The organism is Brevundimonas sp. GCM10030266, from assembly GCF_042666595.1.
Lineage (GTDB): Bacteria > Pseudomonadota > Alphaproteobacteria > Caulobacterales > Caulobacteraceae > Brevundimonas.
Genome location: NZ_JBHTCY010000002.1, coordinates 439,884 through 493,891, shown reverse-complemented (window position 1 = coordinate 493,891; position 54,008 = coordinate 439,884). Strand labels below are relative to the sequence as shown.

The 54,008-nt window shown below is 68.0% G+C and carries 61 protein-coding genes (2 of these 61 cut by a window edge); 29 read left to right on the top strand and 32 right to left on the bottom strand.

Features of this window, described 5'->3' with window-relative positions:
• Positions 1–1,819, top strand: partial view of a DNA ligase D gene (gene ligD, locus ACFQQC_RS09020; RefSeq protein ID WP_376861776.1) — the 3' portion only. It extends 767 nt beyond the left edge of the window; 1,819 of the gene's 2,586 nt are visible here — the last part of the coding sequence; its start codon lies off the left edge, out of view; the stop codon is at positions 1,817–1,819.
• A 3-nt stretch (positions 1,820–1,822) separates the two neighbouring features.
• Here ligD and ACFQQC_RS09015 read toward each other — a convergent pair whose 3' ends face one another.
• The gene (locus ACFQQC_RS09015; RefSeq protein WP_376861774.1) at positions 1,823–2,707 is read right to left on the bottom strand and encodes a Ku protein; all 885 of its coding nucleotides are present in this window, start codon (positions 2,705–2,707) and stop codon (positions 1,823–1,825) included.
• Between the two features lie 78 nt (positions 2,708–2,785).
• A complete protein-coding gene (locus tag ACFQQC_RS09010; RefSeq protein WP_376861772.1) occupies positions 2,786–3,133 on the bottom strand; it encodes a DUF1428 domain-containing protein in 348 nt (115 codons plus the stop codon).
• A 141-nt stretch (positions 3,134–3,274) separates the two neighbouring features.
• On the opposite strand from ACFQQC_RS09010, the gene ACFQQC_RS09005 reads away from it, so the two are divergent.
• Positions 3,275–3,802 (top strand): hypothetical protein, encoded by a 528-nt coding sequence (locus ACFQQC_RS09005; RefSeq protein ID WP_376861770.1) that lies wholly within the window; start codon positions 3,275–3,277, stop codon positions 3,800–3,802.
• A 3-nt stretch (positions 3,803–3,805) separates the two neighbouring features.
• On the opposite strand, the gene ACFQQC_RS09000 is transcribed toward ACFQQC_RS09005, so the two are convergent.
• Entirely contained in the window at positions 3,806–4,015 is a 210-nt protein-coding gene (locus ACFQQC_RS09000; protein ID WP_376861768.1) for a flagellar hook protein FlgE, read from the bottom strand.
• Positions 4,016–4,120: 105 nt separating this feature from the next.
• On the opposite strand from ACFQQC_RS09000, the gene ACFQQC_RS08995 reads away from it, so the two are divergent.
• Positions 4,121–4,444: an Mpo1-like protein gene (locus ACFQQC_RS08995; protein WP_376861766.1), complete on the top strand. Its 324-nt coding sequence runs from the start codon at positions 4,121–4,123 to the stop codon at positions 4,442–4,444.
• Between the two features lie 202 nt (positions 4,445–4,646).
• Positions 4,647–5,399, top strand: a complete 753-nt coding sequence (locus tag ACFQQC_RS08990; RefSeq protein WP_376861764.1) for an SDR family NAD(P)-dependent oxidoreductase — start codon at positions 4,647–4,649, stop codon at positions 5,397–5,399.
• Positions 5,400–5,587: 188 nt separating this feature from the next.
• Here the strand turns inward: ACFQQC_RS08990 and ACFQQC_RS08985 are convergent, their stop codons facing one another.
• The gene (locus ACFQQC_RS08985) at positions 5,588–6,208 is read right to left on the bottom strand and encodes a 3D domain-containing protein (RefSeq protein ID WP_376861762.1); all 621 of its coding nucleotides are present in this window, start codon (positions 6,206–6,208) and stop codon (positions 5,588–5,590) included.
• Between the two features lie 219 nt (positions 6,209–6,427).
• Between ACFQQC_RS08985 and ACFQQC_RS08980 the strand changes: the two genes are divergently transcribed.
• The 6 genes from ACFQQC_RS08980 (at position 6,428) to ACFQQC_RS08955 (ending at position 11,525) form a co-directional block, all read left to right on the top strand.
• On the top strand, positions 6,428–7,060 hold the full coding sequence (locus ACFQQC_RS08980) for a glutathione S-transferase family protein (protein ID WP_376861760.1): 633 nt from the start codon (positions 6,428–6,430) through the stop codon (positions 7,058–7,060).
• A 25-nt stretch (positions 7,061–7,085) separates the two neighbouring features.
• Positions 7,086–8,114, top strand: coding sequence for a S1/P1 Nuclease (locus tag ACFQQC_RS08975; RefSeq protein ID WP_376861758.1), 1,029 nt, complete (start codon positions 7,086–7,088; stop codon positions 8,112–8,114).
• Positions 8,115–8,156: 42 nt separating this feature from the next.
• Entirely contained in the window at positions 8,157–8,960 is an 804-nt protein-coding gene (locus tag ACFQQC_RS08970) for an RNA methyltransferase (RefSeq protein ID WP_376861756.1), read from the top strand.
• A 7-nt stretch (positions 8,961–8,967) separates the two neighbouring features.
• Positions 8,968–9,291, top strand: coding sequence for a YnfA family protein (locus ACFQQC_RS08965; RefSeq protein ID WP_376861754.1), 324 nt, complete (start codon positions 8,968–8,970; stop codon positions 9,289–9,291).
• Between the two features lie 222 nt (positions 9,292–9,513).
• Positions 9,514–10,086, top strand: a complete 573-nt coding sequence (locus ACFQQC_RS08960; protein ID WP_376861752.1) for a manganese efflux pump MntP family protein — start codon at positions 9,514–9,516, stop codon at positions 10,084–10,086.
• A 98-nt stretch (positions 10,087–10,184) separates the two neighbouring features.
• The gene (locus ACFQQC_RS08955) at positions 10,185–11,525 is read left to right on the top strand and encodes an amidohydrolase family protein (protein ID WP_376861750.1); all 1,341 of its coding nucleotides are present in this window, start codon (positions 10,185–10,187) and stop codon (positions 11,523–11,525) included.
• Here the strand turns inward: ACFQQC_RS08955 and ACFQQC_RS08950 are convergent.
• Positions 11,504–12,226: an NAD-dependent deacylase gene (locus tag ACFQQC_RS08950; protein ID WP_376861748.1), complete on the bottom strand. Its 723-nt coding sequence runs from the start codon at positions 12,224–12,226 to the stop codon at positions 11,504–11,506. The genes ACFQQC_RS08955 and ACFQQC_RS08950 overlap by 22 nt on opposite strands.
• Positions 12,223–13,125, bottom strand: coding sequence for a LysR family transcriptional regulator (locus tag ACFQQC_RS08945; RefSeq protein ID WP_376861746.1), 903 nt, complete (start codon positions 13,123–13,125; stop codon positions 12,223–12,225). The genes ACFQQC_RS08950 and ACFQQC_RS08945 overlap by 4 nt, the downstream gene beginning before the upstream one ends.
• A gap of 164 nt (positions 13,126–13,289) precedes the next feature.
• Between ACFQQC_RS08945 and ACFQQC_RS08940 the strand changes: the two genes are divergently transcribed.
• The 6 genes from ACFQQC_RS08940 to ACFQQC_RS08915 all read left to right on the top strand — a co-directional run bounded on the left by ACFQQC_RS08940 (position 13,290) and on the right by ACFQQC_RS08915 (position 17,257).
• Entirely contained in the window at positions 13,290–14,396 is a 1,107-nt protein-coding gene (locus ACFQQC_RS08940; protein ID WP_376861744.1) for an S-(hydroxymethyl)glutathione dehydrogenase/class III alcohol dehydrogenase, read from the top strand.
• A gap of 20 nt (positions 14,397–14,416) precedes the next feature.
• Positions 14,417–14,896 (top strand): NUDIX hydrolase, encoded by a 480-nt coding sequence (locus ACFQQC_RS08935; RefSeq protein WP_376862110.1) that lies wholly within the window; start codon positions 14,417–14,419, stop codon positions 14,894–14,896.
• A gap of 53 nt (positions 14,897–14,949) precedes the next feature.
• Positions 14,950–15,330: a VOC family protein gene (locus ACFQQC_RS08930; protein WP_376861742.1), complete on the top strand. Its 381-nt coding sequence runs from the start codon at positions 14,950–14,952 to the stop codon at positions 15,328–15,330.
• 82 nt (positions 15,331–15,412) lie between these two features.
• The gene (locus ACFQQC_RS08925; RefSeq protein ID WP_376861740.1) at positions 15,413–16,114 is read left to right on the top strand and encodes a hypothetical protein; all 702 of its coding nucleotides are present in this window, start codon (positions 15,413–15,415) and stop codon (positions 16,112–16,114) included.
• Positions 16,115–16,196: 82 nt separating this feature from the next.
• A complete protein-coding gene (gene fghA / locus ACFQQC_RS08920) occupies positions 16,197–17,030 on the top strand; it encodes an S-formylglutathione hydrolase (protein ID WP_376861738.1) in 834 nt (277 codons plus the stop codon).
• Positions 17,031–17,032: 2 nt separating this feature from the next.
• Positions 17,033–17,257, top strand: a complete 225-nt coding sequence (locus ACFQQC_RS08915) for a hypothetical protein (RefSeq protein WP_376861736.1) — start codon at positions 17,033–17,035, stop codon at positions 17,255–17,257.
• Here ACFQQC_RS08915 and ACFQQC_RS08910 read toward each other — a convergent pair.
• The gene (locus tag ACFQQC_RS08910; protein ID WP_376861734.1) at positions 17,254–17,499 is read right to left on the bottom strand and encodes a hypothetical protein; all 246 of its coding nucleotides are present in this window, start codon (positions 17,497–17,499) and stop codon (positions 17,254–17,256) included. The two genes, ACFQQC_RS08915 and ACFQQC_RS08910, sit on opposite strands and share 4 nt — an antisense overlap.
• Before the next feature lie 67 nt (positions 17,500–17,566).
• Positions 17,567–17,917, bottom strand: a complete 351-nt coding sequence (locus ACFQQC_RS08905; protein ID WP_376861732.1) for a hypothetical protein — start codon at positions 17,915–17,917, stop codon at positions 17,567–17,569.
• 157 nt (positions 17,918–18,074) lie between these two features.
• On the opposite strand from ACFQQC_RS08905, the gene ACFQQC_RS08900 reads away from it, so the two are divergent.
• Entirely contained in the window at positions 18,075–18,686 is a 612-nt protein-coding gene (locus tag ACFQQC_RS08900; RefSeq protein ID WP_376861730.1) for a superoxide dismutase, read from the top strand.
• 188 nt (positions 18,687–18,874) lie between these two features.
• Complete coding sequence (locus ACFQQC_RS08895) at positions 18,875–21,214, top strand: EAL domain-containing protein (protein WP_376861729.1); 2,340 nt, start codon at positions 18,875–18,877, stop codon at positions 21,212–21,214.
• On the opposite strand, the gene ACFQQC_RS08890 is transcribed toward ACFQQC_RS08895, so the two are convergent.
• Complete coding sequence (locus ACFQQC_RS08890; protein WP_376861727.1) at positions 21,211–22,383, bottom strand: serine hydrolase domain-containing protein; 1,173 nt, start codon at positions 22,381–22,383, stop codon at positions 21,211–21,213. The two genes, ACFQQC_RS08895 and ACFQQC_RS08890, sit on opposite strands and share 4 nt — an antisense overlap.
• Before the next feature lie 204 nt (positions 22,384–22,587).
• Between ACFQQC_RS08890 and rpsD the strand changes: the two genes are divergently transcribed.
• Together rpsD and ACFQQC_RS08880 are read left to right on the top strand one after the other, a co-directional pair.
• Entirely contained in the window at positions 22,588–23,205 is a 618-nt protein-coding gene (gene rpsD / locus ACFQQC_RS08885; protein WP_376861725.1) for a 30S ribosomal protein S4, read from the top strand.
• Positions 23,206–23,410: 205 nt separating this feature from the next.
• Positions 23,411–23,797 (top strand): hypothetical protein, encoded by a 387-nt coding sequence (locus ACFQQC_RS08880; RefSeq protein WP_376861723.1) that lies wholly within the window; start codon positions 23,411–23,413, stop codon positions 23,795–23,797.
• 29 nt (positions 23,798–23,826) lie between these two features.
• Here the strand turns inward: ACFQQC_RS08880 and ACFQQC_RS08875 are convergent, their stop codons facing one another.
• Positions 23,827–24,936 (bottom strand): NADH:flavin oxidoreductase/NADH oxidase, encoded by a 1,110-nt coding sequence (locus ACFQQC_RS08875; protein ID WP_376861722.1) that lies wholly within the window; start codon positions 24,934–24,936, stop codon positions 23,827–23,829.
• Between the two features lie 160 nt (positions 24,937–25,096).
• Here ACFQQC_RS08875 and ACFQQC_RS08870 point away from each other — a divergent pair, with 160 nt between their 5' ends.
• Entirely contained in the window at positions 25,097–25,225 is a 129-nt protein-coding gene (locus ACFQQC_RS08870; protein WP_376861720.1) for a hypothetical protein, read from the top strand.
• Positions 25,222–25,605 (top strand): hypothetical protein, encoded by a 384-nt coding sequence (locus ACFQQC_RS08865; protein WP_376861718.1) that lies wholly within the window; start codon positions 25,222–25,224, stop codon positions 25,603–25,605. Before ACFQQC_RS08870 ends, ACFQQC_RS08865 begins: the two co-directional genes overlap by 4 nt.
• 56 nt (positions 25,606–25,661) lie before the next feature.
• Here the strand turns inward: ACFQQC_RS08865 and ACFQQC_RS08860 are convergent, their stop codons facing one another.
• The 7 genes from ACFQQC_RS08860 to radC all read right to left on the bottom strand — a co-directional run bounded on the left by ACFQQC_RS08860 (position 25,662) and on the right by radC (position 30,013).
• On the bottom strand, positions 25,662–26,090 hold the full coding sequence (locus ACFQQC_RS08860; RefSeq protein WP_376861716.1) for an acyl-CoA thioesterase: 429 nt from the start codon (positions 26,088–26,090) through the stop codon (positions 25,662–25,664).
• A 3-nt stretch (positions 26,091–26,093) separates the two neighbouring features.
• Positions 26,094–26,447: a Grx4 family monothiol glutaredoxin gene (gene grxD / locus ACFQQC_RS08855; RefSeq protein WP_376861714.1), complete on the bottom strand. Its 354-nt coding sequence runs from the start codon at positions 26,445–26,447 to the stop codon at positions 26,094–26,096.
• 82 nt (positions 26,448–26,529) lie between these two features.
• Positions 26,530–27,453, bottom strand: coding sequence for an oxidoreductase (locus ACFQQC_RS08850; protein ID WP_376861713.1), 924 nt, complete (start codon positions 27,451–27,453; stop codon positions 26,530–26,532).
• A gap of 3 nt (positions 27,454–27,456) precedes the next feature.
• A complete protein-coding gene (locus ACFQQC_RS08845) occupies positions 27,457–27,696 on the bottom strand; it encodes a BolA family protein (protein ID WP_376861711.1) in 240 nt (79 codons plus the stop codon).
• Positions 27,697–27,748: 52 nt separating this feature from the next.
• The gene (locus ACFQQC_RS08840; RefSeq protein WP_376861709.1) at positions 27,749–28,267 is read right to left on the bottom strand and encodes a GNAT family N-acetyltransferase; all 519 of its coding nucleotides are present in this window, start codon (positions 28,265–28,267) and stop codon (positions 27,749–27,751) included.
• Complete coding sequence (locus ACFQQC_RS08835) at positions 28,264–29,256, bottom strand: N(4)-(beta-N-acetylglucosaminyl)-L-asparaginase (protein ID WP_376861707.1); 993 nt, start codon at positions 29,254–29,256, stop codon at positions 28,264–28,266. The genes ACFQQC_RS08840 and ACFQQC_RS08835 overlap by 4 nt, the downstream gene beginning before the upstream one ends.
• 28 nt (positions 29,257–29,284) lie before the next feature.
• A complete protein-coding gene (radC, locus tag ACFQQC_RS08830; RefSeq protein WP_376861705.1) occupies positions 29,285–30,013 on the bottom strand; it encodes a DNA repair protein RadC in 729 nt (242 codons plus the stop codon).
• Between the two features lie 122 nt (positions 30,014–30,135).
• Here radC and ACFQQC_RS08825 point away from each other — a divergent pair, with 122 nt between their 5' ends.
• Entirely contained in the window at positions 30,136–31,047 is a 912-nt protein-coding gene (locus ACFQQC_RS08825) for a hypothetical protein (RefSeq protein ID WP_376861703.1), read from the top strand.
• On the opposite strand, the gene map is transcribed toward ACFQQC_RS08825, so the two are convergent.
• On the bottom strand, positions 31,044–31,868 hold the full coding sequence (gene map / locus ACFQQC_RS08820) for a type I methionyl aminopeptidase (RefSeq protein WP_376861702.1): 825 nt from the start codon (positions 31,866–31,868) through the stop codon (positions 31,044–31,046). The genes ACFQQC_RS08825 and map overlap by 4 nt on opposite strands.
• Positions 31,869–31,899: 31 nt before the next feature.
• Complete coding sequence (gene sfsA / locus ACFQQC_RS08815; protein ID WP_376861700.1) at positions 31,900–32,616, bottom strand: DNA/RNA nuclease SfsA; 717 nt, start codon at positions 32,614–32,616, stop codon at positions 31,900–31,902.
• Between the two features lie 23 nt (positions 32,617–32,639).
• Here sfsA and ACFQQC_RS08810 point away from each other — a divergent pair, with 23 nt between their 5' ends.
• Positions 32,640–33,395, top strand: a complete 756-nt coding sequence (locus ACFQQC_RS08810) for a competence/damage-inducible protein A (RefSeq protein WP_376861699.1) — start codon at positions 32,640–32,642, stop codon at positions 33,393–33,395.
• On the opposite strand, the gene ACFQQC_RS08805 is transcribed toward ACFQQC_RS08810, so the two are convergent.
• The 4 genes from ACFQQC_RS08805 to ACFQQC_RS08790 form a co-directional block, all read right to left on the bottom strand.
• On the bottom strand, positions 33,392–34,498 hold the full coding sequence (locus ACFQQC_RS08805) for an endo-1,4-beta-xylanase (protein ID WP_376861697.1): 1,107 nt from the start codon (positions 34,496–34,498) through the stop codon (positions 33,392–33,394). The two genes, ACFQQC_RS08810 and ACFQQC_RS08805, sit on opposite strands and share 4 nt — an antisense overlap.
• Entirely contained in the window at positions 34,488–34,898 is a 411-nt protein-coding gene (locus tag ACFQQC_RS08800; protein WP_376861695.1) for a flagellar export protein FliJ, read from the bottom strand. The genes ACFQQC_RS08805 and ACFQQC_RS08800 overlap by 11 nt, the downstream gene beginning before the upstream one ends.
• A gap of 13 nt (positions 34,899–34,911) precedes the next feature.
• Positions 34,912–36,258, bottom strand: coding sequence for a flagellar protein export ATPase FliI (gene fliI / locus ACFQQC_RS08795; protein WP_376861693.1), 1,347 nt, complete (start codon positions 36,256–36,258; stop codon positions 34,912–34,914).
• A 63-nt stretch (positions 36,259–36,321) separates the two neighbouring features.
• A complete protein-coding gene (locus tag ACFQQC_RS08790) occupies positions 36,322–37,191 on the bottom strand; it encodes a DMT family transporter (protein WP_376861691.1) in 870 nt (289 codons plus the stop codon).
• A gap of 33 nt (positions 37,192–37,224) precedes the next feature.
• Here ACFQQC_RS08790 and ACFQQC_RS08785 point away from each other — a divergent pair, with 33 nt between their 5' ends.
• Positions 37,225–37,812 carry an Lrp/AsnC family transcriptional regulator gene (locus ACFQQC_RS08785; protein WP_376861689.1) on the top strand — a complete coding sequence of 196 codons (588 nt, stop codon included), beginning with the start codon at positions 37,225–37,227 and terminating at the stop codon, positions 37,810–37,812.
• 149 nt (positions 37,813–37,961) lie between these two features.
• Positions 37,962–39,470, top strand: a complete 1,509-nt coding sequence (locus ACFQQC_RS08780) for a methyl-accepting chemotaxis protein (protein ID WP_376861687.1) — start codon at positions 37,962–37,964, stop codon at positions 39,468–39,470.
• On the opposite strand, the gene ACFQQC_RS08775 is transcribed toward ACFQQC_RS08780, so the two are convergent.
• Entirely contained in the window at positions 39,467–42,394 is a 2,928-nt protein-coding gene (locus ACFQQC_RS08775; protein WP_376861685.1) for an ATP-binding protein, read from the bottom strand. The genes ACFQQC_RS08780 and ACFQQC_RS08775 overlap by 4 nt on opposite strands.
• A gap of 213 nt (positions 42,395–42,607) precedes the next feature.
• Between ACFQQC_RS08775 and cysK the strand changes: the two genes are divergently transcribed.
• The 3 genes from cysK to ACFQQC_RS08760 all read left to right on the top strand — a co-directional run bounded on the left by cysK (position 42,608) and on the right by ACFQQC_RS08760 (position 45,426).
• Entirely contained in the window at positions 42,608–43,588 is a 981-nt protein-coding gene (gene cysK, locus ACFQQC_RS08770; RefSeq protein ID WP_376861683.1) for a cysteine synthase A, read from the top strand.
• A 44-nt stretch (positions 43,589–43,632) separates the two neighbouring features.
• Positions 43,633–44,850 carry a DUF2336 domain-containing protein gene (locus ACFQQC_RS08765; protein ID WP_376861681.1) on the top strand — a complete coding sequence of 406 codons (1,218 nt, stop codon included), beginning with the start codon at positions 43,633–43,635 and terminating at the stop codon, positions 44,848–44,850.
• Between the two features lie 147 nt (positions 44,851–44,997).
• Positions 44,998–45,426, top strand: a complete 429-nt coding sequence (locus ACFQQC_RS08760; RefSeq protein WP_141625983.1) for a MucR family transcriptional regulator — start codon at positions 44,998–45,000, stop codon at positions 45,424–45,426.
• A gap of 79 nt (positions 45,427–45,505) precedes the next feature.
• Here the strand turns inward: ACFQQC_RS08760 and ACFQQC_RS08755 are convergent, their stop codons facing one another.
• From ACFQQC_RS08755 to ACFQQC_RS08720, 8 genes are all read right to left on the bottom strand, one after another.
• On the bottom strand, positions 45,506–46,591 hold the full coding sequence (locus ACFQQC_RS08755) for a DUF2336 domain-containing protein (protein WP_376861679.1): 1,086 nt from the start codon (positions 46,589–46,591) through the stop codon (positions 45,506–45,508).
• Entirely contained in the window at positions 46,588–47,442 is an 855-nt protein-coding gene (locus tag ACFQQC_RS08750; RefSeq protein WP_376861677.1) for a hypothetical protein, read from the bottom strand. Before ACFQQC_RS08750 ends, ACFQQC_RS08755 begins: the two co-directional genes overlap by 4 nt.
• Before the next feature lie 74 nt (positions 47,443–47,516).
• Positions 47,517–48,269, bottom strand: coding sequence for an ABC transporter permease (locus ACFQQC_RS08745; protein ID WP_376861676.1), 753 nt, complete (start codon positions 48,267–48,269; stop codon positions 47,517–47,519).
• Positions 48,266–49,021 carry an ABC transporter ATP-binding protein gene (locus tag ACFQQC_RS08740; RefSeq protein ID WP_376861674.1) on the bottom strand — a complete coding sequence of 252 codons (756 nt, stop codon included), beginning with the start codon at positions 49,019–49,021 and terminating at the stop codon, positions 48,266–48,268. The genes ACFQQC_RS08745 and ACFQQC_RS08740 overlap by 4 nt, the downstream gene beginning before the upstream one ends.
• Positions 49,014–50,066 carry an ABC transporter substrate-binding protein gene (locus tag ACFQQC_RS08735; protein ID WP_376861672.1) on the bottom strand — a complete coding sequence of 351 codons (1,053 nt, stop codon included), beginning with the start codon at positions 50,064–50,066 and terminating at the stop codon, positions 49,014–49,016. The genes ACFQQC_RS08740 and ACFQQC_RS08735 overlap by 8 nt, the downstream gene beginning before the upstream one ends.
• 48 nt (positions 50,067–50,114) lie before the next feature.
• Positions 50,115–50,663, bottom strand: a complete 549-nt coding sequence (locus ACFQQC_RS08730; protein ID WP_376861670.1) for a hypothetical protein — start codon at positions 50,661–50,663, stop codon at positions 50,115–50,117.
• Positions 50,664–51,265: 602 nt separating this feature from the next.
• The gene (locus tag ACFQQC_RS08725) at positions 51,266–52,306 is read right to left on the bottom strand and encodes an alpha/beta hydrolase (protein ID WP_376861668.1); all 1,041 of its coding nucleotides are present in this window, start codon (positions 52,304–52,306) and stop codon (positions 51,266–51,268) included.
• A gap of 53 nt (positions 52,307–52,359) precedes the next feature.
• A protein-coding gene (locus ACFQQC_RS08720; RefSeq protein WP_376861666.1) for an ABC-F family ATP-binding cassette domain-containing protein crosses the window boundary here: on the bottom strand, positions 52,360–54,008 show its 3' portion. 199 nt of this gene lie beyond the right edge of the window; only the last 1,649 of its 1,848 coding nucleotides appear in the window; its start codon lies off the right edge, out of view; the stop codon is at positions 52,360–52,362.

Below are 54,008 nucleotides of genomic sequence, written 5' to 3'. Positions count from 1 at the left end.
CTATCGCCTGCAGGTCGCGACCGGCGGCGGGCGGGCGACGGTGCGGACCCGCAAGGGGCTGGACTGGTCGGCGAAATTTCCGGAGCTGGCGGAGGATGCGGCGCGCTGGCCGGACGCGGTGATCGACGGGGAGCTGTGCGCGCTGGACAGTGAGCACCGGCCCGACTTCTCGGCCCTGCAGGCGGCGATCTCGGACGGGAAGACCGGCGGGCTGGTCTATTTCGCCTTCGACCTGCTGTTCGAGGGGCCGGAGGATCTGCGGGGGCTGCCGCTGTCGCATCGCAAGGCGCGGCTGCAGGCGTACATCGACCGGATCGCCAAGGGCGCGCGGGGGCGTATCCGCTATGTCGACCATTTCGGCTCGAGCGGACAGGCGGTGCTGCTGAGCGCCTGCCGGATGGACCTGGAGGGGGTGATCTCCAAGAAACTGGACGCGCCCTATCGCGAGGGCCGGTCGTCCAGCTGGGTGAAGTCGAAATGCCGGGGCGGGGACGAGGTGGTGATCGGTGGCTGGACCGCCGAGGGGAACCGCTTCCGCTCGCTGATCGTGGGGGTGAAGGACAAGGGCGGGCTGCGTCATCTGGGGCGGGTCGGGACGGGCTATTCCGCCGCCGTGCTGAAGACGCTGGAGCCGGCGCTGAAGGCGGTGGCGACGGACAGGAGCCCCTTTGTCGGCAGGGAGGCGCCGAAGCGCCGCGCCGGGCCGCACACGGTGCACTGGGTGAAGCCGGTGCTGGTCGCCGAGGTCGAGCACGGCGGCTACACCGACAGCGGCACGCTGCGGCAGGCGGCGTTCAAGGGGCTGCGGCAGGACAAGCCGGCCGCCGAGGTGACGGAGCGTCCGCAGGCTCCGGCGAAGCCGAAGGCGGGCGGCAAGGCCGCGCCCATCACCGTCCCTGGCGAAAAGGCCGCGAAGGGCAGGGTGGTCGTGGCCGGGGTGACGATCTCCAGCCCGGACAAGGTGCTGTGGCCCGCGGCGGACGGACGGCCCGCGATCACCAAGGCGGAGCTGGCCCGCTACTATGAGATGGCGGCCGACCGCATCCTGCCGCATGTCGTCGACCGCCCGGTCTCCATCGTCCGCGCGCCAGACGGGATCGAGGGGCAGAAGTTCTTCCAGCGTCACGCCATGCCGGGCTCCAATCCCCGGCTGAAGCTGATCGAGGTGGGAGAGCGAAAGCCCTATGTGGGCGTCACGGACGTCGGCGGTCTGGTCGCCATCGGTCAGGCGGGCGGGCTGGAGCTGCATCCGTGGGGTTGTCGGCCCGACGATCCGGAGACGCCGGAACAGGTGACCTTCGACCTTGATCCGGACGAAGGCCTCGACTTCGAGGACGTGATCGCCGGGGCGAAGGCGGTGAAGACGAAGCTGGAGGCGCTGGGCCTGACGCCGTTCGTGAAGACGACCGGCGGCAAGGGGCTGCATGTCGTGGTCCCGATCCGCTCGGACGGGCGCAGTCGGATCGAATGGGACCAGTGCAAGGCCTTCGCTAGGGCGGTGTCGGAAGAGGTGCGCCGCGACGATCCGGACCGCTTCACGACGACCCTGGCCAAGAAGGCGCGGGGCGGGAAGATCTTCATCGACTATCTGCGCAACGGGCGGACGGCGACGGCGGTGGCGCCCTGGTCGCCCCGGGCGCGCGCCGGCGCCGGGATCGCCTTTCCCCTGTCCTGGGGGCAGGTCCGCAAGGGCCTCGATCCGCGCGCCTTCACCCTGCATGAGGCGGCGGCGCTGCTGAAGAAGCCGGACCCGTGGGCGGACTTTCGCGAGGCGGAGGCTTCGCTGCGTCCCCTGCTGAAGCGGTTCGGCGTGGGCTGAGGGTCAGGCGGCCTTCTTGCGGGAGGCGGGCTTCTTCGCCGGAGCCTTCTTCGCGGCCGCCTTGGCGGCGGGCTTCTTGGCCGAGTTCTTCGCCGTCTTCTTCGCGGGTGAGGCCGAGCCCTTCAGGCTGTTCCGCAGCGCCGCCATCAGGTCGATGACATTGGTGTCCTCGGGCTCGGGCGCCTCGACCAGCCGCTTGCCGCCCTTGGTCTTGGACTTGATCAGGGCCTTGAGCGCGTCGTCATAGCGGTCCTTGAAGGTGGTCGGATCGAAGTCCGCCTCCTTCTGGCCGATGATGCGGGTGGCGATCTCGACCATGTCGGCGTCGGCCTTCACCTTCGGGATGTCGTCGAAATAGTCGCCGGCGTCGCGCACCTCGTCATGCGCCCGCAGGGTCCAGGCCAGCAGGCCCTTGTCGCGCACCTCCAGCGCCAGCTGCCGCTCCTTGCCGCGCAGAACCAGCGAGCCCAGCGCCACCTTGCCCTGTTTCTTCATGGCGTCGCGGATGACGACGAAGGCTTCGATCCCGGCGCCCTTCTCGGGCATGACGAAGAAGGGATCGGCCCAGTAGAGGCGGTCGATTTCGGCCTCGTTGACGAATTTGTCGATGGAGATGACCTTGGTGCTCTCCAGCTTCACCTTGTCGAAGTCGGCGTCGTCGAACAGGACGTATTCGTCCTTGGACACCTCATAGCCCTTCACCAGATCGGCCCGCTCGACCGGCCCCGCGTCCGGGTCGGTCGGGACCATGCGGATGCGGTTGTGGGTCTCGGGATTGATCAGGTGGAAGCGCACGTCATTGGCGCTGGTGGTGGCGGTGTAGAGGGCCACGGGACAGCTGACGAGCGACAGCTTCAGATGTCCCTGCCAGGTCGGGCGAGCAGCCATGGTCGAGCCTCCTTGAGGCCGACTCAACACCCGGCGGGGCGATCAGTTCGCTGACCGCCCCCGGGGATGCGCCGCGCCTCAGTGCTCGGCGATCTGCTCGAAGCCGCCGTAGATCATGCGCTTGCCGTCGAAGGGCGGGTTGCCGGCCATCATCCGCTCGTCCTGCATCAGCTTTTCCCAGCCGGCGTCGCGGGTCGCCTTGTCCGGCCAGGTGATCCAGCCGACCGCGACGGTCTCGCCCGCCTCGAGCGCGACCGAGCGCTTGAAGTCGGTCAGCTTGCCGTCCGGCACATCCTCACCCCAGGTCTCGGTCACCGACAGGGCGCCCGCCTCGCGGAACAGGGGCGAGGTGTCGGCGGAGTGTTTGAGATAGGCGTCCTTCTTGTCCGTCGGGACGGGAATGACGGTGATGTCGATGAAGGGCATGGGAGTCTCCGGAGATGAGGGCGCCCGGATCGGGCTCGGGTGAAGGGCGCGGGTGTCGCGTCTGTCTAACGCGCGATCGCCCGGATCGACAGCCGGCATAACGCGGGTCATTGTACGGTTAACCGTCGCGGGGCCGTCGCCATGATCAGCCTGGGTCACCTGAAGCATCGTCTGGGCCAGTACGGCGCCCTGTGGGTGGGAAGCTTCCTGCTGTCGGGCGTCGGTGTCTGGCTGGCGGCCCTGTTTCTGGATCTGATCGATGCGGCGGATCTGGTGCTGCCGGCGGCGATGCTGGGGGTGCTGCTGGCGCTGGGCGGTGGGTTGATCGCCAGCCTGATGTCAAAACAGACGCCCGGCACAAAGCTGGCGGTGCTCCTGCTGGCGGTGCTGCTGGTCCTGCCGCTGCTGTGGGCGCCGGTGTCGGCGGCGGTGCTGATCGCCTTCCTGGCGGACCGGTCGATCGAATATTCCGAGGCCTATGCCGCCTTCCAGATCGGGGTGGCGCGGCTGCTGTTCCCGATCAGCGAGGCCGTCGGCGACGGGGACCTGCTGGGCGGGGTGTGGACGGCGTTCCAGTGGATTTCCAGCGTGGTCGGCTTCCTGTCGGCGCTGACCAACATCTGGCCGTTCGTGAAGCGGCTGCTGGGGCCGGAGCCGGCCGAGGTCTGACCGTCAGGCGAGGATGTCGAGCAGGTTGCCGTACATCTGGTCGGCGGTCTTCAGGACCGAGACATTGGCCTTGAGCGCCACCTCGGCGCCGATGCGTTCGACGGTCTCGCCGGTGAGGTCGGCGAGAGGATCGCGGGCGGTGCGTTCGGCGCTGGCGGCGAACCGCGATGAGGCGTCAGCGACGCCGGCGGCGGCGATGGTGAAGACTTGCATGGCAGGCTCCCGTGAGACGCCAGTATGTCGGGCGGCGCCTTACCGGAGGCCTGACAGGCATGGTGAACGCTTGACCGCACGCCGTTCCGGGCGGAACGTCAGCGTATGACCCACCAGCCCGCACCCGGCGAACGCTACCAGTCGTTCAGCCACTTCTATCCGTTCTACATCCACGAGCACTCGAACCAGATCTGCCGACGGATCCACATCGTGGGGTCGGCGCTGGTGCTGGTGGCGCTGGCGCTGGCCATCGTCACCCTGAACCCCTGGTGGCTGCTGGCCATGCCGGTGATCGGTTACGGGTTCGCCTGGGTCGGCCACTTCTTCTTCGAGAAGAACCGGCCGGCGACGTTCAAATACCCACTGTGGAGCCTGATGGGCGACTGGCGGATGTTCTTCGAGACAATCACCGGCAAGCGGAAGTTCTGAGGGGCTTTTTGGTGCGCTAACGCTTGCGACGCGGTCGCTCGCTGCTTGAGCGCATGTTTCTGGCGCTAACGCTTGCCGCGCGGCGGCTCGCTGCTTGAGCGTGGGAAACCGCCGTTCAGGGGATCACTTTTCCGTCGCTGTCACGGGTGCGGTTGTTGCGGCATCCTATATGCGTTGCTCCATGTGAAAAGGAGCAGACTTCATGGCACTCACGGATCAGGCGATCATCGTCACGGGCGGGGCCAGCGGCATCGGCCATTCGGCGGCGCTGGAACTGGCGCGGCAGGGCGCGAACCTGATCATCGCGGACTTCGATATCGACGGCGCCAACCACACCGTGGCCGAGGTCGAGAAGCTGGGCGTGAAGGCCTTCGCCTACAAGGTGGATGTGTCGGATCCGGAAGCGGTCGAGGCGATGGTCGCCTTCGCGGTCGAGAAGCTCGGGACGCTGACGGGCGTGTTCAACAATGCGGGCATCTCGAAGGTGCAGTCGCTGCTGGAGATGGACCCCGCCTCCTATCGCCGGGTGATCGAGGTGGACCAGTTCAGCGTCTATTACGGGATGTATTTCGGCGCGAAGAAGATGGTCGAGCTGGGCGTGAAGGGGGTGATCGTCAACACAGCCTCGATCTACGGCTCGGTCGCGGCCAAGGGCAGCTTCAACTACAATGCGGCCAAGGCGGCGGTGATCGCCATGACCCGTTCGGGCGCGCTGGAGCTGGCCGAGCACGGCATCCGCGTCGCCGCGGTGGCCCCGGGCTTCATCGACACGCCGATGATGAAGAATGTGCCGGACGAGGCGCGCGCCGCCCTGGCCGCCCAGCATGTGACCAACAAACTGATCCAGCCGGAGAAGGTGGCCAGCGTGGTGGCCTTCCTGTTCAGCGATGCGGCCTCGGCGGTGAACGGCTCGACCGTGGCGGCCGACGATGGCTTCCTGGCCTTCAAGGTCTGAGGTCAATAACCCCGGCTCTAGCGAGCCGGGGTTATTGTTTTTTGGCGCTATCGCTCGGGAGCGCGGCCCCTCGCTGCTTGAGCGCATCCTTGGCGCTATCGCTCGGGGCGCGGCCCCTCGCTGCTTGAGCGCAAGAAAAACCCCGGCTCGCAGGAGCCGGGGTTTTCTGTGAGCGGGGCTCGAAAGACCTAGTTGGCGGCGCCGACGTTGCGGGCGGCTTCGGCCATCAGGGGGGCGCGGCTGGGGGTGTCGTCCCACGAGGGCGGGCAGCCGTCGAAGCGACCGGCGTCGGCGATGGTCAGGGTGCGCATGTTCAGGCGCATGGCCGGCTGCATCGAGCCGCGGCCGTGGCCGGTGTAGAGGTCGATCTTCTGGCCCTTGATCGCGCCGCCGGTGTCGGAGGCGTACCAGTAGCCGTCGTGCACGGTGCCGTCGGCCAGGCGCAGGCCGACCGTCTCGCGGATGAACAGCACGCTGCGGCGCGGAATGTAGCGGGGATCGACGGCGACCGTACGCATGGCGATCGGGCGGCAGCCCAGGCTGTCGTTGCCCGTCGCGCCGCCGCCGCCTGCGTGATAGAGGCGCGCCGAGGCGCTCCAGCGGGCGTCGCCGTCCATCAGGTCCTGTTGTTCGGCGGTCAGTTCGACCACAGCGCCGTCGTTGGAACCTTCGTCCGTCGCACCGGTTTGGTCCGTGCCCCACGATTGAGCCGAGGCGGCTTCGTAGGTGACCGGTTCGCCGGTGGTGTCTGCTTGCGCAGGGAAGGCCATCGCCCACATCAGGGCGAACGCGGCGGCAGTGCCGAACATAGGCGGACTCGCGGAATCACCGGCCCCAGACGCGTCCGGCGAGGGGCTTTTCGTTTCTAATTGTGTCAAAAGCCAGACCTGCGCGCGCGGGTGCGACCTCGCGTCCGGATGAGCGGGGGATAAGTCAGGCTTCTGGAGGGTCAAGCGGAACCGTGCTTGGATGATCCTGACAAGTCTGTAAGCTGTATTCGTAGATCAACAACTCTTTGCTGGCGCGAGATGCTTACTGTCTATGGCGATATTCGTTCGGGCAACTGTTTGAAGGTCAAGTGGTTGCTGGAATGGCTGGGGCGTGATTATCGCTGGATCGAAACTGATGTCACAACCGGTGTGACCCGATCCCCACAGTTTCTGGCCCTGAACCCCGCCGGGCAGACGCCGACCATTGTATTGGCGGACGAGCGGCCGCTGGCGCAGTCGAACGCCATACTTGTCCACATGGGCGAGGGGACGGCCCTGATCCCGGCGGACGCCTATGACCGCGCCCGGATGTTCGAATGGCTGTTCTGGGAGCAGTACAGCCACGAGCCCTGCATCGCCGTGGTGCGGTTTCAGCGCGCCATCGCGGGGCGGGCGGCGGAGGAGATTGATCCGCGACTGGTCGAGAAGGGCTACGCCGCTCTTGCACGGATGGAGGGCGGGCTGGATGGGCGCGACTGGCTGGCGGGGGAGGCGGTCTCGCTGGCCGACCTGGCGCTGGTCGCCTACACGCGGGTGGCGCATGAGGGCGATTTTCGACCTGACGCCCTACGCCAACGTCAGGGCCTGGGTCAGCCGGGTGGAGGCGGCGTTCGGCATCGCTTGAGACGCACGAACCGCTTTACGGCATGCGCGCGCCGCTCTAACGCCTGAGGCTTCACAGCCCGGACCCTGCCCCATGAAGCGCATCGCCCTCGCCGCCGCCGCCGTCTGCGCGCTGGCCGCCGTCGCCGTTCCCGCCGTCGTTCAGGCGTGGGGCAATACCGGACACCGGCTGATCGGCATCGCCGCCATGCGCGCCCTGCCCGAGGAAATGCCCGCCTTCCTGCGCACGCCGTCCGCCGCCGCCGATGTCGGCGAGCTGTCGCGCGAGCCGGACCGCTGGAAGGGCGCCGGCCAGCCCCACGACCGCGAGCGGGATACGGCTCACTTCGTCGATCTGGATGACAACGGCTTCGTCTTCAACGCCCAGGGGCCGTCGGTCGACAGCCTGCCGCGGCTGAAGTCGGAATATGACGCCGCCCTCATCGCCGCCGGGCTGGATGTCGATGACGCCGGCTACCTGCCCTACGCCATCTGGGACGCCTACCAGAACCTGGTGCGGGACTTCGCCTACTGGCGCGTGCTGAACGCCCAGGAGGCGCGTGAGACCGACCCGACCAAGCGCGCCTGGTATCGCGTGGATCGTGAGCGCCGCGAGGCCCTGATCCTGCGCGACATGGGCGTGCTGGGCCACTACATCGGCGACGGCTCGCAGCCGCACCACACCACCATCCACTACAACGGCTGGGACCGGAACACGCCGAATCCGGAAGGCTTCACTACCTCGCGCCAGACGCACAGCATGTTCGAGGGCGCCTTCACCGCCCGCGTCGCCCGTCTGGATCTGGTCGAGGCCGGGATGGCCCAGCCCAAGCTGGATGGCTTCGACATGCGCGCCCGGGTGCCCGCCTATCTGCGCGAGACCCTGTCGCAGGTGACGCCTTTCTATCGTCTGGAAAAGGCCGGCGGGTTCGCCGAGGGCGATGCGCGCGGGGCCGAGTTCACCGTCGCCCGCCTGTCGGCTGGCGCCTCGGAACTGCGTGACTTCTTCATCCTCGCCTGGCGGGACTCGGCCGATGACAACATCGGATGGCCGGCGGTGAAGGTGGCCGAGGTCGAGGCCGGGACCGTCGACCCCTGGCTGGCGATGCACGGCGAGGACTGATCGCGTCTTTCGCTGACCGATAGGGAGGGGTAGGGACGGCCCATGTCCGATCTGACCCCTCCCGTCGTCATCCTCGACAAGTCCCAGCTGGCCGACAACATCGGCGCGGTGGCGCGGGTGATGGCCAATTTCGGCCTGAGCGAGCTGCGTCTGGTCAGCCCGCGTGACGGCTGGCCGCAGGACCGGGCCTGGGCCACGGCCTCGGGCGCCGACTGGGTGCTGGACGGGGTGAAGGTGTTCGACACGGTGGCCGAGGCCATCGCCGACCTGAACACCGTCTTCGCCACCACGGCCCGTCCGCGCGAGACCCGCCAGCCTGTCCGCACCCCGCGCGAGAGCGCGCGGGTGCTGTATGACGACACCGCCTCGGGCCTGAAGACCGGCCTGCTGTTCGGCGGCGAACGCGCCGGGCTGGAGACGACCGACATCGCCCTGTGCGCGGGCATCACCACCATTCCGATCGACCCGAAGCACCATTCGCTGAATCTGGCGCAGGCGGTGGCGATCAACGCCTATGAGTGGCGCACCCTGATCCTCGACGCCCCGCCGCCGCGCTTCCGCGATCAGGCCCCGCCAGCGTCCAACGACCTTCTGGTCGGGATGTACGAACATCTGGAGACCGAGCTGGAGGCGGGCGGCTTCTTCTATCCGCCGGAGAAGAAGCGCTCGATGAGCCAGAACCTGCGCGTCATGCTGGGCCGCGCCGCCTTCTCCGAGCAGGAGGTGGCGACCTTCCGCGGGGTGATCCACGCCCTGTCGAAGGGGCGCGGACGGCTGCTGGCGAAGATGGCGGCGAAGACGGACGCGGCGTCCTCAAGCACCGAGCCGCCGCGCAGCGAGGGGTAGGGCAAGGATGAAGCTGATCCTGATCTATCCGCTGGCGGCCATTGCCGAGATCGCGGGCTGTTTCGCCTTCTGGGCCTGGCTGAAGCTGGACCGGTCGCCGCTGTGGCTGATCCCCGGCGTCGTCGCCCTGATCGCCTTCGCCTGGCTGCTGGCGCTGGTTCCGACCGAGGCGGCGGGCCGGGCCTTCGCGGCCTATGGCGGGGTCTATATCTGCTCGTCCCTGATCTGGATGGCGCTGGTCGAGAAGACCTCGCCGGACCGCTGGGACCTGATCGGCGGCGCGGTGTGTCTGATCGGCGCGGGGATCATCCTGTTTGCCCCACGGGGGTGAGTACGGTTGATCCGACTCCGGGAAGGGCGTAGACGCCGCCCCGTTGGGGAGTAGCCGCCGGCGCCCATAAAGGCCGGGTTCGCGTCAACATACTCGTGGCTTTAGGGCCCGTGGCGCGATCAGTGGACCTCGTGTCCGCCTGGCGAGACCAGCGTGCCTTGCGATCCCCAACCGGCGGGGACGTGAGCGCGCTGTCTCGTGCGTCCGGCGGATTCAATTCTGATGACCCCTCTCTCGATCGCCGTGCTGTCCCTCAGCATGTCCACGGATGCGTTCGCCGCTGCCGTCGGGCGCGGCGCGGCCAACCGGCCGCCGGTCGCCACCGCCGTGCGCAACGGGTTGGTCTTCGGCGTGATCGAGGCCATCACGCCTCTGATCGGCTGGGGCCTGGGCCTGATCGCGGCGGGCTTCGTCGAGCAGATCGACCACTGGATCGCCTTCGGCCTGCTGGGCGCGGTCGGCGCCAAGATGCTGTGGGAGGCCTTCCAGCCGGTCGACGAGGATGATCAGGGCGCGCGCCTGGCGCGCAACGGCATGCTGGCCCTGATCGCCACCGCTGTCGGCACCAGCATCGATGCGGCGGCCGTGGGCGTGGGTCTGGCCTTCATCGGCGCGAACATCTGGATCATCGCCCTGTCGATCGGCTTCACCACCTTCGTCCTGACCACCATCGGCATGCTGATCGGCAAGGCCGTCGGCGCCCGCTTCGGCAAGATCGCCGAGTTCGTCGGCGGCGTGGCCCTGATCGTCATCGGCGCCTCGATCCTGGCGGATCACATGGGGTGGCTGGCCTGACGGCGCTGCGTCGGGTGGTCGCAAGCCGCCCGTTTCCGCAACGGCGGGCGAGCCGGCGGGGTTAGGGTCCGGTCAAGCCTGTGCCCGGAGTCCTCCCCATGATGCGTTCGACCGTCGCCGCCGCAGCCCTGTGGTTCGCCCTGTCTCCCGGTCTTGCGGTGGCGGGACCGGAGATCACCGTGGTGGACGCGGCGCGGGTGTTCGACGGGCAGCGGGTCATCACCGACGCCCGGCTGATCCTGCGTCACGGCCGGGTCGAACAGATCGGGTCGCAGGCGGAGATCGAGGCGCCGGTCAGCGCCCAGCGGATCACGCTGGATGACCGCACCCTGATCCCGGGCCTGATCGCCGCCCACTCGCACGTCGGCATGGTCAACGGCGTGGACGCCGGCGGTCACAACTACACCCGCGAGACGGTGGCCAAGGACCTGGCCCAGTTCCAGCGTTTCGGCGTCGTGGCGGTGAACGCCCTGGGCATGAACGGCGGTCTGTTCCACGAGCTTCGCACTGCGCGGGAGGACCGCGCGCGGGGCTCGGTCAGCCCGGGCGCGGACCTGTATGGCGCCGGCGGCGGCGTCGGGGCGGCGAGGGGCGCTCCGCCCGAGAGCATGGGGCCGCCGGACGCCCTGCGACGCGCCGGCACGCCGGAGGAGGCGCGCGCCGCCGTCGACGCCATGGCTGACGCGGGCGTCGACGTGATCAAGGTCTGGGTCGACGACCTGAACGACAGCGTCCCGAAGATGGCGCCCGAAATCTACGCCGCCGCCATCCAGCAGGCGCACGCGCGCGGTCTGAAGGCCGCCGCCCACATCCATGATCTGGAAGACGCCAAGGGCGTGATCCGGGCCGGCGTCGATATCATCGGCCACGGCGTCCGCGACGTGCCGGTCGATCAGGAGTTCATCGACCTGCTGAAGGCCAATGACGTCTGGTACGTGCCGACGGTCAACATCAACGAAGCCGAATACATCTACGCCGCCCATCCCGAGTGGCTCGATGATCCCTTCTTCCGCGGCGCGCTGAACCCGGCGCTGGATGCGCGGTTCCGGGATGCGGAATGGCGCGAGCAGGCGCTGGGCCGGGCGGCGGGGCCGCGCCGGGCGGTCGAGACCAACATCGCCAACCTGCGAACCCTGCATCAGGCCGGGGTGAAGATCGCCTTCGGCACGGACTCGGGCGCGACCCCGCTGCGGGTTCCGGGCTTCGCCGAACATCTGGAGCTGGGCCATATGGTCGCCGCCGGGATGACCCCGGTTCAGGCCCTGACCGTCGCCACATCGGCCTCGGCGGAGATGATGGGGCTGGAAGACCGGGGCTGCCTGCGGGTCGGCTGCCGCGCCGACTTCATCGTGCTGACCGGCGATGCGACCGCGGACATCGCCGCCAGCCGCACCATCGAGGCGGTCTGGCGCGACGGTCAGCCCTTGCTGGCGGACTGAAGCAGGCTGTCGACGAAGGCCGGCACCGTCTCCGTCGCCGGGCCGTAGAGGCCGTCGTCGAACAGGCCCGCGCCCTGGGTCGGTTCGAGATTGATCTCGACCGTCCGGGCGCCGGCGCGGCGGGCGTCCTGCACAAAGCCGGCCGCCGGATAGACGGCGCCCGAGGTGCCGATGGAGACGAACAGGTCGGCCTGCGAGATCGCCGCGTCGATCACGTGCATGGCCAGAGGCATCTCGCCGAACCAGACGATGTGGGGGCGCAGCCAGCCGTCGGGGCTGAACGGGCTGTCGTGACGCGGGTCCAGATCGCCGGGGCAGTCGATGACCCGGCCTGTGACGGTGCAGTGCGCCTTCAGCAGTTCGCCGTGCATGTGGATCAGCTGGAAGCCGGGAGCGGGCGGGACCAGCGCATGGGCGCGGTCGTGCAGGTCATCGACGTTCTGGGTGACCAGCAGGAAGTCGCCCTCCCACCGCGCGGCCAGTTCGGCCAAGGCGTGGTGGGCGAGATTGGGCTGGACCTCAGCCAGCTGGCGGCGGCGCTTGTTGTAGAAGTCCTGCACCAGCGCCGGATTGGCCGCGAAGCCCTCGGGCGTGGCGACCTCCTCGATCCGGTGGCCCTCCCACAGGCCGTCCGAGGCCCGGAAGGTCGGCACGCCGCTTTCCGCCGAGATGCCGGCGCCGGTGAGGACGACGAGGTTCATGGCAGGGCCTCGGGGAGGGTGGTCGATGTCGCCAGACTTTCCCGAAGATGGTCGATCATCAAGCGGACCTTGGGCGGGGCGTGGCGGCGGTGGGGATAGACGGCCCAGACCCCTTCATCGGGTGGCCGGTGGTCAGGCAGCAGGGCGACGAGGGCGCCGGTGCGCAGCGGTTGGGTGACGTAGAAGTCCGGCAACTGGCACAGGCCGAGCCCCTGAAGGGCCGCATCCAGAACGGCCGCGCCGGAGTTGCAGCGCCAGCGGCCCTGTGGGCGCAGGGTGGTCTCGCGCCCGCCCTCGGTGAAGCGCCAGTGTTCGGACGAGCCGGTCAGCAGATCGTGGGACGGGAGTTCGGCCAGGGCGCGGGGCGCCCCCCGGCGGGCGAGGTAGTCCTGGCTGGCGCAGAGGATCAGGCGGCGTGACGCCAGCCGGCGCGCGATCAGCCGGGAATCCGTCAGGTGGCCGAACCGCACGGCCAGATCGTAGCCGTCGCCGACCAGATCACGCAGCCGATTATCGAGGTCCAGCTCGATGGACAGTTCGGGATGGGCGCGGGCGAAGCGGTTGACGGCGGGGGCGACGAACCGTTCGCCATAGGAGACCGAACAGGTCATCCGCAGCAGGCCGCGCGGAGCGCTGTCGTCCGGCTGGACGGCGGCAAGGGCCTCGTCCCGTTCGTCGATCAGACGGCGGCAGCGGTCGAGGAAGTCGCGCCCGGCGTCGGTCAGCTCGACGCGGCGGGTGGTGCGGTTCAGGAGGCGGGTCTGCAGTCGGTCCTCCAGCTTCGCGATCTCGCGGCTGACGGCGGAGGTGGACAGGCCGAGGCGTTTGGCGGCGGCGGAGAAGCTCGCCTGCTCCGCCACGGCGGTGAATTCGTCGATCCCGTCCCAGCGACTGCTCATGCGGACGATCCAGCATGATTGTCCCGTGTCAGCAATAATGTTTTGCGTTTGTCGCCGTTTCGCCTGTCCGAAGTCGGGCCTAGAAGGGGCGCACAGATCACTTTCCCCTCAAGCAGCGCGCCGCCGCGCGGCAAGCGGTAGGGGCCTCCGGAGGACCTTGGATCATGAAAACCCGCGCCGCCGTCGCCTTCGAGGCCAAACGTCCGCTTGAGATCGTCGAGGTCGATCTGGAAGGGCCGCGCGCCGGCGAGGTGCTGGTCGAGATCAAGGCCACCGGCATCTGCCACACCGACGCCTATACGCTGGACGGTCTGGACTCCGAGGGCATCTTCCCGTCGATCCTCGGCCACGAGGGCGCGGGCGTCGTTGTGGAAGTCGGACCAGGCGTGACCTCGGTCGAGGTCGGCGATCACGTCATCCCGCTCTACACGCCGGAATGCCGCCAGTGTAAGTCGTGCCTCTCGCGCAAGACCAACCTCTGCACCTCGATCCGCTCGACCCAGGGCAAGGGGCTGATGCCCGACGGCACCTCGCGCTTCAGCTACAAGGGTCAGGCCATCGCCCACTACATGGGCTGCTCGACCTTCTCGAACTACACCGTCCTGCCCGAGATCGCCCTAGCCAAGATCCGCAAGGACGCGCCGTTCGACAAGGCCTGCTACGTCGGCTGCGGCGTGACCACGGGCGTGGGCGCGGTGGTCAACTCGGCCAAGGTCGAGCCGGGCGCCAATGCGGTGGTCTTCGGTCTGGGCGGCATCGGGCTGAACGTCATCCAGGGCCTGAAGATGGTCGGCGCCGACATGATCATCGGCGTGGACATCAACGGCGACAAGGAAGAGTGGGGCCGCCGCTTCGGCATGACCCACTTCGTCAATCCGAAGAACGTCAGTGATGTTGTCGCCCATCTGGTCGAGCTGACCGGCGGCGGCGCCGACTACACCTTCGACTGCACCGGCAACACCGTGGTCATGCGTCAGGCGCTGGAAGCCTGCCATCGCGGCTGGGGCGAGAGCATCATCATCGGCGTGGCCGAGGCGGGCAAGGAAATCGCCACCCGTCCGTTCCAGCTGGTCACCGGCCGCGTCTGGAAGGGCTCGGCCTTCGGCGGCGCGCGCGGTCGCACCGACACGCCGAAGATCGTCGACTGGTACATGGACGGCAAGATCGAGATCGACCCGATGATCACCCACACCTTCGGCCTTGAGGACATCAACAAGGCCTTTGACCTGATGCACGAAGGCAAGAGCATCCGGTCGGTGGTGGTGTTCTAGGGAGCCCGGGCGTGTCCGCCATGCTGAACTTCAGGGCAGCGGGCGGACGCTTCAACGTCCGCGTCGGCGGCGTGGCCCGGCGCGACGGGCGGACGCTGCTGCATCGTATGGCGGGCGATTCCTTCTGGACCCTGCCCGGCGGACGCATCGAACTGCATGAGACCGCCGCCGAGGCTCTGGTGCGGGAACTGGACGAGGAAACCGGTCTGGTCGTGTCGGCGGGACCGGTGCTCTGGGTCGCGGAGAATTTCTTCGACTGGCAGGGCGAGCCCTATCACGAGATAGCCTTCTTCCTGGCCATGACCGTGGAGGGGGAGACCCCGCAGACCTTCGCCGGCTGTGAGGGGGAGCTGGAGCTGGAGTACGCCTGGCTCGATCCGTCTGATCCGGAGCTCGTCATTGTCCCGGGCTTCCTGAAGACCGGGTTGCTGGAGCCCCCGTCCGAGACCCGCCACGTCGTCGTCCGCGACTGGCCCTCGAGCCTCCGGACAACAGGTTAGTTGCCAAATAAAACTGACCTCGGATAAGGTCGGGCCAACAAGGGAGGAGACACATGTTCACACACATCACCGTCGGCGCGAACGACATTGAGGCGTCGCGCAAATTCTATGATGCGGCGCTCGGCGCCCTGGGCATCGAACCGGGCCAGCCGGACGGCATGGGGCGTTACTGGTGGCGGACGGCGCGCGGCTCGTTCGCGGTCGGCAAACCCATCGACGGCGACCCGGCCTGCCACGCCAACGGCGGCACCATCGGTTTCGGCGCGCGTGATCCGGAAGCGGTGAAGGCCTTCCACGACGCCGGCGTCGAGGCGGGCGGCACGTCGATCGAGGATCCGCCCGGCGAGCGCAAGGGCCCGTTCGGCGTCCTGAACCTAGCCTATCTGCGCGACCCGTCGGGCAACAAGATCTGCGCCCTGCATCGGCCGAAGTAACCGTCGCGCTTGCGACAACTGACCGCGTCAGCGTGTCGATCTGAACGGGGCTACCAAGCCCCGTTCAATGAAGGGGGACGACATGAAATTCGACGCACAGAAGGCCCTGATCGCCTACTCCGGCGTGCTGACCGCGGTCTTTGTCGGGGTGATGGTTTCGGGTGCGGTGCAGGGCGTCGGCCCGGCGCGCTTCACCGAGATTGATGTCCAGCGCATCAATGTGCGCGAGCCGGACGGCACGTTGCGGATGGTGATTTCCAACCAGACCGCCTTCCCCGAAATCCCCTATCGCGGGCGCGAGGTTCCGCATCCGGGGCGGGACACCGCGGGCATGCTGTTCATGAACGAGGAAGGCACCGAGGTCGGCGGTCTGGTGTTCGGCGGCCGGAATGTGGACGGCGTGAAGACGTCCGGCGGCAGCCTGACCTTCGACGGCTATGAGCAGGACCAGACCGTCCAGATCATGGGCTTCCAGCAGGGGGCGCGCCGCGTCTCCGGCGTCTTCGTGAATGACCGCCCCGAGGAATCGATCGACTTCGCCGTGCTGGAGCGCCTGAACGGCCTGACGCCGGAGCAGCAGCAAGAGGCGATGCAGTCCGCCAATCTGGAAGGCTTCCCGCGCGCCTTCCTCGGGCGCCAGGGCTCGGGCGCGTCTGAACTTGTGTTGCGCGACGGCGCGGGCCGGGCGCGTCTGGTATTGAGCGTGGCGGCGGACGGCGCCGCGCGCATCACCTTCAGGGACGAGAACGGGCAGCCGACCCGCGTCGTGACGCCCGAAGGCTGAGGCGGTTGAAGCGGACGCCGCGCGTGCGGCGAACTATGAAGAGGGCCGGGTTCGGTCTGCTGGGCATCGGAGTTAGAGCCTCATGGAAGTCACCAAGACCCACACCGTCCACGGCGGCGTGCTGCGCTATCTGAAGCACGACAGCGCGGTGACCGGCACGCCCATGACCCTGTCGGTCTTTGTTCCCGGCGGCGAGGGGCCGTTCCCGGTGCTGATCTGGCTGTCCGGCCTGACCTGCACCGAGGACAATTTCACCACCAAGGCCGGCGCCTATCGGGCCGCCGCCGAACATGGGGTGATCATCGTGGCCCCCGACACCTCGCCGCGTGGTGAAGGGGTGGCGGACGATCCGGCCTATGACCTTGGTCAGGGCGCGGGCTTCTATATCGACGCCACGCAGGCCCCGTGGACGCCGCATTTCCGCATGGAGAGCTATGTCACCGGAGAGCTGATCGACCTGATCGACCGCGAGTTCCCGACGACGAAGACCCGCTCGATCTCGGGCCATTCGATGGGCGGGCACGGGGCGCTGACGCTGGCGCTGCGTCATCCGGAGCTATTCCAGTCGGTCTCGGCCTTCGCGCCGATCAGTTCGCCGACGCGCTGTCCGTGGGGCGAGAAGGCCTTCATCGCGTATCTGGGCGACGACCGGGCCGAATGGGCGAAGCATGACGCGGCCCTGCTGATCGACGGCGGCGCGGCGCATGGCGTCTATGACGATATCCTGGTCGATCAGGGCGACGCCGACAGCTTCCTGGTGGAGCAGCTGAAGCCCGAACTGCTGATCGCGGCGGGCAAGGCCAGCGGCCAGAAGGTGACGGTGCGGATGCAGCCGGGCTATGATCACTCCTACTTCTTCATGGCCAGCTTCATCGCCGACCATGTCGCCTTCCACGCCGCCCGACTGAAAGCCTGACCATGAGCGACGACCGGTATGATGCGATGTTCGCGGCCCTGTGCAGCGAGGTCGGCTTCTGCCTGCACGACAAGGGCCAGAAGCGGGTGATCGCGGCCCTGCCAGAAGGTCTGGATGCGGCGACCAGGGTGGCGTTTGCGGCCGCAGGCGTGGACTACCTCAACGCACTGGGCGACCACCGCCGGGCGGTGCGCGACTGCATGAAGGCGAACCTGCCGAAGGACTAGCTTTCGGTCTTCGCCGCCGGTTCGGCGGGCGGGACGTTGGTTTCCTCGGTGACGACCGTCGTGGTCGTGGAGGTCGTCGTGGTCTGTGACCAGCCGTAGCGGATGGTGCAGTTCGGCGCGTTCACATACTGGCCGTCGCTGGTGTGGCAGTTGGACGTCGCGGTCAACTCATGATCGCTGGCGCAGGCCCCCAAAAGCGCGAGGGCCGGGAGGGCGATCAGGGCCAGCTTGCGGACGGTCATCGGCATCTCCGGTTACGGGGCGTCACCGTCACCTGACCTGAGGTGGGCCGCAACCCCTGCCCGGGGCCTATTTGAACCCGCGGCGATGCTCGCGCCGATCATCGTCCCGGTCGCGCCTGTCGCGGCGATCGTCACGATCACGGCGGCCGTCCCGGTCCCGGCGATGTCCACGGCCGTAGTCCGGGACGGGGACGACATAGACCGGCTCATTGGCTGCATAGGCGGGGACGCAGTGCTGGCGGACCACGCCGTGGCGGTCGGTGTACCAGTTGCAGACCGGCGCGTTGGCGAGATCATAGGCTGCCTGATCCAGCCCCGTCGCGACGGCGTCCCAGAAGGCCGGATCGGTGGTGCAGCCGGACAGGCCGATCCCCGCCGCGCCGATCAGGCAAAGCCGTTTGACGCCCCGCATCGCCATCACTCCCTCTCCAAGCTTGACGGGGAGCACAGTCATGCAGCCTTTGGGCGACCGCAAGCGTTCAAAACCTGACAAAAACCGCCCGCCGAGCCTTTGGCGGAGCGTCCGGAAGCCCTACATCCGGTCCAGAATCAAACCGCCTGACAGGAGTCTCTCCATGGCCTTCACCCTTCCGCCCCTCCCGTACGCCTATGACGCCCTGGAGCCGGCGATCGACAAGGAGACGATGACCTTCCACCACGACAAGCACCACCAGACCTATGTCGACAACCTGAACAAGGCCGTCGACGCCGACGCCTCGCTGCAGGGCAAGTCGCTGGAGGAGCTGTTCGCCAATATGTCGAAGCTGCCGAAGGCCGTGCGCAACAACGGCGGCGGTCACTGGAACCACAGCCTGTTCTGGGAACTGCTGGCTCCGGCTGACAAGGCCGGTGAGCCGTCGGCTGAACTGGCCGCCAAGATCGACGCCGAACTGGGCGGTCTGGACAAGTTCAAGGCCGACTTCGACGCCGCCGGCGCCGGTCAGTTCGGTTCGGGCTGGGCTTGGCTGATCCTCCAGGACGGCAAGCTGAAGGTCACCTCGACCCCGAACCAGGACAACCCGCTGATGGACGTGGCCGACGAGAAGGGCGCTGTCCTTCTGGCCGCCGACGTGTGGGAGCACGCCTATTACCTGAAGTACCAGAACCGCCGCGTCGACTACCTGAAGGCCTTCTGGTCGGTGGTGAACTGGAACAAGGTCAACGAGCTGTACGAAGCCGCCAAGTAAGCGGTCCGACAGTCCGGATATCGGGAAGGCGCCGTAGCCATACGGCGCCTTTTCCTTTTTGGCGCGAGGCGAGGGCGGTGTTGATCCGGGAACGGAGTTTACCGCCTGCTAACCGTGACCGTTGGGGCGATGATTAAGGGTATTCCGCTAGGGCAGGGGGCCGATTTCTCCCCCCGAGCTCGTCCAGTATGCGCGTTTTGACCTGTCTGACCGAGGAACATAACCTGTTCCTCGTCGCCCTCGCCGCCCTGATCTGCGTCGTCGGCGCCGTCGTCCTGAACCGTCTGTTTGACAAGAACCGCCGCAGTGCGCCCAAGGCGCGGCTGCCGTGGCTGTTCCTCGGCGCCATGGCGGGCGGGGCGACGATCTGGTGCACCCATTTCGTGGCCATGCTGGCCTACCGGCCCGGCGTGGAGGTGTCCTACGCCCCCGTCCTGACCGGGATTTCCCTGGTCGTCGGCATGCTGGCCTGCGGGCTGGCCCTGGCGGTCGGCGCCATGCGCGGCCGCTACGCCGCGGCGACCGGCGGAGCGATCTTCGGCCTGGGCGTGACCGCCATGCACTACACCGGCATGTCAGCCTTCACCGCCGAGGCCTTCGTGATCTGGTCGCCGGCCTATGTCGTCGCCTCGGTGATCGCGGCGGTGGTCGGCGGCGCGGCGGCCTTCCACATCGCGACGGACGATCGTCCGTGGCTGCGCCCGGTCGTGGCGCCGCTGCTGCTGGTCCTGACCATCGTGGCCCTGCACTTCACCGGCATGGGCGCCCTGACGGTGATGCCGCTGACGCCGAGCGCGGATGCGACCCTGCTGACCGAGGGTGAGGCGCTGCTGGCGGCGGGTGTGGCGGCCGTGGGCTTCCTGATCCTCGGCACGGCGGTCGCCAGCTATGCGCTGGAGGAGCAGACCGAGCGCCATTCGCGTGATCGCCTCGCCGCCCTGATCGAGGGCAGCGTGGACGGCATGGTGGTGGTCGCCAACGGCAAGGTTCGTCTGGCCAACCACGCCTTCACCGAACTGTGCGGCGTGCAGGAAGGGCAGACCATGGGGTCGCCCATCGAGGACTGGATCGAGGACGTCGCCTCCCTGCAGCCGGGCCTGCTGATGCAGAGCCGGGTCAAGGCCCGCGACGGCGCCCCGGTGCCGGTCGAGATCGCCGTGCGCGAGGAGACGACGGGCGCCGAGCAGACGCCGGTGCGGATCTTCGCCGTGCGCGATCTGCGCTCGCGCATCGCCCAGGAACGCCGCATCGCCCATCTGGCGCGCAACGACAGCCTGACGGGCCTGCCGAACCGGACCTCCTTCCTGGAGAAGCTGGAGCGTCTGGCGGCGACCGGAGAGAATTTCGCCCTGCTGGCGCTCGACCTGGACCGGTTCAAGGAGGTCAACGACCTGTACGGCCACGCCGTCGGAGACCGCCTGCTGGTGCACGTCGCGGACAATATGAGGGCGGCCGTTCAGGAGGGCGAGTTCGTGGCCCGGCTGGGCGGCGACGAGTTCGTGGCCCTGATTCCGATCCGCGAGCGGATGGACGCCCATGCGGCCGCCGAACGCCTGCGCGCCGCGATCCTGACGCCGCTGGAGGCCGAACACGCCGAGCTGCAATGCGGCGCCTCCATCGGCATCGCCCTGTGGCCCGATGACACGACCGAGACCTCGGTCCTGATCAATGACGCCGACCTGGCCATGTATCGGGCCAAGAGCTCGCTCACGACCGACATCTGCTTCTACGAGGGGGCGATGGATGAGGCGGTGCGCCAGCGTCGCCGCATCACCCTGGGCCTGCGCGATGCGCTGGAGAACGACCGCTTCGAGCTGCACTACCAGTTGCAGGCCTCGGTCGAGACCGGCGACGTCACCGGCTTTGAGGCGCTGCTGCGCTGGAGGCAGGCGGACGGGACCTATATCTCCCCGGCGGACTTCATCCCGCTGGCCGAAGAGACCGGGCTGATCCTGCCGATCGGCGAATGGGTCCTGCGCCGCGCCTGTAGCGAGGCCGCCAGCTGGGACAAGCCGCACCGCATCGCCGTGAACCTGTCGCCGGTCCAGCTGTCGCATGTCGACCTGCCGCGGCTGGTGCACCAGATCCTGATCGAAACGGGCCTCGCCCCGAACCGGCTGGAGCTGGAGATCACCGAGACGGCGATGATTTCGGACATGGAGCGCACCACCCACATCCTGCGCCAGCTGAAGCTGCTGGGCGTGTCGGTGGCGATGGACGACTTCGGCACCGGCTATTCGTCGCTGTCGACCCTGCGGGCCTTCCCGTTCGACAAGATCAAGCTGGACAGGACCTTCATGTCCGAGCTGGACGGCGGCCCGCAGTCCAAGGCCATCATCCGCGCCGTGCTGGCGCTGGGCGAAAGCCTGGACATCCCGATCCTCGCCGAGGGCGTCGAGACCCAGGAACAGCTGGTCTTCCTGCGCGAACAGGGCTGTGACGAGGTTCAGGGCTATCTGCTGGGCCGGCCGCAACGCGACGCTGTCGCGCAGACGACGGAGCGGGCTGAGGCCAGCAAGGTCGCCTAGGGGCGGAAGTTCGCGCCGTACTCCCAGTCATAGGGCACGCCCGTATCGCCGAGGATGAAGCGGACCAGCTGGGCGAAGCCGCCCTCGGCGCGGACATCGTTGCCCAGGATGACCACGCAGCGCTGGCTCTGCCGCAGGCAGACCAGGGTGTTGCCGGTCGAGTCGTTGTGGCCGCCCTTCATGAAGCCGGGCCCTTGGGGGCCGTTGAAGGCGACGACGCCGAGGGCTGACTGCAGATCGGGGCGGCGTTGCGCGGCGGGCAGTTCGTCCTGGAAGGTGGGGAACTGGCTGGCCGTGGTGATCGGGAGCTGCGGACGCAGCAACTCGGCATGGGAGGCGGGGCTCAGGCCATCGCCACGGACCAGGGCGGCGGCGAAGCGGCTCATGTCGGTGATGGTGGTGTCCATGGAGCCCGCAACGCGGACCTTGGAGCGCTCGTCGTGCGGTTCGGGAGACCCGTCCGCCTTCCAGCCGTCGGCCATGTTCTGCGCGAACTCCGGCCGCCAGATCAGGCTGGTGTTGGTCATGCCCAGCGGTGCGAAGACGTAGTCGCGGGTCCGGTCGCCCATGTTGATGCCCAGTCGCTGCTCCAGCATGTACTGCAACAGGGTCAGGCCCTCGCCGGAGTAGGCGAAGCGCGCGCCGGGATCGAAGTGGATGCGAAGCTTCTCCTCCGGCTCCAGCCAGTAGAAATTGGCGAAGCCGGTGCTGTGGGTCAGGCTGTGGCGCGGCGTGATCGTCCGCCAGCGCGGATCATCGGCCAAACCACGATAGTCCGAATAGAAATTGGCGAACTCGGGCGTGAAGGTTGACGGCAGGTCCGGCGCCAGTTCGGAAATCGGACGATCCAGATCAACCCGCCCCTCGTCGACAAGCTGCATGACCGACCAGGCGAAGACCGTCTTGGTCAGGGAGGCGCCGTACATGATGGTGTCGGTAGTCAACGGATCGCCTGCCGCGTTCCGCTGTCCATAGGCCTGCACATGGACGGGACGGCCGCCGTCGATCACGGCGACAGCGACGCCGCGCGCGCCGGTGTCGCGCATCAGCCGAGCGACGGCGGCGTCGATCTCGGGGCCTGAGGGCAGCGGATGGACGGTCTGCGCGACAGCAGGGGCGGCGCAGAGACCGAGGGCCGCAACGAGGGCGGCAAGCAGGCGGGACGTCATGATCAGCTCCCCTTCAACTGACCGGAGCCGTAACACGGGTCGGCGCGGACGTTGACTTAAGCTTTGTCCATGGGCATAAGCGCCGCCTTCGCGCGCCTGACTCCGGTCAGGGGCGGGATTTATGACGGACGATGCGTGGACCGCCGTTGGGATCGTCTCTCCAGTTGGGGAGGGACCGGGCCGCATCAACATAGAGAGTGACTTATGTCCAAGCGCCACAGCGCCAAGTACAAGATCGACCGCGCCATGGGTGAAAACCTGTGGGGCCGCTCGAAGTCCCCGGTTAACAAGCGCTCGTACGGCCCCGGCCAGCACGGTCAGCGCCGCAAGTCGAAAGTCTCGGACTTCGGCCTGCAGCTGAAGGCCAAGCAGAAGCTGAAGGGCTACTACGGCAACATCACCGAGAAGCAGTTCGCCGCCACCTATGCCGAAGCGACCCGTCGCAAGGGCAACAGCTCGGAGAACCTGATCGGTCTGCTGGAATCGCGCCTGGACGCCATCGTCTACCGCGCCAAATTCGTCCCGACCGTCTGGGCCGCTCGCCAGTTCGTCAGCCACGGCCACGTGACCGTCGACGGCAAGAAGGTCGACATCGGTTCGTACCGCGTGAAGCCGGGCCAGGTCATCGAGGTCAAGGAAAAGTCGCGCAACATGGCTCTGGTGCTCGAAGCCCAGCAGTCGTCGGAGCGTGATATCCCCGATTACCTCGAGATCGGTGACCGCGGCTTCTCGGTCCGCTACGTCCGCGTCCCGGAACTGGCCGACGTGCCGTACCCGGTGAAGATGGAGCCGAACCTGATCGTCGAATACTATTCGTCGTAAGTTCGAGACATCGACCAAGTTGGAGAAGGCCCCGGAGCGATCCGGGGCCTTTTTCCATTCGGGAGCGCCGCTGGTTTCGTCCTCGCGACACCTTGTCACCTGAAATCGACCCCGTGCAGACCGTGATTGCGCCTGTGACGGTTCACTTTCGGGCCGAATAACGGCACAGTAGTCGTGGGCTCAGGATCCAGCCGAGGAGGCCGGGATGACTTCGAAGATCACGCTCGCCGTCGTGCTGGCGTTCGCCACGCTGACGAGCGGCTGCGCGACAGTGAGAAGCTGGCTGCCGGGCGATCAGGCCGCCGCCAACCTGCCGGGCCAGCTGGAGCCCATTCACGCGGTCGCTATCGCCCAGGATCAGGCGGTGTTCTGGGTCAGCTCCAATGGCTGCACCCGCAAGACAGATCTGACCCCGGTCGTGCGTCCGGTCCGGGACGGCTCGGTGATCACCCTGCGCCGGATCCGGGAAGACCGCTGCGCCCAGGTGCAGCCGCAGGGCGTGGAGATGCGCTGGTCGTTCGAGGAGCTGGGCATCGCGCCCGGGGCCCGCGTGTCGGTCGAGAACCCCTACCAGATGACGCCCTCGGCCTGAGGCCGAGGGCGTCTCTTCCAGTTCCAGGATCAGCGACCGTGGATGCGGTCGTAGGCGGGCCATGTGGTCTGCGTTGCGCGGGCGTACTGGTTCGGAAGACCTTCCGGCTGCCCCAGAGCAGTCGCGGCGTGGTGCGGCCAGTTGGGGTCATCCAGAACGGCGCGGGCGATGGCGATGAAATCGGCTTTGCCGTCCGCGATGATGGCTTCGGCTTGTTCCGGCTCGTAGATCATGCCGACGGCGATGACGTTGGCTTCCGGTGCGGCTTGTTTCACCGCTTCCGCGAACGGGAGCTGGTAGCCCGGCTCGCCGCCAGGGATATGGGCCCGGGGCAGGTTACCCCCGGTCGAGATGTGCAGGTAATCGTAGCCCAAGTCGTGCAGGGCCCGGCCGAACGCCTGCGCATCCTCGACCGAGAGGCCGTCCTCGACCCAGTCCGAGCCGTTGAAGCGGACCCCCAGCGCCTTGTGGCGTGGCCAGGCGTCGCGCAGGGCCTTTGCCACGCGCAGCGGGAAGCGCATCCGGTTCTCGTTGGAGCCGCCGTACTGGTCCGTCCGATGGTTCGAGACCGGCGAGAGGAATTCGCTGAGCAGGTAGCCGTGCGCGGCGTGAAGCTCGACCAGGTCAAAGCCGGCGCGATCAGCGCGGGCGGCGGCGGCGACAAAGGCGTCGATGACTCGCTGCAACCCGGCCTCGTCCAGTTCAACCGGCGTATGCCAGTCCTCCCTGAAGGGGACGGCCGACGGGGCCGAGGTGACCCATGCGCCTTCGGCGGACGTCAGGGCGCGGTTGCCGATCCACGGCGGCGTGGTGGAGGCCTTTCGACCCGCATGGCCCAGTTGGACGCCTATGGGAGTGTCGGAATAGGTGCGGATCCCGGCGATCAGGGCGGCGAAGGCGTCTTCCTGTTCGTCATTCCACAGGCCGGTGTCGGCCGGGCTGATACGGCCGTTGGGTTCAACCCCCGTCGCTTCCACGATCACCAGACCGGCGCCTGAAAGCGCCAGCTTGCCCAGATGCTGCACGTGCCAGGGTTGGGGCACGCCGTCGATGGCCGAATACTGGCACATGGGGGCGATGACGATGCGATTGCGCAGGGTCAGGGGACCGACGGCGCGGGGCGAGAACAGCTGGCTCATTAAGGGCTCCGGGGAGGATCGGAACCGTAGCTATGTCGGATACGGACAATGGCAAGGGCCGCCTTTCCGATTGTTCACGTGCCATTCAGCGCGGCGGACGCCACAGTGGGGGCAAGCTTCACCACAGAAGCGCTCTCATCATCCGGAAGGGGATTTCCATATGCGTCGCATCGCTCTCATCGTCGCTCTCGCCATCGCTGCTCCGTCGCTGGGCGGCTGCATCATCATCGCCACCGACAAGCCGACCACCCGCGTGGTTCACAGCACCCCCGCGGAAGCGGGTCAGTGATCCGCGTTCTGATCGCGGCGGCGCTGGCGGCGCCGCTGCTGTCGGGCTGCGTCATCTATTCGAACGAGGGTGGCGAGCGGGACGTCGTGGTCAACTGGAGCGACCACGCCAAGCCTGCCCTGGAAGCGGTGCGCTCGGCGCGGATTGCGGACGGCCGGCTGACGGTTCGTGTCGACTCGAACGGCTGCACGGACGCGACTCATTTCGCGGTCGATCTGACGCCGGTGGATGACGGGGTGACCAACATCGCCCTGCGCCGCAACGCCGAGGACCTGTGCAAGGCGCTGGTCCCGGATGGGGTGGAGGTCAGCTGGTCGCTGGACCAGCTGGGCATCGTCTCCGGCACGCCGACGCGGCTGCTGAACCCGACCAAGCTCTAGGCAAGCGAAAGGGCCGGAACGCACAGCGCTCCGGCCCTCTTCTATTCCGCGCCTGACTATTGCTTGGCGAACACCGGCAGCATCTCCGCCGGGATGCGGTGGGGCCGCATGGTCTTCGCATCGACCAGAACCCACTCCGTGACGCCCTGGGCGCACAGCCGGCCCTCGGCGTCCTCGATGCGGACGTAGCGGTTGAAGCGCGGGCCCTGCGGGTCGCCGACCCAGGTGCGGGCCTTCACGTCCACGGCGTCGGGCATCAGTGGGCGGAAATAGTCGATCTCGTGCCGGACGCCGACCCACGACCAGCGGGCGCGGGTATCTTCATCAAAGCTGGCGGTCCAGTGGGCCGTGCCCGCATCCTGAAGCCAGCCGACATAGACCACGTTGTTGACGTGGCCGTTCTCGTCGATGTGTTCGGGGCGGACCTCCAGCGGGAGGACAAAGATCTCGCGATCCTCGCGCGGCTCCAGCTGGGTCCGGGCCATGGGTCAGTCTTCCTGACCGAGCGGCACGCCCTTGTCGGCCATCAGGGTCTGGAGCTCGCCGCTGTTGAACATCTCGCGCACGATGTCCGAACCGCCGACGAACTCGCCCTTCACATAGAGCTGCGGAATGGTGGGCCAGTCGGTGAAAGCCTTGATGCCTTCGCGCAGGGCTTCGTCCTGCAGGACGTCGACGCCGACGAACGAGGCGCCGACGTGATCGAGGATCTGCACGGCCAGCGAGGAGAAGCCACAACGCGGCGCGTCCGGCGTGCCTTTCATGAACAGCACGACGTCGTGCTGCGCGACAGTGTCGGCGATGAAGGCGTGGACGGGGTCTGCGACGGCTTGATCGGTCACGGTAACGGGCCTTTCAGTGAAGGGCGTCAGCTAGGGACCGCAGGGGCGGGGGTCAAGGGCGCCCGTGGTCACGTCTGCGGTGTCAGGCCGCCTTGGCGGCGGCGACCCGGGCCATCTCGATCTGGGCGGCGAGGCCCGGCGGCAGGTCGCGATCCGGCACGAGCGCCAGTTCATTGAGCCGCTCAACGCCGCTGGCGTCGATCAGGACGCTGGCGATGGAGGGGTCGGTCAGGGCGTAGGCCAGGCAGATGGCCTCGGCATTCCAGGCGTTGGTCTGGTGCAGGAAGGCGAAGGTGCCGGCGCCGGCCAGCGGGTCGCCCTTGGGGCGGCCGGACGACTTGCCGAAGCCGAAGAAGCCCTTCTTCTCCTCGTGCACCGTGGAGGCCTTCTTCACCGTGTCGAGGCTTTCGGGGAAGTAGCCATAGACGAAGATGGCCATGTCCCGCTCGCGGGCGTCGCGCAGGCGCGAGCGGATCTGCCAGGGCGAGTTGACATGGTAGGGCGTCAGCAGGGCGTCGAAGGCGCCGGTGGAGACATAGGTGTCCATCACCTCGCTCTCGCCGGAGATGCCGAGCAGGCGGATCCTCTGGGTGGCGCGCAGGGCCTTGAGCGCGTTCAGCGAGGACTGCGGCAGTTCGTGATCCTCGGGCTCGTCCAGGACGGCCAGATCGAACCAGCCGAGCCCCGAGGCGTGGAGCGCGCGGTCGATGGCGCTGGTCATGCCCTCGGCGGAGAAGTCGCGATCCGAGCCGCGGCGGCCGTCGCCTGCGCCCAGCATCAGGGAGACCTGCACCAGCTTGCGATCGACGTGGCGCAGGGCCTCGCCCAGCACCTCGGCCAGAACGGGATCGGCGGTGGTCAGGCGATAGCTGTTGATGCCGGCCTCGAGCGCCGAATAGATCAGCTCGCGTCCGGCTTCCGGGCCGTGGGCGATGTCGCGGGCGCCGATGTTGAGGGTGACGACCGAAACGGCCTGACCGACGTTTCCGAACGGACGATAGCGCATGGGTCAGCCCTCCGCGGGAACCGAGGTTTCGAGGGCCAGGGCGTGGAGTTCGCCGCCCATCTGGCCTTTCAGGGCCGCATAGACGAGCTGGTGCTGCTTCACGCGCGACAGGCCTGCGAAGGCGGTGGAGACAATGCGCGCCCGGTAGTGGTCGCCGTCGCCCGCCAGATCGTCGATGGCGATCTCGGCGTCGGGAAAGGCTTCGATCAGGTGACCGCGAAGCGTTTCGACAGACATGGGCATGGGTAAACGCACTCCGGAGTTCGGGCCGGAGCATGCCGCTTAAACCTTAATGTCAGGCTGACAGCCGCTCCAGCAGGATCACGGGGGCGCCCTTGTAGGTCGTCTCGGCGTAGGGGGCGTAGCCGGCACGTCGGGCGAGGGCGTGGGAGGCGGCGTTGTCCGGCGCGATCATGCAAACTGTACGCGGGGCGTTCAGGGCTTCATCCGCCCAGGCGAGGGCGGCGGAGAGCGCCTCGAACGCCATTCCCTTGCCCTGGAAACGGGGCGCGACGCCCCAGCCGAGTTCTGGTGCGTCGAAAGGCGGCTCCATGAGGCGGCGATAGTCGAAGACGCCGACGCTGCCGACATAGTCGCCGGTCGCGGTCTCGCGGATCGACCAGTTGCCGTAGTTCAACGCCTCCCAGTGGCCGATGTCGCGCAGCAGGCGGAACCAGACGTCCTCGCTGGACAGGGCCGCCGGGAAGATGGCGGTGGCGAAGGCGGGATCGCCCCAAAGTTTGGTCAGGTCGCCGTAGTCGGAGGCCTGCACCGGGGTCAGGGTCAGGCGGTCAGTGATCAGGGTGGTGGTCATGATCCGAACAGGGCTCCTGCGCGCTCGATCCGGGTGAGGCCGGCGGCGTCGGTGACGGCGTAGGTGAAGCCGGGCTGCAGCGCGAAGGCGCCGGCGCGGCCCCGCTTGTCCAGCGCGAGCAGGGCGACCTGCGAGGCGGCGACCTTCGTCCCGCGCAGGCGGGCGAGGCGTTCGATCACGCTGCGACAGGCGGCGGTCGGGTCGAGCCCGCGGCGCATGGCCTCGACGACGGCGTGGGCGCCCGCGACGCGGACGACATCCTCGCCGACGCCGGTGGCGGTGGCGCCGCCGACCGCGTCGTCGACATAGAGGCCCGCGCCGATCAGGGGGCTGTCGCCGACCCGGCCGCGCATCTTGAAGGCCATGCCGGAGGTGGTGCAGGCGCCCGCCATGCGGTCATCGGCCCCGATGGCGACCAGGCCGATGGTGTCGTGATTGCCCGGGCCGCCGGGCATGGACCGCCAGTCGGTGTTCTCGCTGTTGATGCGCGGGGCGTATTCGGAGGTCGTCAGCCACTCGCGCCAGGCCGCCTCGGCGCGAGGCGTCAGCAGGGTTTGCGTCGGGAAGCCCTGATCGATCGCAAAGGTGCGGGCGCCGGTTCCGACCAGCATGGTGTGGGGCGTCTTCTCCATCACCGCGCGGGCGACGGAGACGGCATGGACCACGTCCTCCAGCGCGCAGACGGCGCCGATGTCGCCCGCCCAGGTCATGACGCAGGCGTCCAGCGTCACATGGCCGTCGCGGTCCGGCAGGCCGCCGAGGCCGACGGACGCGTTGCTCTCATCCAGCTCCGCCACCTTGCCGCCCGCCTCGACCATGTCCAGCGCCGAGCCGCCGGCCTGACGCGCGGCCCAGCCGGCGGCGTTGGCCGCGGCGCCGAAGTCCCAGGTCGAGACCATGATCGCGGGGGCGGCGCCCTGCGCGATTGCGGAGGTCGCCAGGGCGGCGACGGGGGCGGCGGTGAGAAGGGTGCGGCGCGTGGTGGTCATGAGTCCCCCCGGATCGGACCGGAGGAGGCTACATCAACCCCAGCTGTTTGAAACTGGCGACGCCGTCCCGGCCGACAACCAGATGGTCGTGGACGGACAGGCCCAGCGCGCGGGCAGCTTCCACGACCTGACGCGTCATGTCGATGTCGGCGCGTGACGGGGTAGGGTCGCCGGAGGGATGGTTGTGGACGATGATCATCGACTTGGCCGACAGCTCCAGCGCCCGGCGCACGACCTCGCGCGGATAGACTGGGGCGTGGTCGACGGTGCCGCGGTTCTGGATCTCGTCGAGGATCAGCTGGTTGCGGTTGTCGAGATACAGGACACGAAACTGCTCGCGCGGCTCATGCTGGAGCGACAGGCGGACGTAGGCGACAAGGGCGGTCCAGGACGAGATGACCGTGCGCTTGTTGGCCTCTTCCTTGGTCACCCGACGGGCGACCTCATGCAGGGCGGCGAGGTCCAGGGCGGTCTCAGCGCCGATGCCCTTGGAGCGACCGCGCGAGTCCTCGGCTTTCACCGTCATCAGGTCCTCGACCGAGGCGGCGAGGACGGCGGCCAGTGATCCGAACCGGGCCAGCAGGGCCTTGGCGATGGGCTTCACGTCCCCCTGCGGCTGGCTGCGGAACAGGAAGAGTTCAAGCAGCTCATAGTCGGGCAGATGGTGGATGCCTGCGCGCCGCGCCCGTTCGCGCAGCCGTTCGCGGTGGCCGGCGTGATGGGGCGTCTTCGGCTTTTCGGGCGGAGTGTCGAGCATGGCGTGTCCGTGTCGGTGGAGACTGCCCTACGTTGTGGAAAGCCTCAACCACGACGCATTCTGCAACCTTGACCATTGCAGTGCATTTGGTCGCCGAACGGACGGGCCGGGGAGGGGCGATCATGTCGGAACAGAAACGCTCACGCCGGCGACGGTTCATCGAGCGGGTGCGCCACGCCAAGCACCCGCTGACCGGATGGCGGCGCTGGGCGGTGATCGCGGGACAGGGCGTGGCGGGGTTCGTGGCTGTGTTCGCGGCGGTGAACCTGGCGCTGAGCCTGTCGACCTTCCGGGGGGATCAGCCGCTGGAGCGGACGGTGCAGGAACTGCAGGGCCTGTGGTTCAGCGCGCTGGACGGGCAGCCGGTGGCGCCGAATGCCTTCGAGACGATCTACGGGCGGGAGCTGGGGGCGGAGCCGGACACGCGGGCCATCCACGCCCATCTGGAGCAGGAGGCTGAGGACGGCGTCTTTCTGCTGGATCATGTGATGATCGAGCGGATCCGCGCGCTGAACGGACAGGTGGATGCGCGGGCGATCCCGTCGGGCGTCTATGTCGGCGCCCATGCCCTGGGGCCGGATGGCCTGCCGTTCGTGCCGGTGACCAAATATCTGGCCCACTATCTGCTTTTCCCGCGCCACGCCTACATTCTGGTGGTGCCGGAAGAGGGCGAGGCGATCAGCTTCTCGGCCAGCCAGAACGCCAAGTTCAATATCCGGGTGAAGCCCGACCGGCTGGCGGCGGCTATCGCGCCCTATGACCCCGACGCCTACGACTTCCCGAGCTCGGGGCAGGCGCTGCACGAGATGACGCTGGTCACGCGCGATCCGGCCAAGGTGGCGGAGGCGGCGGGGATGCTGCGGCGCGCGCAGGCGCGGTTGACCGAGCGCGACCTGCGCTACGGCCTGCTGGCGCCGAACTCGAACACGGTGATCGGCTGCCTGCTGCAGGAGGCGGGCGCGATTGATCAGGCGCGACGGTCGTCGATCCTGCTGGCCCTGCGCGCGCCGGGGTTCGGCGCGGCCTGCGACTAGAATTTCGGGCGGAACAGGCCTTCGGGGCTGGCGCTGAACAGTTCGCAGCCGTCGTCGGTGACCCCGATAGTGTGCTCGCACTGGGCCGACAGGGACTTGTCGCGGGTGACGGCGGTCCAGCCGTCCGACAGCACCTTCACGTGCGGCTTGCCGAGGTTCACCATCGGCTCGACGGTGAAGAACATGCCCTTCTTGAGCGTCGCGCCCTCGCCGCGACGGCCGTAGTGCAGGACGTTCGGGCTGTCGTGGAACAGACGGCCGATGCCGTGGCCGCAGAAGTCGCGGACCACCGACATGCGCTGGGCCTCGACCACCTGCTGGATGGCGTAGCCGATGTCGCCGAAGGTGGCGCCGGGCTTGACCACCGCCAGACCGGCCTCCAGCGAGTCATAGGTGACGTCGATCAGCTTGCGGGCGCGGGCGTTGATGTTCCCGACCGCGAACATGCGGCTGGAATCGCCGTGCCAGCCGTCAACGATGACGGTGTGGTCGATGTTGACGATATCGCCGTCCTTCAGCGTCTTCTCGCCGGGGATGCCGTGGCAGACGACGTGGTTGATCGAGGTGCAGACGGTCTTCTCGTAGCCCTTGTAGCCGAGACAGGCGGGCAGGCCGCCGTTGTCGAGGGTGAACTCGCGGATCAGGTCGTCGATGCGGCCCGTGGCGACGCCCGGGACGACGTAGGGTGTGATCATGTCGAGCGCGCGGGCGACCAGATTGCCGGCGGCGCGCATGCCTTCCCAGGCTTCCTCATCCTGGTGGACGCGGATCTCGTGGGTGCGGACGAAGGTGTCGGCGTCCAGTTCGGGGGTCTCGTACATGCGTCGTCTTTCGGCGCGGCCCTTGTCGAAATCAGGGCCGCCAGGGCAGGGCGCGATCCAGCCGGATCGCTTCAGGCGTCAGGTGGCAACTGTAGCACAGAACCTCAACCCCGTGGGAGGCGGCCTGCCGCAGGGCCGGGCCATAGGCCTTGTCGATGTCGTCGGCGGTGGTGAAGGCGGTGCAGTCCATGCGCTGGACGATGAACAGCATGACGGCGCGGTCGCCGGCATCGACGACCCGCTCCAGCGCCTTCAGATGCTTGACGGCGCGCTCGGTCTTGCAGTCCGGGAACTCGGCAAGGCCGGGAGCGCGGTTGAAGTGGACGTTCTTGATCTCGACCCAGGCGGAGGGGCGCTGGAGGGCGTCAGGATCCGACTGAAGCAGGATATCGATCCGGCTGTTCTCGTCGTAGCGGACCTCTCGCCGGAGAATGGGGTAGCCGGTCAGTTCGCCGATCAGTCCATCGGCGATAGCGGCCTCGCCGATGCGGTTGGGGTTCATGGTGTTGACCCCGACCAGTCCGGCGTCCGGCAGTTCGACCATCTCCAGCGTCAGGGGCAGTTTCCGCTTCGGATCGGGCGAGCAGGACATCCAGACCGGCAGGCCCGGCTCGGTCAGACCCAGCATGGCGCCGGGGTTGGGGACGTGGATGGTGGTCTCGGTCCCGTCCGAAAGGGTGATGTCGGCGAGGAAGCGCTTGTAGCGGCGGATCAGGGTTCCGCGTTCGAGGGGCGTCTTGAAGCGCATGGCGCAGTCTCTAGCTTGGGAGGATGACCGACGCATCCCCCACCGCCGCCGTCCTGATCATCGGGGACGAGGTTCTGTCCGGACGGACGCAGGACACCAATCTGAACACCATCGCGCGGTTCCTGACGGCGCTGGGGATCGACCTTCTGGAGGCGCGGACGGTTGGGGACCGGACGGCGCAGATCGTGGAGAACCTGAACGCCCTGCGCTCAGCGCACGATTACGTCTTCACCACCGGCGGGATCGGGCCGACGCATGACGACATCACCGCGGATGCGGTGGCGCAGGCGTTCGGTGTGGCCCTGCCGGAGCATCCGGATGCGGTGGCCATCCTCGAGAAGCGCTACGGACCGGGCGAGTTCAACGCGGCGCGGCGGCGGATGGCGCGCATTCCGGAGGGCGGGACGCTGATCGCCAATCCGGTGACGGACGCGCCGGGCTTCCAGATGGGCAATGTCTTCGTGATGGCGGGCGTGCCGAAGATCATGACCGCCATGCTGGAGGATGTGGCGCCGCGCCTGCGGACCGGGGCGGTGGTGCTGTCGCGGACGGTGCGGGTCAGCGGCGTGGGCGAGGGCGCGGTGGCCGATATCCTGACGGCGGCGGCGAAGGCCGAGCGCGAGGTCAGTTTCGGCAGCTATCCCTTCGGCCACGGGTCGGTCGGGGAGATCGGGACCAATCTGGTGGTGCGGGGGCGGGATGCGGAGAAGGTGGAGGCGGCGGTGGCTGGGCTGGTCGCAGAACTGGCCAATGCCGGGATCAGCGCGGCCGAAGTCTAGCTTCCCGCCCGCCCGGTGAAGGCGTCGACCACGGCCTGATAGGCCGGATTGCCCCGGCCCTCGCGGTCCAGAAGCACGGGGCTGTCGTCCGGGCGGTTGCGGCCTTCCTCGCGGGTCAGCCAGCTGTCCTGATCGCGCAGGCCCCAGGTGGTGAAGGCGTAGCGCTGGCGTTCGGGCAGGGCATGGAAGGCCTCGGCCAGTTCACCGACGCGGGCGACCTGCTGGGCGCGCTTTTCCTTCAGCGAGCGCAGGTCCGGCATGCGGCCACCATCGCGGAACAGGGAGAAGTCCAGCTCGGAGACATGGATCGGCAGGCCCAGCGAGGCGGCGTCGCGGAAGAAATTGCGGATGTTGCCATCCGGGATCTCGATGCTGAGGTGGGACTGGGTCCCGATGCCCTCGATCGGCGCGCCGAGTTTCAGCAGGCGTTCCACCAGCTTGAGGAAGGTCGTTCCCTTCTGCGGTATGTTCTCGAGATTGTATTCGTTGAGGAACAGGACGGCGTCCGGATCGGCCTCCTTGGCGATCTGGAAGGCGCGGACCATGTAACCGTCCATACCGAGCGCGCGGCTCCAGTGGCATTCCCGCAAGCCCGTTCCGTCTTCGGAGACGGGTTCGTTGACCACATCCCAGCCCGCCATCTGACCGCGATAGCGACCGGCGAAGGCGCGGATGTAGCGTTCGTACTCGGCGGCGAAACGGGCGCGGGGGACGGTGGCGTCGTTGAAGACCTCGGCGCCTTGCGAATACCAGATCAGGGTGTGGCCATGGACGCGCAGGCCGTTGTCGCCGGCGAAGGAGACAACGCGGTCCGAGGCGCTGAAGTCGTAGGCGAAGCCGGGCCCGAGGGTCCGCTCCATCTTCTGCTCCCATTCGGGAGTCATCTGCCCGCAGTGGCGACGGACCTGGTCGATCCAGTCCTGCTGATCCAGCTGCCAGGTCATGCCGATCGTGCCGAAGGGCGCGGGCACGATGTCCTTGAGCGGCGCGGCCAGCGGGCCGGGCGCGGGTTTCGCGGCGGCAAAGCGGTCGCAGGCGGTCAGGGCGACCGCCGAGCCGAGCGTGGACCCAAGCAGGGTCCGGCGGGACAGCTTATCCGGCACGCCGGCGCAGGCCCATTTCGTCGAAGGCGGCGGTCTCGCGCTTGCCGGCGGCGATCATGGCGTTCAGGCGGGTGGTCTCGGCCACGTGCTCGAACTTCTTCAGCTCTTCGAAGGCGCCGGTGAGGGCGTCGCGGGCGCCGACTTCCTCGGCGTCGATCTCGGCGACATCGGTTTCGGCGGCGGTCTTGCGCAGCTTCCAACCGTTCAGATAGGCCTGCAGCATCATGCCGGCCTCGGCGTCCTGACGGGCGCGTTCCTGCTCGACCTCGGCCTCGGCGTCGAGGACGGCCAGACGCATTTCGGCGGAGGCGCGGCGGGCGGTGATCTCGGCGAGACGCTTCTGGAGGGTCTCGACCTCGTAGTTCGAGATCCGGATCAGCGATTGGGCCCAGGCGGTCATAGGTCTACTCCGGTCACTGGCTGATCATGCCTTGGTTCAGAATTGCCTCGAGCCTGGTAAAGGAATCGGAAAGGGACGTGTGATCGTCCTTGTCCTGTCCCAGGAAGGCCTCGAGGGCGGGGTTCAGCGCGATGGCGCGGTCCACGATGGGGTCGGCGCCCGAGCGGTAGGCGCCGATCTTGATCAGCTCCTCCATGTTCGCATAGGCCGACAGGGTCTGGCGGGCGCGCTTGTTCAGTTCGCGCTCCGGCGGGGTCTGACAGCCCGGCATGGTCCGGCTGACGGACTTGAGCACATCGATGGCCGGGAAGCGGCCGCGCTCGGCGATCTTGCGATCCATGACGATGTGGCCGTCCAGAATACCGCGCACGGCGTCGGCGATGGGCTCGTCATGGTCGCCGCCGTCCACCAGCACGGTGAACAGGGCGGTGATCGGACCGGCGGTGGTGCCGTCCGGGCGGACCGGGCCGGGACCGGCGCGCTCCAGCAGCTTGGGCAGTTCGGTGAAGACGGTGGGCGTGTAGCCCTTGGTGGTCGGCGGCTCGCCGGCGGCGAGACCGATCTCGCGCTGGGCCATGGCGAAACGGGTGACCGAGTCCATCAGGCAGAGGACCTCAAGGTCCTGATCCCGGAAATACTCCGAGATGGCCATGGTCATATAGGCGGACTGGCGGCGCTTCAGGGCGGGCTCGTCGGAGGTGGCGACCACGACGACGGCGCGACGCAGGCCTTCCTCGCCGAGCGTTTCCTCGACGAACTCGCGGACTTCGCGGCCCCGTTCGCCGATCAGGCCGACGACGACGACGTCGCAGGTGGCTTCCTTGGCCAGCATGGACAGCAGCACCGACTTGCCGACGCCCGAACCGGCGAAGATGCCGAGACGCTGGCCCCGGCAGGTGGTGGTGAAGACGTCCATCGAACGCACGCCGAGATCCAGACGCTCGCCGACGCGGCCGCGCGAGTGGGCCGGGGGCGGGGGCGCGCGCAGGGGGTAGGCGGCCGGGCCCTGCGGCAGCGGACCCTTGCCGTCGATGGGGTTGCCGAAGGCGTCGATGATGCGGCCCAGCCAGGCGGTGGTCGGGCGGACGCTGGCGGCGGTGTCGATGATGCGGATGTCGGCGCCGGGGGCCACCCCCTCGACCGGGCCGAAGGGCATCAGCAGGGCCTTGGCGTCGCGGAAGCCGACGACCTCGGCGGGCAGGGGGCTGAGGCCACGCCCCCGCTCGATTTCGGCGCGGGCCCCGACGGCGAGGCGGCTGAGCCCGCCGCGGGACTCGATCAGCAGGCCGCTGACGCCCGCGACCTTGCCGGTCACGACCAGCGGGTCGATCGCTTCGACGGCGGCGGCGAGATTGCGCAAACGGAGCCCCTGAACAGGCCTTCACGGATGCGGGAACGTGGTTAACCGAAGGTGAAGAACGGCTCAGTTCGCTGTGGGAACCGGGGCGTCGGCGGGCTGGTCGGTCGTCTCACGGCCGGTGGTCAGGATGGCGCCGACCGAGGCGATGATGATGCAGCCGATGGCCAGCCACTGCAAGCCGCTGAGGCGTTCATGGAGGATGATCAGGCCGGCGATGGCGCCGATGGCGGGTTCGCCGGACAGCAGGACGCCGAAGGTGCGCTTGGGGATATGGCGCAGGGCGATCATCTCCAGCGAATAAGGCAGGGCGCTGGAGGCGATGGCGACGCAGACGCCGATCAACAGAACTGAAGGCAGAAGCAGGTTCGCGCCTGCGCTGGCGACGCCAAAGGGCAGGATGACGAGGGCGGCGGTGCTCATGCCCAGGGCCACGGACTGGCCCGCATGCATGTGGGACAGCCGCTTGCCGAAGATGATGTAGAGCGCCCAGCACAGGCCGGCGAAGGCGGCGAAGGCGACGCCCATGGGGTCGAGCGCATGAGCGCCGCTCCAGATCGGCAGCAGCATGCCGAGGCCGACGACGGCGCAGGTGATCCAGACGAAATGGATCAGGCGCCGCGCATGGATCAGCGCCAGAACGAGCGGACCGGAGAACTCGATGGCGATGGCGAGGCCCAGGGGGATGGTTCGCAGCGACATGTAGAAGCTGAGGTTCATCAGGCCGAGCACGAGGCCATAGAGCAGGACGCGTCCGGCGTCGGCGCGGGTCAGCCGGAACCGCCAGGGCCGCCAGACGGCGATCAGGATCAGGGCGGACAGGGTCACCCGCAGGGCCGAGGTGCCTTCGGCGCCGATCACGGGGAACAACTGTTTTGCAAAGGAGGTGCCGATCGCCAGCGAAACCATGCCCGCGAGGAGGGCTGCATAGGGCATGGCGCCCGCGACTGCGGGGGAGGACAGTCTGCGGTGCGCGCCAGCGATCGACATGACCGGAGGCTAACCGAACTTCGGTTGCGCTTCCCGGCGATTTCAGGCTGGGATGCGCCTGAAATCGTCCTGAAAGACCTGAAGATGACGGAATTCGTCACGCTCGACGCCTTCGACCATCGGCTGATTGATCGGGTCCGGCGCAACAATCTGGAGCCGGCGCGTGTGACAGCGGAAGCGGTGGGGCTGTCGGAGTCGGCGGTGCTGCGCCGCCTGCGTCGTTTGCGGGCCGATGGCGTGATCGTGGCGGATGTGGCGATGATCAATCCGGACCGTGTCGAACCGCGGATCGTCCTGCATGTGATGGTGGAGATGAACACCCAGGACCGGAAGGTGATGAACGCCTTCCAGGCCGCGATGCGCGCCAGTCCGGAGGTGCAGGGCTGCTGGGACGTGACCGGGCCGACCGACTATCTGGTCACGGTCTCTGTGCGGTCGATGGCGGACTATGAAGCGTTCGGTATTCGCGAAATGACGCCGGAGAAAGGCGTTCGCTCGTATCAGAGCATGATCGTGATCCGGGAAGTCGTCGGCTTCGATCCGGCGCGGTCCGTGCTCTCCCGATGACGCTCAGGCGAGGTCGCCGGGTGAACGAGGTGTGAAGATCGTCATACGGGTTTCTCCGTGTGACAAAAGGAACCAATCAGAAAGTACCGCGGCGGAAACATACACTCATAAGTGGCGATGAGCTCAAGCTCGCCCAATGGGAGATGTCCATGTTTGCGGGTCAGCGTCGTGAGAAGCAGGCGCTTCAGGAGCGCGTCGAGGCGCTGGATGCGCGGATGGCGGCGATCGGACGATCGCAGGCCGTGATCGAGTTCAACCTCGACGGCACGATCATCAGCGCCAACGAGAATTTCCTGCTGACGATGGGCTACGCGATCGAGGAGATCCGCGGCTCGCACCACCGGAACTTCATGGAGCCGGCGGAGGCGGCCTTGGGTGACTATTCGGCCTTCTGGCGCGCGCTGAACGAGGGGCAGTTCGCGGCGGGCAAGTTCAGGCGGCTGGCCAAGGGCGGTCGCGAGGTCTGGCTGCAGGCGTCCTACAATCCGATCATGGGTCCGAACGGACGGCCCGTGCGCGTCATCAAGCTGGCGGTCGACATCACCCGCGAGGAGCAGGAGAACAACCGTCGCGAGGCGGCGCGGGTCGAGTCAGAACGCGCCCAGACCCTGCTGGTGAATGCGCTGGCGTCCAGCCTGTCGAAGCTGTCGGACGGCGACCTGACCACGCAGGTGGAAGGTCAGATGGACGGGGCGCACGAGCGTATCTGCCGGGACTACAACTCGGCGGTCGGGAGCCTGAGAAACGCCCTGACCCAGGTGACGGAGGCGGTGGGCGGACTGCGCGGCGGTTCGGATGAAATCTCCATGGCCTCCGACGACCTGTCGCGCCGGACGGAACAGCAGGCGGCCAGCCTGGAGGAGACAGCGGCGGCGCTGGACGAGATCACCGCGACGGTGAAGCGCAGCGCCGAGGGCGCCCGCAAGGCGTCCAGCGCGGCGGCCGGCGCCCGGTCGGAAGCCGAACGCTCGGGCGAAGTGGTGCGCAACGCCATCACCGCCATGGACGAGATCCAGAAGAGTTCTGTGCAGATCGGCGAGATTATCGGGGTGATCGATGAGATCGCCTTCCAGACCAATCTGCTGGCCCTGAACGCCGGCGTCGAGGCGGCCCGGGCGGGCGACAGCGGGCGCGGCTTCGCGGTGGTGGCGTCCGAGGTGCGGTCGCTGGCCCAGCGTTCGGCGGAGGCGGCCAAGGAGATCAAGACCCTGATCCAGACCTCGACCAGCCAGGTGGCGGCGGGGGTGAAGCTGGTCGATGAGGCCGGATCGGCCCTGTCGGCCATCGTGGTGCGGGTGGCGGAGATGGACTCCCTGGTGTCCGAGATTTCGGCTTCGGCGCAGGAGCAGGCGACCGGGCTGCAGCAGGTCAACACCGCCGTGAACCAGATGGATCAGGTCACCCAGCAGAACGCCGCGATGGTCGAGGAGACCACGGCGGCGGCGGCGAACCTGAAGACCGAGGCGGCGCAACTGGCGGCGCTGGTGCAGCGCTTCGAGACCGGTGCGGAGGCGGCGCGCGGTCCGGTCGTGCATACGCTGAAGGGCCGGCGAGACGCGGCGCCGCCCCTGGCGCGCGAACGCGCGAAGATCGTCGCCTTCGCGGGGGGCGGCAGTCTCGTCAGCCAGCCCAGCGAAGAGGGCTGGGAGGAGTTCTAGCCGTCGATCAGTTCGCCGACCTTGTTGATCAGGTCGGTCATGACGAAGGGCTTGGTCAGGACGGCCATGCCCACGTCGAGCAGGCCGTTGCCGACGGCGGCGTTCTCCGCATAGCCGGTGATGAACAGCACCTTCAGGTCCGGGCGTCCGACGCGGGCGGCGTCGGCGACCTGGCGTCCATTGAGGCCGCCGGGCAGGCCCACATCGGTGACCAGCAGATCGATCCGGGCGCCGCTGTTGAGGATCTGCAGGCCGGACGGCCCGTCGACCGCCTCGATGACGGTATATCCGGCGTCGCCCAGAACCTCGGCGGCGAGCATGCGGACGGTCGGTTCATCATCAATCAGCAGGACGGTCTCGCCGTGGCCGGGATGCCCCTCCAGCACCGGATCAAGGGGATCGACCGTGTCCAGATCGCCGGTGTAGCGCGGCAGGTAGAGGCACATGGTGGTGCCCTTGTCGGGCTCTGAATAGACGCGGACCTGACCGCCGGACTGGCGCAGGAAGCCATGGATCATCGACAGACCGAGCCCTGTCCCCTGACCGATCGGCTTGGTGGTGAAGAAGGGGTCGAAGATCTTGTCGACGATGTCGGTCGGTATGCCGGAGCCGGTGTCGGTGACGCAGAGCGAGATGTACTGGCCCGGGATCAGCTCGCGTTCCTTGGCCGCGCGGTCATCCAGCCACTTGTTGGCGGTCTCGATGGTCAGCCGCCCCGGATGTGGAGCCATGGCGTCCCGCGCATTGATGCACAGGTTCAGCAGGGCGTTCTCGAGCTGGGATGGATCAACCCGGGTGGTCCACAGACCAGCGGCGCCGACGACCTCGACCTCGATATCCGGTCCCATGGTGCGGCGGATCAGTTCCTCCATGCCGCCGATCAGCCGGTTCACCGAGACGGGCTTGGGGTCGAGGGTCTGACGGCGGGAGAAGGCCAGCAGGCGCTGGGTCAGGGAGGCGGCGCGCTGGGAGGCGTCCTGGGCGGCGTCGATGTAACGTTCGACGCCCGACAGGCGGCCCTCATGCAGACGGCGCTGGAGCAGTTCGAGGCTGCCGGAGATGCCCGCCAGCAGGTTGTTGAAGTCGTGGGCGATGCCGCCGGTCAGCTGGCCGACGGCCTCCATCTTCTGCGATTGGCGCAGGGCTTCCTCGGCGCGCATCAGTTCGGCGGACCGTTCCTCGACGCGCTGTTCGAGGGTTTCGTTGAGGCCCTTCAGCGACTGCTCGGCCTGCTTGCGGGCGGTCAGATCCTTGAACAGCACGGCGACCTGTTTCCGGGAGGCGGGCTCGATGCGGAAGGCGGCGAGTTCGAGCCACCGGCCGGTCTTTTCCAGTTCCTTCTCGAAGCGGATCGGCTGTCCGGAGGTCAGGACGCCGCGGTAACGACGCACCCATTCGTCCGCCTCGTCGCCGACCATCTCGCGAACCTTCTGGCCGACGACGTCCGGGATGCCGGCATTGAGCGCATAGGCCTCGTTGGCTTCCACATGGATGTAGTCGCTGAGGGGACCGTGCGGGCCGTCGAAGAATTCGATGATGCAGAAGCCTTCATCGATGGCGTTGAACAGCGCCTCGTAGCGGGTCTCGCTTTCGCGACGGTCTGCCTCGGAGCGAACGCGTTCGACATGGGCCCAGGAGCGTTCGACGACCTGCCGGATAGTGGCCAGTTCGTCCTCGGTCCAGACGTGCGGCGACTTGTGGTGGATGGCCATCAGGGCGGTGAGCACGCCGTCCTTGACCAAGGGCATGCAGATGGTCGCCGAGACGCCGATGGACTGGAAGGTCGCGGCCTCTTCGGGGGCGAGCTCCTTCAGGTTGTCATTGATGATGAGCGGACGACCGGCGGCGAGTTCCTGCACCGCCAGTTGGCCGAAGTCGGCGAGACTGTAGTGGCCGACGATGGTGGAGGAGCCCGGGGCGGCCCAGTCGCCACGAATGGTGAAGCCGTCCTGGTCGGCGTCCATGTCGGCATAGGCGCAGATGGAGGCGCCGAGGAACTCGCCGGTCAGGCGGGTCGTCGTGGCCAGGATCTGTTCGGCGTTGGTGAGGCGCGCGACCTCAACCTGTAGCGCGTCGAGGAAGCGCAGGCGGGACTCGACGGCCTTGCGGTCGCTGATGTCGAAACTGACGCCCGGGAAGCGGGCCGGCGCCCCGTCGGCGTCGAGTTCGACGCGGCCTTCGGCCTGCAGCCAGCGAATCTCGCCGTCGGGGTGCAGGAGCCGATACTCGCCACTGAAGACGCCGCCGGTGGAGAGGGCCTTCGCGATCCCGGCCTGTACTTCGGAGAGGTCGTCGGGATGGATGCCGCTAAAGAACTCGGCGATGGGAGCGCCCACCGCGGCGCGGCTTGGGTCGACGCCGTAGAGGCGTGCAAAACGTTCGTCGGCGCGAACGAGATCTGCCTTGATATCCCAGTCCCAGGCGCCGATGCCGCGTCCGGCGGACAGGGCGAGTTGCAGGCGGGTGTCGGCTTCGGTGCGGCGGGTCTCGGCGATCACTCGCTCGGTCGTCTCGGTGACGAAGACCATGACGCCCGCTGGCTTGCCGGTTTCATCGGGCACGGGGACGTAGTCGAGGTCCATCCAGCCGGGCTCGGGTGTGCCGGCGCGGTCGAGAACCAGCTCCTGGTCCCGCAGCGACCAGGACTCGCCGGACAGGCCGCGGCGGATGTTGCCGTCGTTGAAGTCGGCGATTTCGGGCCAGCCTTCACGGGCGCCCATGCCGAGCAGGTCCGGATGGCGGCGTCCGGCGAAACGGGCGTAGCCGTCGTTGTAGATCAGGACGCCCTCGAAGCCCCAGAGCAGCACCATGGGATTGGGGGCGGCGACCAGCATGCCGACGGCGGTGCGAAGGCTCTGGGGCCAGTCCGACAGGGCGCCCAGCGGCGTGCGTGACCAGTCGAACGCACGGATGCGTTCGGCCATTTCGCCTCCACGATCAAGGAAGGCGATATCGTCAAAGCGCTCGGACAGTGTTCGGTCCCCCAGGGCAATACGCGCCGCTGATCGCCCAACGCTCGACATTCGTAAAGGCTTCGCCGGGGATTGCGCGATAACGTACTTTCCCTAGATCGAACGGGTTCCGCCTTTCAGATCGTGCTTTAATGTCACGCCAAACGCCGCCCGGAGACCTCCCTCATGTCCGACGCCTCGTATGACGCCAGCCGCCACCGCAAGTCGGGGCGCGGCAAGATCTATGACTCCATCGTCGAGACGATCGGCGACACCCCGCTGGTCGGCCTGCCGCGTCTGTCGGCGGAGTATCAACCGAAGGCGCGGGTTCTGGCCAAGCTGGAGTTCTTCAATCCGATCGCCTCGGTGAAGGACCGGATCGGCGTGGCGATGATCGAGGCGCTTGAGCAGGCCGGGAAGATCGGGCCGGGCAGCGTGCTGATCGAACCGACCAGCGGCAACACGGGTATCGCCCTGGCCTTCGTCGCGGCGGCCAAGGGCTACAAGCTGATCCTCGTCATGCCGGAGAGCATGTCGATGGAGCGTCGCAAGATGCTGGCCCTGCTGGGCGCCGAACTGGTGCTGACCCCCGCCGAGAAGGGGATGAAGGGCGCCATCGCCATGGCGCAGGAACTGCTGGACCGGACGCCGGGCGCGGTCAGCCCGGCCCAGTTCGACAATCCGGCCAACCCGGCCATCCACCGCGAGACGACGGCGGAGGAAATCTGGGCCGATACGGACGGCGCGGTGGACTTTGTCATTGCGGGCGTGGGCACCGGCGGCACCATTACCGGCGTCGGTCAGGTGCTGAAGGCCCGGAAGCCGTCGGTGCAGATGATCGCGGTGGAGCCGACCGCCTCGCCCGTGCTGTCGGGCGGCGAGCCCGGGCCACACAAGATCCAGGGCATCGGCGCCGGCTTCATCCCGACCATCGTGGATCGTTCGGTGATCGACGGCGTCGAGCAGGTGTCGAACGAGGACGCCTTCGAGATGGCGCGCAAGGCGGCGCGGGTCGAGGGCATCCCGGTCGGCATCTCGTCCGGCGCGGCGCTGACGGCGGCGTTCCGCGTGGCGGCGCGTGAAGAGAACGCGGGCAAGACCATCGTCGCGATCATCCCGAGCTTCGCCGAACGCTACCTGTCGACGGCGCTGTTCGAGGGGCTTTGAGGACCGTCATAGCCGGTTAACCGCGCCGGTTGTACGGTTCGACCATGTCCGAGCCTGCCGTCATGCCCGAGGAGGACGCGCCCGTCGCATCCCTTCGCGCGCGCCATGCGCTGCTGAAGCGGCTGGCGGACGTCGTGTCCCTGCCGGCGAGCCGCATCAACGCCTTCGAGCGATCGGTGACCGGCGACCTGCTGGTGGAAATGCTGCGACTGGCGGCCCCGGAGGATCGCCGCCGGGTGGCCGCGCGGCTGGCGCCGCTGGCGGAACTGCCGAATGCGCTGGCGCGGATGCTGCTGCGGGACGAGCCGGCGATCGCCGGGCTGCTGATCGAACAGTGCGCGTCCTTGTCGGATGCGGATCTGGTCGCCTGCGCGCGGGATGCGACGGTCGAGCACCGTTTCCTGATGGCCAGCCGGCGTGGACTGTCGGAAGTCGTCAGCGAGACCCTGCTCAGCTTCGGCGAAGCCCAGGTCATCGAGGCCGTGCTGCGCAACAACAGCGCCCGGCTGAGCCAGGTGGCGATCGAGGGCGTGGTCAGCCTGAGCCGGATGGAGCGGCATCTGGGCGCGCATCTGTTGAAGCGGCCGGAACTGCGGCCGTCCGGCGCCTATGTGATGTTCTGGTGGGCCGGTCCGGAGGATCGGAGAACCATTCTGCAGCGCTTCGCCGTATCGCGTGAGGTGATGCAGGAGGTGGCCGAGGACGTCTTCGCGATGGCGGCGGCGGAGGGCTGGCAGGATCCGGTCGCCCGCAAGGCCCTGCAGTTCATTGAACGGCGCCAGCGTAACCGCGCCGCCATCGCCAAGAGCCCCTACGGCGGGCTTGAGCAGGCTGTCGCCGAAGCCGGAAAGAATGGCCTGTCGCGCGAGATCGCGACCGAGATCGCCTATCTGTCCGGCGTGAAGCCGATCACCGGCGCCAAGATCATGGGCGATCCGGGCGGTGAGCCGCTGGCCATCCTGTGCAAGGCGACCGGGCTGGGCCGGGCGGATCTGCTGTCCCTGTGGCGGTCGATGCGCCGTCCGGAAACGCAGGCTGACGGAACCCTGGACCCGGTCTGGGAGCGGGTTCAGATCACCTATGAAATGCTCGCGGTTGATCGTGCACAGACGGTTCTTCGTTACTGGAACTGGTCGCTGTCCTCTGCCCTGACCCCGGCTCTACTGAGAGCGATCCGGGACGGCGAGGAAGATGCTCTGGATGACTATTCGGCGCCGGAGCGGGCGGCCATGCTGGCCCTGGCGGAAAACTTCGGTCGCTGATCGTATTTCCACACGGACGTCCGGGTTTTTCAGAACAGACGCGCCGACTGTCCGGCATTGCTTCCAAAAGCAAACAAATCTATTCAGCGGACGATGCGGGACTGGGGGTGATCCAGTCGATCTGAACAATTCTGACTGGAAGAACCTATGGAAGAAAACTCGCAACTGCTCGAAATGACCGCCGATATCGTGTCGGCCTACGTCGGAAACAACAACGTGCAGGCTTCGGAAGTGCCGGGTCTGATCTCGAGCATTCACGCGGCTCTGTCGCAGGTGTCCACCGGTGTCGTCGAGCCCGAGCCCGAGCCCCGTGAACCGGCAGTTCCGGTCCGCAAGTCGATCACCCCGGACTACCTGATCTGTCTGGAAGACGGTCGCAAGTTCAAGTCGCTGAAGCGTCACCTGCGCACCAAGTACAACATGAGCCCCGAGGAGTACCGCGCCAAGTGGAACCTCCCGAAGGACTATCCGATGGTCGCCCCGAACTACGCCAAGGCGCGTTCGGACCTGGCCAAGCAGATGGGCCTCGGCCAGGGCGGTCGGAAGCCGGCCCGCGCCACGCGCGCCAAGAAGTAGGACGTCCGTCACGACAGACGAAGACGCCCGCCGGATCACTCCGGCGGGCGTTTTGCTGCTCGGGGTCTGGTGAGGCGCGTCAGGCGGCGCGGCGCATGCGCCAGAAGCGAAGGGTGCGCAGGGCGGCCTCGCGGCCCAGTTCGGCGTACATGCGGGCGTAGGCGTGGGCCTTGGCCATCGCGTCGCCGTCGTCGTTCAGCAGCACCACCGCATAGGTGAGGAACAGAGCGCGATCGAGATCCGCGGCCTTGCAGACCACGGCGAGGGCGTCGAGTTCGCGCCGGTCGATGATCTGCTGGGCGGTGTGGAAGTCGATGTCCGCCAACTGGGCGAGCGCGATAAGGAAAGACGTCCGGCTGCCGGAGCGGAGGAAGCGGGCCAGCATCCGGGGCGTGAGCTGACCGGCGGCCTTGAGTTCCTCGACATAGGCCAGGCACTCGGAATAGTCGGCGGGCAGGGCCCCGTCGTCGGTGGCCACGCGGGTGCGACCGGCGGCGAGGGCGGCGTCCAGAAGGGCCGGATCCATGCGGGCGTTCTGCTCGAGGATCTGGTTCCGCAGCCGGGCCTCGACCACGAAGTACATTTCGTTGAGCAGGTCGGCGGGCAGGCCCGCGCGCGAGATGGTGGTCTCGTGAAGCGCCGGGTTGGCCTTGGCGCGTTCGATCGCGGTCTCGGACGCCTTGCGCGACAGGCGGGCGCCATCGTTGCGCAGAAGGGTTCCGAGGGTTTCGTCATCGCCGCGTTCGACGATCACGTCGGAAATGGCTTCGGACACGGAGGTCCGGGCGGAGACGGCGCGCAGGTGATCCTGTCCGTGCCGGCGGACGACGCCGAGCAGGTCTTCGTCGGTGAGGACCGGCGAGTGGGCCAGCACGGCGCCCGCGACGGAAGCCTCGTCATGGGCCAGGCGGCGGATCAGGGCGTGCGGGGCGTCGGGCGCGGAGGCGAAGCGCGACGAGAGTTCAGCCCGGACGGCGATCTCCATGTCGTCGGCCAGCTTGGCCAGCACGGCGCCGTAGTGGTCGTCTTCCGCGGCGGTGCGGGTCGGCGCGCCGAAGAAGTGTTCGGTCAGTTCCCGCAGCAACGCGCGGCGCTTCTCGCTGGAGCCCTCCTCGGCGAGGGCGATCAGGTCGGGCAGGCGCGACACGGTCAGGGTGTCGCTCACTGATAGTCCCCTTCCGGAGCGGCGGGCTGGATGCGGGTGCGGCCCTGGGCGTCGCGGATCAGCGTAGGGCCGGGATCGGGCTGGGCGAGATCCTGCGAGGCGATGGTCACCGGGGCGGTGACGGTCAGGGCGTCGACATAGGTCGGTGCGGGCAGGGTCACCGCATCCGGCTCGCGGCCGCTCTGGCGGTGAACGGAATAGTAGCGCGCGCCCTGCTCGACAGGGCGGTCCTCCGGATTGCCGGTGACCGTGGCGACGCGACGCGGTTCGGGCGCGGTGGCGTCGGCCGGTCCCTCTGCGGCGGCGATCGGCGGCGGAGCCATGATCGGAGCGGCCGAAGCTTGATGCTGCATGCGGAAGATGGGGGCGTCGCGACGCGGGGCGTAGGGATCGACAGGCGTCGGCGCGCTGACAGGGGCCGGCTGGACGGCGGGCAGGGCGACCTCGGCCGGAACGGGCTGGCCGCTGCGGTCAGGAAGATAGTCGGGCGTCGCGCGCGGGGCGACCGGCGCGGGCGCCGGAGGCTGGGGCGCTGTCGGCGCAGGGGCGGAGGCGGCGGGCGGCGGACGCAGCCAGGCGGTGGCGGGCGTCAGGGTGCGCCGAACGGGCGCCGGCGCCGGCGCGGCCGGCTCGGCGGCGACAGCGCCGCCGTGGGGGATGACGCGGTTGGGGCGACGCCGGGTCTCGGCCGGTCGGGCGGTGCCAGCGGTCGGCGCGGCCGTGACCTCAGGCCGTCCGGCCCACTGGAGATATTGCGGCGGCGCGGACTGGGCCTGCGCGGCATCGGCAAGCCCCGTCGCGACAAGGGCGACGGTCGCGAGGCCGAGGGTCAGGCAGGGGGCGCGGCGCAAAGGGCGGCTCCGGAGACGAAGGGCAGGACCTTCAGCGTATCCGTGGCGGCCTTAATCCGTCGCTAACGCGGGCATCAGGACAGACGCGCACGAACGCGCCGCTCGATCAGGCCGACAAGGCCGCTGAGCGCCAGTCCCATGACCATCAGACAGACGAGGGCGGCGAGCATGTCGGCGGTGCGCAGACGGTTGCCCGCTTCGAGCAGGCGCCAGGCCAGGCCCTGCGTCGCGCCGGAGCCGGAAACGAACTCGGCCACCACGGCGCCGATGACCGCCTGACCCGCGGCGACCCGCAGGCCCTCCAGTGCGAAGGGCAGGGCGGCGGGGACGCGAAGACGGAGGAGGCGCTGCAGCGGACTGGCGCCATACAGGTCGAACAGGCGTTCGAGATCGGGGTCAGCAGACTTCAGGCCGGTCAGAACGCCCGAGAAGATCGGGAAGACGGCGACGGCGGCGGCCAGCGCGATCACGGCGCGATCGGGATGGTCGAGCCCGGCCCAGATCACCACCAGCGGGGCGATGGCGACGACCGGCGTGACCTGAAGGGCGACGGCCAGTGGACGGAAGGCGGCCTCAGCCGGACGGTTGAGCGAGACGGCGAGCGCCAGCCCGCCGCCAAGAATACCCGCGACCAGAAGCGCCTGCACCGCCATGCGGAAGGTCTGGAGGGCCGAGCCGGCGAGAAGTGGCGCGCGTTCCACAAGCGACAGGGCGACGGCGCTGGGCGGCGGCAGGAAGTAGACCGGGACGTCGGACAGTCGGCAGGCGATCTCCCATAACCCGAGCAGGGCGAGGGTCAGGAGGGCGGGGGGAAGCAGGCGGCTCATGCCGCCGCCTCCGGCATGGCGGCGGCGAGATCGGCGGCGAGGGTCTCCACAGCGGTGTGGCAGGCCGGATCGGCGCGCCAGTCGGCCGGACGGGGGATGGAGCCGGGTGTCGGACGGGCGCGGGTGACGCGACCGTCGGAGCCGCTCAGCACGACCGTTCGCTGGGCGAGATAGACCGCCTCCTCGACATCGTGGGTCACGAAGACGATGGCGGGACGGGGCGAGCGGTCGGCCCAGAGGCGGTGCAGATCCTCGATCAGCCGGCGTCGGGTCACGCTGTCGAGGGCGGCGAAGGGCTCGTCCAGCAGAAGCAGGTCGGGCTCGGTGACGACGGCGCGGGCGAGGGAGGCCCGCATGGCCATGCCGCCCGAAAGCTGGCGGGGTCTGGACGCGAGGCTGGCGCCGAGGCCGACGGAGGTCAGGGCGGCTGCGGCGCGCTCACGGGCTTCCGCCTCCGGAACGCCCGCCAGTTCCAGCGGCAGGGCGACGTTGGCCCGGGCGTCGGCCCACGGCATCAGGGTGGGGGACTGGAAGACGAAGGCGGTGCGGCCGGGGGATGTGGTCCGGACATGGCCCTCGGACGGCGTTTCCAGCCCGGCAAGAAGGCGCAGCGCCGTGGACTTTCCGGCGCCGGACGGGCCGACGAGAGCGACGATATCCCCTTGGGCCAGCGAGAGATCGAGGGGGCCGATCGGGGCGCGGTCCGGATAGCGGACCACGACGCCCTCAAGCGCCGCGATGATCTCAGCCACGGCCGCGGCCAGGCAGGTACTGGGTGGTGAAGGCCTGGCGCCAGTCGAGGTTCGGCGGATAGACGCCCGCTTGGCTGGTGGCCTCGAAGAAGGCCTGCCAGCGTTCCTCGGTCATCGTGCCGAGGCCGTAGAGGGCGGCGTCGCCGCTGTCGACGATGCCGTTGCTGCGCAGTTTCTCGCGGGCCTGATCGAGGATGTCCTGCGTCATGTCGGGGTTGTCGCGCCGGATCAGCGCATCCGCCGCCTTGCCGTCGCCCTGGATATAGTCGCGCCAGCCCTCGGCCGAGGCGGCGATGAAGTTGCGCAGGGCGGTGGCGTTGTCGCGGGCGAAGGCGGTCGGGGCCAGCACCATGGTGGCGTAGGAGGGGTAGCCCTCATCGGCCAGGAGGAAGACGCGTGGCTCGAAGCCCGCCGCCTGTTCGATCGTATAGGGCTCGGAAGTCAGGTAGCCCTGCTGGACGGCGCGACGATCCGCCAGGAAGGGGGCGGGATTGAAGGTGTATTTGCGCACCTGGGCGTCGGTGAAGCCGTACTTCTCCTTCAGCCAGACCCAGAAAGCGTTGATCGAGGCGTCGGCCAGAAGGAAGGGTCGACCGGCCAGGTCCGCGATGCCCTCAAGGGCAGGGTCCGGGTGGGCGATGAGGACCTGCGGATCCTTCTGGAAGAAGGCGGCGACCGCCTTCACCGGCGCGCCCTCGGCGACCAGGCTCATCGGGATGAAGCTGTTGGAGCCCATGCCCAGCTCGACCGCCCCGGAGGCCAGCAGCTGGGGCACATTCACATTGGGGCCGCCCTGGATGATCTGGACGTTCAGCCCGCGCTTCTCATAGGCCCCGGAGGCGAGCGCCTGATAGAAACCGCCGTGCTCGGCCTGGGCGCGCCAGTCGGTCGCGAAGCGCAGGCGAATGCGACCGTCGGCGTCGGGCTCGACCTCGGAGTTGGTGTTGAAGCAGGACGCGACCGCGGCGCTGGCGACGACAGCGCCCGCGCCCGCCAGAAGGGCGCGCCGGTTGGGCGTAAATCTGCGATTCCCGCGCGAGGTCATGGCCTTGTTTACGGCCAAGGCGATGGCGACGAAAGGGCGGACGAACGCCTAGCGACGAGGGCTGTGTTCAAGCACCAGTCGGCCAGCCAACTCCCTCAGAAAAACGGGGACCGGATCGTTGAACAACTGGCCGAGAGCGCCGGTTTGGGTGCGGACCATGTTCGCCGCGACCCCGCTGGCTTCGCCAGAAAACAGGAACTCGCCGCTGACGGGATCAATTGACACGCCGTCGAGGCCTTCGCCGAAGAAGTCCATGCCGGCTGCCGCCTCGTTCAGCTCCTGCTCTTCGGGGGACAGTTCCGCGTCATCCGCGTCGATGGCGGTCCGGGACGTCGCCAGATTCAGGCCGTCGAACACGCCCTTGATGTTCTGCAGCATCTCGGTGTTGCGCTGCCAACTAGACGCCGCACCAACGGGGCCGGCGCACAGGTAGCTGATGAGGAATTCCGCGGCGTCGGTCGCCCCGCTCGAAACGCGAACAGCATCGGCCACCTTCTCGCGCAGGCAGGCTTCGGCGTTCGTGAGCGCGGGTGGGCGAGGCGTATCCTGCATCGGCGCGGTCGTTATCGCGACGGCGATCAAGGCATTTGTCAGCATTTGAGTTCTCCCCCGAGATCAGCAACCCGGCAAGCCTAGCGAGCCTGCGGTGTATGTCGAGGGGTATGGTCCGGGCCGGAATTGAGCGAGGGGACGAAGGGCTACGGCGAACCGCTGCTCCTCGTCCCCTCGCCAAGTCCGGGTTGGACTTGGCCGTTGAGGTTCCGGACCCTGGCTTCGGCATCAGCAGGGCGAACCCCGGTGATGGTCAGCTGTATCCTGTCGCGCTCAGGGTCCCCGGCGTTCCGCAGGTCCAGCCCGCGCCGTCCTTCGATCCCGATCCGGTTCCCGTCCGGTTCCGCATCCGACCGAAGTCGTCAGCGTCCCCCTGGGGCCTTGATCCTGCCTCCCGCCCGTTACGATCCGAAGATCGCCCGAAGCGTCGGGTCAGAGAGCCGGGCCGGTTCGCCTTGAGCCCCGGGTCTCCCCGGTTTTCCGCGCCGCCGTGTCCCTCGGCCTGATCAAGTTCGCTCCAAATCCGGGATCCAGCAAGCAGCCCGAATGCTCCGCTTGTGGATCAATTCAGGGATAAAACTTGTCCAATCCCTGTATCAAGAATTCCAGATCGGCAATTTTCTTCGATATGTGAAGGTATTGCGACGTTATGCACAGGGCGGCGAAACAGGGTCAATTTTCGTCCGGAATGCCCCTGAATCCGGCTTCGCGGTCAGGGTTCGGGTCAGCCAGAGCCCGACATCGGTCATCGTTCGGCGGGCGAGCGGACCGCCGAAATGAACAAAGCCGTGCGGCGCCAGCGGCACCTCGATCAGTTCGGCCGGCGCGGCGGTCGACCAGGCCTCCGCCATCAGGACGCTGTCATCCCTGAGCGGGTCGAGATCGCCCGAGACGAACAGGGCGGGGGGAAGGTCACGCATCTCGGCATGGAGGGGCGAGACGTCCGGACGGCGGCGGCCTGCCTCGTCCCGGTCCGGCAGCAACCGGGCCATGTCGGCAGCCATTGTCGGACCGTTGAGAAGCAAGGTCTGGCGGTTGGCTGCCCGGACGGACGGTGTGCCCGACAGGTCAAAGACGCCGTAGATAAAGACGCAGCCCCGGAAGGCGGCGAAGCGGCCCCTGTCCCTGAGGGACAAGGCCGTAAGGGCGCCGAGGTGGGCGCCGGCGGACTCCCCGATCAGGAACAAGGCCTCTGTTCCGAAGCGCGATGCGGCATTGTCGGCCAGCCATAGTCCCGCCGTCAGGCAGTCCGCGATGGCGTGATCAAGGAGGACGCCTCGACGTTCGCTGAGCAGGCGATAGTCCACCGAGACCACGGCCAGGCCGGTTTCGGCGACGAGGCTGGCGTTCAGATGATCATTCAGGCCGGCGCTGCCGACGACCCAGCCGCCGCCATGCATATCCAGAATGACCCCGCGTGGCGGGCCGGGCGGGTGAAGGATGCGCAGCGAGACCTCTCCGTCGGAGGACGGGATACGCAGGGTCTCGACCCTTATGCCGCGCCGTTTCAGCCAGGCGGCGGTCACAGTCTGGGCGGCGCCGCCCAGTCTGGCGCTGGCCCACTGGCCGGCTTCCAGTCGCCAGTTGTCGGTCTTGAGGCGGGGCATGAGCGCCAGGCCGGCATTGATCCGGGCGGCTGTGCGGCGTTCTGACGGCGTCAGTTCGACTCGGTGGACAGTGGCGACCATCAGGAGACGCTAGGCCGGTTCGGCGAACGTGGCGATGCGGCGTCGGGCCGCCGTCAGCCGGCGAGGGCGGCCTTCTTCTCTTCGAGCTCCAGCCATTCCAGTTCGATCTCCTCGAGCTGGGTGCGCGCCTTCTCCGCCGCCTTCATCGCCTTGTCGAAGGCGGAGGGATCGCGGCTGTAGAGGTCGGGATCGGAGAGGATGGCGTCCTGCTTCGCGATCTCGGCCGGCAGGGTTTCCAACAGACCCTCGATTTCCTTCAGGCGGTGGACGTCCTTGAAGGACATCTTGCCGGGCTTCTTCGGCGTCGCGGCGAGGGAGGCGGGGGCGGGATTGGCCTCGGCGCGCCTCGCCGCTTCCTTGTCCTGCGGACGCGGATTGGCGCCGGGCTGGAGGAAGCCGGGGTTCTGGCGGATGAAGTCGGTCCATCCACCGGGCGTCTCGACGATATCGCCGCGCCCGTTCATGGCGATGGTCGAGGTGGCGAGGCGATCCACGAAATCCCGGTCGTGGCTGACCAGAATCAGGGTGCCGTCATAGCTCTCCAGCAGCTCTTCCAGCTTCTCGAGCGTGTCCATGTCGAGGTCGTTGGTCGGCTCGTCGAGGATCAGCATGTTGGCCGGCTTGGCCAGGGCGCGGGCCAGCAGGAGCCGGTTCCGTTCACCGCCCGACAGGGTCGAGATCGGCTGGCGCAGCTGGGCTTCCTGGAACAGGAAGTCCTTGGCGTAGGCGGCGACGTGTTTGGAGTGGCCGCGCACGAGGATGGAGTCGCCGCCGCCGGGGGTCAGGGCGTCCCACAGGGTCATGTCGGACTTCAGGCCCTCGCGGGACTGGTCGAGATAGACCGGTTCGAGGTTCGCGCCGAGGCGCACCGTGCCTTCGTCGGGCGCGAGTTCGCCGAGCAGGACCTTCACCAGCGTGGTCTTGCCCGCGCCGTTGGGGCCGACGATGGCGAGACGGTCGCCCCGGATGACCCGGGTGGTCAGGCCCTTGAAGATGGTGCGGTCGCCGAAGCGCTTGGTGACGCCCTTGAGGTCGGCGACCAGCTTGCCGGAGGTCGCGCCGCTGTCGACGCCGAGGTGGAGTTCGCGCGGCAGATCCTTGACCCGTTCAGCGCGGTCGGCGCGCATGGCCATGAGGGCGCGGGCGCGGCCCTCGTTGCGGGTGCGCTGGGCGGTGATGGAGCGGTAGAAGGTGTAGGTCTCGGCCTCGATCTTCTTGGTCAGGCGACGGAGGGACTCGGCTTCCTCCTCCATGACCTTGGCGGCCCATTCGTCAAAAGCGACGAAGCCTTTGTCGAGGGTGCGGACCTTGCGGCCTTCAAGCCAGTGCACCGACTGGGTGACGCGGTTGAGGAAGGCGCGGTCGTGGCTGACGACCAGAACGGCGAAACGGGCCGAAAGCAGCTCGTTCTCAAGCAGTTCGATGGCGAGGATATCGAGGTGGTTGGTCGGCTCGTCGAGGAGCAGCAGGTCGGGCTCTTCGGCGAAGGCCTTGGCCAGGGCGGCGCGGCGGGTCTCGCCACCCGACAGGTTGACGGCCGGCTTGTTCGGATCGAGCCCGAAGGTGGTGAGCCAGCTTTCGGCCGTCCAGCGCTCGGCGTCGCCGGACGCGGCGTAGTCCAGCAGGGTTTCGCCCCTGATGTCCGGCTCCTGCGGGACATAGGCGAAGCGGGTGCCAGCCTGCACCGAACGGTCGCCGGCGT

Coding starts and splice junctions, on each gene's coding strand:
- ACFQQC_RS09015 (WP_376861774.1), bottom strand. CDS start 2,707: ATGGCTGCTCGCCCGACCTGGCAGGGACATCTGAAGCTGTCGCTCGTC.
- ACFQQC_RS09010 (WP_376861772.1), bottom strand. CDS start 3,133: ATGCCCTTCATCGACATCACCGTCATTCCCGTCCCGACGGACAAGAAG.
- ACFQQC_RS09005 (WP_376861770.1), top strand. CDS start 3,275: ATGATCAGCCTGGGTCACCTGAAGCATCGTCTGGGCCAGTACGGCGCC.
- ACFQQC_RS09000 (WP_376861768.1), bottom strand. CDS start 4,015: ATGCAAGTCTTCACCATCGCCGCCGCCGGCGTCGCTGACGCCTCATCG.
- ACFQQC_RS08995 (WP_376861766.1), top strand. CDS start 4,121: ATGACCCACCAGCCCGCACCCGGCGAACGCTACCAGTCGTTCAGCCAC.
- ACFQQC_RS08990 (WP_376861764.1), top strand. CDS start 4,647: ATGGCACTCACGGATCAGGCGATCATCGTCACGGGCGGGGCCAGCGGC.
- ACFQQC_RS08985 (WP_376861762.1), bottom strand. CDS start 6,208: ATGTTCGGCACTGCCGCCGCGTTCGCCCTGATGTGGGCGATGGCCTTC.
- ACFQQC_RS08980 (WP_376861760.1), top strand. CDS start 6,428: ATGCTTACTGTCTATGGCGATATTCGTTCGGGCAACTGTTTGAAGGTC.
- ACFQQC_RS08975 (WP_376861758.1), top strand. CDS start 7,086: ATGAAGCGCATCGCCCTCGCCGCCGCCGCCGTCTGCGCGCTGGCCGCC.
- ACFQQC_RS08970 (WP_376861756.1), top strand. CDS start 8,157: ATGTCCGATCTGACCCCTCCCGTCGTCATCCTCGACAAGTCCCAGCTG.
- ACFQQC_RS08965 (WP_376861754.1), top strand. CDS start 8,968: ATGAAGCTGATCCTGATCTATCCGCTGGCGGCCATTGCCGAGATCGCG.
- ACFQQC_RS08960 (WP_376861752.1), top strand. CDS start 9,514: ATGACCCCTCTCTCGATCGCCGTGCTGTCCCTCAGCATGTCCACGGAT.
- ACFQQC_RS08955 (WP_376861750.1), top strand. CDS start 10,185: ATGATGCGTTCGACCGTCGCCGCCGCAGCCCTGTGGTTCGCCCTGTCT.
- ACFQQC_RS08950 (WP_376861748.1), bottom strand. CDS start 12,226: ATGAACCTCGTCGTCCTCACCGGCGCCGGCATCTCGGCGGAAAGCGGC.
- ACFQQC_RS08945 (WP_376861746.1), bottom strand. CDS start 13,125: ATGAGCAGTCGCTGGGACGGGATCGACGAATTCACCGCCGTGGCGGAG.
- ACFQQC_RS08940 (WP_376861744.1), top strand. CDS start 13,290: ATGAAAACCCGCGCCGCCGTCGCCTTCGAGGCCAAACGTCCGCTTGAG.
- ACFQQC_RS08935 (WP_376862110.1), top strand. CDS start 14,417: ATGCTGAACTTCAGGGCAGCGGGCGGACGCTTCAACGTCCGCGTCGGC.
- ACFQQC_RS08930 (WP_376861742.1), top strand. CDS start 14,950: ATGTTCACACACATCACCGTCGGCGCGAACGACATTGAGGCGTCGCGC.
- ACFQQC_RS08925 (WP_376861740.1), top strand. CDS start 15,413: ATGAAATTCGACGCACAGAAGGCCCTGATCGCCTACTCCGGCGTGCTG.
- fghA (WP_376861738.1), top strand. CDS start 16,197: ATGGAAGTCACCAAGACCCACACCGTCCACGGCGGCGTGCTGCGCTAT.
- ACFQQC_RS08915 (WP_376861736.1), top strand. CDS start 17,033: ATGAGCGACGACCGGTATGATGCGATGTTCGCGGCCCTGTGCAGCGAG.
- ACFQQC_RS08910 (WP_376861734.1), bottom strand. CDS start 17,499: ATGACCGTCCGCAAGCTGGCCCTGATCGCCCTCCCGGCCCTCGCGCTT.
- ACFQQC_RS08905 (WP_376861732.1), bottom strand. CDS start 17,917: ATGGCGATGCGGGGCGTCAAACGGCTTTGCCTGATCGGCGCGGCGGGG.
- ACFQQC_RS08900 (WP_376861730.1), top strand. CDS start 18,075: ATGGCCTTCACCCTTCCGCCCCTCCCGTACGCCTATGACGCCCTGGAG.
- ACFQQC_RS08895 (WP_376861729.1), top strand. CDS start 18,875: ATGCGCGTTTTGACCTGTCTGACCGAGGAACATAACCTGTTCCTCGTC.
- ACFQQC_RS08890 (WP_376861727.1), bottom strand. CDS start 22,383: ATGACGTCCCGCCTGCTTGCCGCCCTCGTTGCGGCCCTCGGTCTCTGC.
- rpsD (WP_376861725.1), top strand. CDS start 22,588: ATGTCCAAGCGCCACAGCGCCAAGTACAAGATCGACCGCGCCATGGGT.
- ACFQQC_RS08880 (WP_376861723.1), top strand. CDS start 23,411: ATGACTTCGAAGATCACGCTCGCCGTCGTGCTGGCGTTCGCCACGCTG.
- ACFQQC_RS08875 (WP_376861722.1), bottom strand. CDS start 24,936: ATGAGCCAGCTGTTCTCGCCCCGCGCCGTCGGTCCCCTGACCCTGCGC.
- ACFQQC_RS08870 (WP_376861720.1), top strand. CDS start 25,097: ATGCGTCGCATCGCTCTCATCGTCGCTCTCGCCATCGCTGCTCCGTCG.
- ACFQQC_RS08860 (WP_376861716.1), bottom strand. CDS start 26,090: ATGGCCCGGACCCAGCTGGAGCCGCGCGAGGATCGCGAGATCTTTGTC.
- ACFQQC_RS08850 (WP_376861713.1), bottom strand. CDS start 27,453: ATGCGCTATCGTCCGTTCGGAAACGTCGGTCAGGCCGTTTCGGTCGTC.
- ACFQQC_RS08845 (WP_376861711.1), bottom strand. CDS start 27,696: ATGCCCATGTCTGTCGAAACGCTTCGCGGTCACCTGATCGAAGCCTTT.
- ACFQQC_RS08840 (WP_376861709.1), bottom strand. CDS start 28,267: ATGACCACCACCCTGATCACTGACCGCCTGACCCTGACCCCGGTGCAG.
- ACFQQC_RS08835 (WP_376861707.1), bottom strand. CDS start 29,256: ATGACCACCACGCGCCGCACCCTTCTCACCGCCGCCCCCGTCGCCGCC.
- radC (WP_376861705.1), bottom strand. CDS start 30,013: ATGCTCGACACTCCGCCCGAAAAGCCGAAGACGCCCCATCACGCCGGC.
- ACFQQC_RS08825 (WP_376861703.1), top strand. CDS start 30,136: ATGTCGGAACAGAAACGCTCACGCCGGCGACGGTTCATCGAGCGGGTG.
- map (WP_376861702.1), bottom strand. CDS start 31,868: ATGTACGAGACCCCCGAACTGGACGCCGACACCTTCGTCCGCACCCAC.
- sfsA (WP_376861700.1), bottom strand. CDS start 32,616: ATGCGCTTCAAGACGCCCCTCGAACGCGGAACCCTGATCCGCCGCTAC.
- ACFQQC_RS08810 (WP_376861699.1), top strand. CDS start 32,640: ATGACCGACGCATCCCCCACCGCCGCCGTCCTGATCATCGGGGACGAG.
- ACFQQC_RS08800 (WP_376861695.1), bottom strand. CDS start 34,898: ATGACCGCCTGGGCCCAATCGCTGATCCGGATCTCGAACTACGAGGTC.
- ACFQQC_RS08790 (WP_376861691.1), bottom strand. CDS start 37,191: ATGCCCTATGCAGCCCTCCTCGCGGGCATGGTTTCGCTGGCGATCGGC.
- ACFQQC_RS08780 (WP_376861687.1), top strand. CDS start 37,962: ATGTTTGCGGGTCAGCGTCGTGAGAAGCAGGCGCTTCAGGAGCGCGTC.
- ACFQQC_RS08775 (WP_376861685.1), bottom strand. CDS start 42,394: ATGGCCGAACGCATCCGTGCGTTCGACTGGTCACGCACGCCGCTGGGC.
- cysK (WP_376861683.1), top strand. CDS start 42,608: ATGTCCGACGCCTCGTATGACGCCAGCCGCCACCGCAAGTCGGGGCGC.
- ACFQQC_RS08765 (WP_376861681.1), top strand. CDS start 43,633: ATGTCCGAGCCTGCCGTCATGCCCGAGGAGGACGCGCCCGTCGCATCC.
- ACFQQC_RS08760 (WP_141625983.1), top strand. CDS start 44,998: ATGGAAGAAAACTCGCAACTGCTCGAAATGACCGCCGATATCGTGTCG.
- ACFQQC_RS08745 (WP_376861676.1), bottom strand. CDS start 48,269: ATGAGCCGCCTGCTTCCCCCCGCCCTCCTGACCCTCGCCCTGCTCGGG.
- ACFQQC_RS08735 (WP_376861672.1), bottom strand. CDS start 50,066: ATGACCTCGCGCGGGAATCGCAGATTTACGCCCAACCGGCGCGCCCTT.
- ACFQQC_RS08730 (WP_376861670.1), bottom strand. CDS start 50,663: ATGCTGACAAATGCCTTGATCGCCGTCGCGATAACGACCGCGCCGATG.
- ACFQQC_RS08725 (WP_376861668.1), bottom strand. CDS start 52,306: ATGGTCGCCACTGTCCACCGAGTCGAACTGACGCCGTCAGAACGCCGC.